General features: G+C 57.0%; 57 protein-coding genes and 1 tRNA gene (2 of these 58 running past the window's edge). 27 read left to right on the top strand and 31 right to left on the bottom strand.

All coding sequences use genetic code 11. The annotated features are described in order from the left end of the window. Positions 1-182, top strand: the 3' portion of a protein-coding gene (locus ERE07_RS07665; RefSeq protein WP_130008204.1) for a hypothetical protein. Its footprint begins 634 nt before the window's first position; 182 of the gene's 816 nt are visible here — the last part of the coding sequence; the start codon falls outside the window, past its left edge; the stop codon is at positions 180-182. A 268-nt stretch (positions 183-450) separates the two neighbouring features. On the opposite strand, the gene ERE07_RS07660 is transcribed toward ERE07_RS07665, so the two are convergent. Continuing rightward, on the bottom strand, positions 451-1,617 hold the full coding sequence (locus tag ERE07_RS07660) for an HNH endonuclease (RefSeq protein WP_130008203.1): 1,167 nt from the start codon (positions 1,615-1,617) through the stop codon (positions 451-453). A 194-nt stretch (positions 1,618-1,811) separates the two neighbouring features. Between ERE07_RS07660 and ERE07_RS07655 the strand changes: the two genes are divergently transcribed. Next, entirely contained in the window at positions 1,812-1,994 is a 183-nt protein-coding gene (locus tag ERE07_RS07655) for a hypothetical protein (RefSeq protein ID WP_130008202.1), read from the top strand. Positions 1,995-2,443: 449 nt separating this feature from the next. On the opposite strand, the gene mobF is transcribed toward ERE07_RS07655, so the two are convergent. Then, entirely contained in the window at positions 2,444-5,341 is a 2,898-nt protein-coding gene (gene mobF / locus ERE07_RS07650) for a MobF family relaxase (RefSeq protein ID WP_130008201.1), read from the bottom strand. A 618-nt stretch (positions 5,342-5,959) separates the two neighbouring features. On the opposite strand from mobF, the gene ERE07_RS07640 reads away from it, so the two are divergent. From ERE07_RS07640 to ERE07_RS07620, 5 genes are all read left to right on the top strand, one after another. After that, positions 5,960-6,559, top strand: a complete 600-nt coding sequence (locus ERE07_RS07640; protein ID WP_245153527.1) for a riboflavin biosynthesis intermediates N-glycosidase — start codon at positions 5,960-5,962, stop codon at positions 6,557-6,559. 80 nt (positions 6,560-6,639) lie between these two features. Then, on the top strand, positions 6,640-8,544 hold the full coding sequence (locus ERE07_RS07635) for an HAD family hydrolase (protein WP_130008199.1): 1,905 nt from the start codon (positions 6,640-6,642) through the stop codon (positions 8,542-8,544). Continuing rightward, complete coding sequence (locus ERE07_RS07630) at positions 8,537-9,643, top strand: phosphoribosyltransferase-like protein (RefSeq protein ID WP_130008198.1); 1,107 nt, start codon at positions 8,537-8,539, stop codon at positions 9,641-9,643. The genes ERE07_RS07635 and ERE07_RS07630 overlap by 8 nt, the downstream gene beginning before the upstream one ends. Then, positions 9,643-11,565: an ORC-CDC6 family AAA ATPase gene (locus ERE07_RS07625; protein ID WP_130008197.1), complete on the top strand. Its 1,923-nt coding sequence runs from the start codon at positions 9,643-9,645 to the stop codon at positions 11,563-11,565. Before ERE07_RS07630 ends, ERE07_RS07625 begins: the two co-directional genes overlap by 1 nt. After that, complete coding sequence (locus tag ERE07_RS07620) at positions 11,565-12,740, top strand: hypothetical protein (RefSeq protein WP_245153526.1); 1,176 nt, start codon at positions 11,565-11,567, stop codon at positions 12,738-12,740. Before ERE07_RS07625 ends, ERE07_RS07620 begins: the two co-directional genes overlap by 1 nt. A gap of 373 nt (positions 12,741-13,113) precedes the next feature. Here ERE07_RS07620 and ERE07_RS07615 read toward each other — a convergent pair whose 3' ends face one another. From ERE07_RS07615 to ERE07_RS07490, 25 genes are all read right to left on the bottom strand, one after another. Then, complete coding sequence (locus ERE07_RS07615) at positions 13,114-14,760, bottom strand: type IV secretion system DNA-binding domain-containing protein (RefSeq protein WP_130008196.1); 1,647 nt, start codon at positions 14,758-14,760, stop codon at positions 13,114-13,116. A gap of 12 nt (positions 14,761-14,772) precedes the next feature. Next, positions 14,773-15,207 (bottom strand): hypothetical protein, encoded by a 435-nt coding sequence (locus tag ERE07_RS07610; protein ID WP_130008195.1) that lies wholly within the window; start codon positions 15,205-15,207, stop codon positions 14,773-14,775. Positions 15,208-15,217: 10 nt separating this feature from the next. Continuing rightward, positions 15,218-15,925, bottom strand: a complete 708-nt coding sequence (stbB, locus tag ERE07_RS07605; protein ID WP_130008194.1) for a StbB family protein — start codon at positions 15,923-15,925, stop codon at positions 15,218-15,220. Continuing rightward, entirely contained in the window at positions 15,922-16,401 is a 480-nt protein-coding gene (locus ERE07_RS07600) for a hypothetical protein (protein WP_130008193.1), read from the bottom strand. The genes stbB and ERE07_RS07600 overlap by 4 nt, the downstream gene beginning before the upstream one ends. Before the next feature lie 34 nt (positions 16,402-16,435). Continuing rightward, positions 16,436-17,116: a hypothetical protein gene (locus ERE07_RS07595; RefSeq protein WP_245153524.1), complete on the bottom strand. Its 681-nt coding sequence runs from the start codon at positions 17,114-17,116 to the stop codon at positions 16,436-16,438. Between the two features lie 153 nt (positions 17,117-17,269). Then, complete coding sequence (locus ERE07_RS07590) at positions 17,270-18,187, bottom strand: TrfA (RefSeq protein WP_130008192.1); 918 nt, start codon at positions 18,185-18,187, stop codon at positions 17,270-17,272. 146 nt (positions 18,188-18,333) lie between these two features. Then, positions 18,334-19,353 carry a P-type DNA transfer ATPase VirB11 gene (gene virB11 / locus ERE07_RS07585; RefSeq protein WP_130008191.1) on the bottom strand — a complete coding sequence of 340 codons (1,020 nt, stop codon included), beginning with the start codon at positions 19,351-19,353 and terminating at the stop codon, positions 18,334-18,336. After that, entirely contained in the window at positions 19,331-20,464 is a 1,134-nt protein-coding gene (gene virB10 / locus ERE07_RS07580; protein ID WP_130008190.1) for a type IV secretion system protein VirB10, read from the bottom strand. Before virB10 ends, virB11 begins: the two co-directional genes overlap by 23 nt. Next, complete coding sequence (locus ERE07_RS07575) at positions 20,461-21,348, bottom strand: TrbG/VirB9 family P-type conjugative transfer protein (RefSeq protein ID WP_130008189.1); 888 nt, start codon at positions 21,346-21,348, stop codon at positions 20,461-20,463. The genes virB10 and ERE07_RS07575 overlap by 4 nt, the downstream gene beginning before the upstream one ends. A 27-nt stretch (positions 21,349-21,375) precedes the next feature. Further along, on the bottom strand, positions 21,376-22,062 hold the full coding sequence (locus ERE07_RS07570; protein ID WP_130008188.1) for a VirB8 family type IV secretion system protein: 687 nt from the start codon (positions 22,060-22,062) through the stop codon (positions 21,376-21,378). A 3-nt stretch (positions 22,063-22,065) separates the two neighbouring features. Continuing rightward, positions 22,066-22,203: a conjugal transfer protein gene (locus ERE07_RS07565; RefSeq protein ID WP_130008187.1), complete on the bottom strand. Its 138-nt coding sequence runs from the start codon at positions 22,201-22,203 to the stop codon at positions 22,066-22,068. An 88-nt stretch (positions 22,204-22,291) separates the two neighbouring features. Then, positions 22,292-23,134 (bottom strand): TrbL/VirB6 family protein, encoded by an 843-nt coding sequence (locus tag ERE07_RS07560; protein WP_245153523.1) that lies wholly within the window; start codon positions 23,132-23,134, stop codon positions 22,292-22,294. Positions 23,135-23,253: 119 nt separating this feature from the next. Then, complete coding sequence (locus tag ERE07_RS07555; RefSeq protein WP_130008185.1) at positions 23,254-23,958, bottom strand: TrbJ/VirB5 family protein; 705 nt, start codon at positions 23,956-23,958, stop codon at positions 23,254-23,256. A gap of 78 nt (positions 23,959-24,036) precedes the next feature. Then, a complete protein-coding gene (locus ERE07_RS07550; RefSeq protein WP_130008184.1) occupies positions 24,037-24,414 on the bottom strand; it encodes a hypothetical protein in 378 nt (125 codons plus the stop codon). A 190-nt stretch (positions 24,415-24,604) separates the two neighbouring features. Continuing rightward, positions 24,605-25,162 (bottom strand): hypothetical protein, encoded by a 558-nt coding sequence (locus ERE07_RS07545; RefSeq protein ID WP_130008183.1) that lies wholly within the window; start codon positions 25,160-25,162, stop codon positions 24,605-24,607. A gap of 11 nt (positions 25,163-25,173) precedes the next feature. Further along, positions 25,174-27,618, bottom strand: coding sequence for a VirB4 family type IV secretion/conjugal transfer ATPase (locus ERE07_RS07540; RefSeq protein WP_130008182.1), 2,445 nt, complete (start codon positions 27,616-27,618; stop codon positions 25,174-25,176). Between the two features lie 11 nt (positions 27,619-27,629). Next, positions 27,630-27,950, bottom strand: a complete 321-nt coding sequence (locus ERE07_RS07535) for a VirB3 family type IV secretion system protein (RefSeq protein ID WP_130008181.1) — start codon at positions 27,948-27,950, stop codon at positions 27,630-27,632. 3 nt (positions 27,951-27,953) lie between these two features. Then, positions 27,954-28,274 carry a TrbC/VirB2 family protein gene (locus ERE07_RS07530; protein ID WP_130008180.1) on the bottom strand — a complete coding sequence of 107 codons (321 nt, stop codon included), beginning with the start codon at positions 28,272-28,274 and terminating at the stop codon, positions 27,954-27,956. A 90-nt stretch (positions 28,275-28,364) separates the two neighbouring features. Further along, positions 28,365-29,030, bottom strand: a complete 666-nt coding sequence (locus ERE07_RS07525; RefSeq protein WP_130008179.1) for a lytic transglycosylase domain-containing protein — start codon at positions 29,028-29,030, stop codon at positions 28,365-28,367. 11 nt (positions 29,031-29,041) lie between these two features. Beyond that, positions 29,042-29,707 (bottom strand): TrbM/KikA/MpfK family conjugal transfer protein, encoded by a 666-nt coding sequence (locus ERE07_RS07520; protein WP_130008178.1) that lies wholly within the window; start codon positions 29,705-29,707, stop codon positions 29,042-29,044. 136 nt (positions 29,708-29,843) lie between these two features. Further along, positions 29,844-30,179, bottom strand: a complete 336-nt coding sequence (locus ERE07_RS07515) for a helix-turn-helix domain-containing protein (protein ID WP_129968209.1) — start codon at positions 30,177-30,179, stop codon at positions 29,844-29,846. Then, positions 30,176-30,541: a type II toxin-antitoxin system RelE/ParE family toxin gene (locus tag ERE07_RS07510; protein WP_170977026.1), complete on the bottom strand. Its 366-nt coding sequence runs from the start codon at positions 30,539-30,541 to the stop codon at positions 30,176-30,178. The genes ERE07_RS07515 and ERE07_RS07510 overlap by 4 nt, the downstream gene beginning before the upstream one ends. Positions 30,542-30,586: 45 nt before the next feature. Next, positions 30,587-30,880: a plasmid mobilization protein gene (locus tag ERE07_RS07505; RefSeq protein WP_113933113.1), complete on the bottom strand. Its 294-nt coding sequence runs from the start codon at positions 30,878-30,880 to the stop codon at positions 30,587-30,589. Between the two features lie 73 nt (positions 30,881-30,953). After that, positions 30,954-32,267, bottom strand: coding sequence for a tyrosine-type recombinase/integrase (locus ERE07_RS21645; RefSeq protein WP_167670768.1), 1,314 nt, complete (start codon positions 32,265-32,267; stop codon positions 30,954-30,956). 173 nt (positions 32,268-32,440) lie between these two features. Continuing rightward, positions 32,441-32,516: transfer RNA gene (locus tag ERE07_RS07490), tRNA-Phe, on the bottom strand. A 352-nt stretch (positions 32,517-32,868) separates the two neighbouring features. On the opposite strand from ERE07_RS07490, the gene hemA reads away from it, so the two are divergent. The 6 genes from hemA (at position 32,869) to phnY (ending at position 38,655) form a co-directional block, all read left to right on the top strand. Then, positions 32,869-34,143: a glutamyl-tRNA reductase gene (gene hemA / locus ERE07_RS07485; RefSeq protein WP_130008176.1), complete on the top strand. Its 1,275-nt coding sequence runs from the start codon at positions 32,869-32,871 to the stop codon at positions 34,141-34,143. An 82-nt stretch (positions 34,144-34,225) separates the two neighbouring features. Then, complete coding sequence (gene prfA / locus ERE07_RS07480) at positions 34,226-35,305, top strand: peptide chain release factor 1 (RefSeq protein ID WP_130008175.1); 1,080 nt, start codon at positions 34,226-34,228, stop codon at positions 35,303-35,305. Between the two features lie 3 nt (positions 35,306-35,308). Continuing rightward, positions 35,309-36,211: a peptide chain release factor N(5)-glutamine methyltransferase gene (gene prmC / locus ERE07_RS07475; RefSeq protein ID WP_130008174.1), complete on the top strand. Its 903-nt coding sequence runs from the start codon at positions 35,309-35,311 to the stop codon at positions 36,209-36,211. Positions 36,212-36,253: 42 nt separating this feature from the next. Continuing rightward, complete coding sequence (grxD, locus tag ERE07_RS07470; protein WP_130008173.1) at positions 36,254-36,580, top strand: Grx4 family monothiol glutaredoxin; 327 nt, start codon at positions 36,254-36,256, stop codon at positions 36,578-36,580. Positions 36,581-36,585: 5 nt separating this feature from the next. Further along, positions 36,586-37,149, top strand: coding sequence for a UbiX family flavin prenyltransferase (locus ERE07_RS07465; protein ID WP_130008316.1), 564 nt, complete (start codon positions 36,586-36,588; stop codon positions 37,147-37,149). An 87-nt stretch (positions 37,150-37,236) separates the two neighbouring features. Further along, a complete protein-coding gene (phnY, locus tag ERE07_RS07460) occupies positions 37,237-38,655 on the top strand; it encodes a phosphonoacetaldehyde dehydrogenase (protein ID WP_245153520.1) in 1,419 nt (472 codons plus the stop codon). 121 nt (positions 38,656-38,776) lie between these two features. Here phnY and ERE07_RS07455 read toward each other — a convergent pair whose 3' ends face one another. From ERE07_RS07455 to folB, 3 genes are all read right to left on the bottom strand, one after another. Continuing rightward, positions 38,777-41,245, bottom strand: a complete 2,469-nt coding sequence (locus tag ERE07_RS07455; protein WP_245153519.1) for a mechanosensitive ion channel domain-containing protein — start codon at positions 41,243-41,245, stop codon at positions 38,777-38,779. Positions 41,246-41,354: 109 nt separating this feature from the next. Continuing rightward, positions 41,355-42,356 carry a tRNA 2-thiocytidine(32) synthetase TtcA gene (gene ttcA / locus ERE07_RS07450; RefSeq protein ID WP_130008171.1) on the bottom strand — a complete coding sequence of 334 codons (1,002 nt, stop codon included), beginning with the start codon at positions 42,354-42,356 and terminating at the stop codon, positions 41,355-41,357. A gap of 29 nt (positions 42,357-42,385) precedes the next feature. Beyond that, positions 42,386-42,745, bottom strand: coding sequence for a dihydroneopterin aldolase (folB, locus tag ERE07_RS07445; RefSeq protein ID WP_130008170.1), 360 nt, complete (start codon positions 42,743-42,745; stop codon positions 42,386-42,388). Between the two features lie 44 nt (positions 42,746-42,789). On the opposite strand from folB, the gene ERE07_RS07440 reads away from it, so the two are divergent. Further along, a complete protein-coding gene (locus tag ERE07_RS07440) occupies positions 42,790-43,773 on the top strand; it encodes an NAD(P)/FAD-dependent oxidoreductase (protein WP_130008169.1) in 984 nt (327 codons plus the stop codon). A gap of 26 nt (positions 43,774-43,799) precedes the next feature. Here the strand turns inward: ERE07_RS07440 and ERE07_RS07435 are convergent, their stop codons facing one another. Beyond that, on the bottom strand, positions 43,800-45,593 hold the full coding sequence (locus tag ERE07_RS07435; RefSeq protein ID WP_425330958.1) for a M61 family metallopeptidase: 1,794 nt from the start codon (positions 45,591-45,593) through the stop codon (positions 43,800-43,802). A 24-nt stretch (positions 45,594-45,617) separates the two neighbouring features. On the opposite strand from ERE07_RS07435, the gene ERE07_RS07430 reads away from it, so the two are divergent. From ERE07_RS07430 to ERE07_RS07370, 13 genes are all read left to right on the top strand, one after another. Further along, positions 45,618-46,394 (top strand): enoyl-CoA hydratase, encoded by a 777-nt coding sequence (locus tag ERE07_RS07430; RefSeq protein WP_130008167.1) that lies wholly within the window; start codon positions 45,618-45,620, stop codon positions 46,392-46,394. 120 nt (positions 46,395-46,514) lie between these two features. Then, on the top strand, positions 46,515-46,988 hold the full coding sequence (locus ERE07_RS07425) for an ATP synthase subunit I (RefSeq protein ID WP_130008166.1): 474 nt from the start codon (positions 46,515-46,517) through the stop codon (positions 46,986-46,988). Between the two features lie 57 nt (positions 46,989-47,045). Beyond that, positions 47,046-47,924 carry a F0F1 ATP synthase subunit A gene (gene atpB / locus ERE07_RS07420; RefSeq protein WP_130008165.1) on the top strand — a complete coding sequence of 293 codons (879 nt, stop codon included), beginning with the start codon at positions 47,046-47,048 and terminating at the stop codon, positions 47,922-47,924. A 104-nt stretch (positions 47,925-48,028) separates the two neighbouring features. Further along, positions 48,029-48,268 (top strand): F0F1 ATP synthase subunit C, encoded by a 240-nt coding sequence (atpE, locus tag ERE07_RS07415; RefSeq protein WP_130008164.1) that lies wholly within the window; start codon positions 48,029-48,031, stop codon positions 48,266-48,268. A gap of 127 nt (positions 48,269-48,395) precedes the next feature. Then, complete coding sequence (locus ERE07_RS07410) at positions 48,396-48,866, top strand: F0F1 ATP synthase subunit B (RefSeq protein ID WP_130008163.1); 471 nt, start codon at positions 48,396-48,398, stop codon at positions 48,864-48,866. Between the two features lie 14 nt (positions 48,867-48,880). Beyond that, complete coding sequence (locus ERE07_RS07405; RefSeq protein ID WP_130008162.1) at positions 48,881-49,420, top strand: F0F1 ATP synthase subunit delta; 540 nt, start codon at positions 48,881-48,883, stop codon at positions 49,418-49,420. Positions 49,421-49,454: 34 nt separating this feature from the next. Continuing rightward, positions 49,455-50,996, top strand: a complete 1,542-nt coding sequence (atpA, locus tag ERE07_RS07400; protein WP_130008161.1) for a F0F1 ATP synthase subunit alpha — start codon at positions 49,455-49,457, stop codon at positions 50,994-50,996. A 99-nt stretch (positions 50,997-51,095) separates the two neighbouring features. Then, positions 51,096-52,007: a F0F1 ATP synthase subunit gamma gene (gene atpG / locus ERE07_RS07395; RefSeq protein ID WP_130008160.1), complete on the top strand. Its 912-nt coding sequence runs from the start codon at positions 51,096-51,098 to the stop codon at positions 52,005-52,007. Between the two features lie 42 nt (positions 52,008-52,049). Then, positions 52,050-53,471, top strand: a complete 1,422-nt coding sequence (atpD, locus tag ERE07_RS07390) for a F0F1 ATP synthase subunit beta (RefSeq protein ID WP_130008159.1) — start codon at positions 52,050-52,052, stop codon at positions 53,469-53,471. 9 nt (positions 53,472-53,480) lie between these two features. Next, positions 53,481-53,909 carry a F0F1 ATP synthase subunit epsilon gene (locus tag ERE07_RS07385; protein WP_130008158.1) on the top strand — a complete coding sequence of 143 codons (429 nt, stop codon included), beginning with the start codon at positions 53,481-53,483 and terminating at the stop codon, positions 53,907-53,909. Positions 53,910-54,166: 257 nt separating this feature from the next. After that, positions 54,167-54,970: a response regulator gene (locus ERE07_RS07380; protein ID WP_130008157.1), complete on the top strand. Its 804-nt coding sequence runs from the start codon at positions 54,167-54,169 to the stop codon at positions 54,968-54,970. A gap of 29 nt (positions 54,971-54,999) precedes the next feature. Then, on the top strand, positions 55,000-56,082 hold the full coding sequence (gene hemE / locus ERE07_RS07375; protein WP_130008156.1) for a uroporphyrinogen decarboxylase: 1,083 nt from the start codon (positions 55,000-55,002) through the stop codon (positions 56,080-56,082). A 320-nt stretch (positions 56,083-56,402) separates the two neighbouring features. Then, on the top strand, positions 56,403-57,171 hold the beginning of the coding sequence (locus ERE07_RS07370; protein WP_425330962.1) for a primosomal protein N'. The gene runs 1,340 nt beyond the window's last position; only the first 769 of its 2,109 coding nucleotides appear in the window; the start codon lies at positions 56,403-56,405; its stop codon lies off the right edge, out of view.

Below are 57,171 nucleotides of genomic sequence, written 5' to 3'. Positions count from 1 at the left end.
AAATGATCCAATCAGTGATGTGGTTCTGGGAGGACATAGAGTGCATGCGGTGTAATTCATTTAAGAGAAAATCCCGCAGTGTCGTTACCAAGATATCAGCCTGGCAGGCTGGTCGCGCACACAGATCCTGCTCGCGAGTCTGGCACCCAGTTGACGGGGCCTTTCCGCGAGGTGCAGCCTAATCCGATGTTGATCGCCGTATGGCACTGCGAAGTGCCGTCTTTAACGGATAACTTGATTGACTGCATTGGGTCGGTTTCGGGCATCGACCTTTGGTTACAAACGGCCAAAAGCGGTTTTAAGGAAGCTCAGTTGAATTCCCGCTCCAGATCTGACCGGCCTTCAGTCACATTATGCGGCTCATCGTCCTACCCTCGGCGGGGGCCTCCGGAGTATCCCGCCAAACGATCTGCCGAACAACAGTGTTATCGGTACCGTCGCGCGACTTATTCACCTTGCTACCGCAAGGGACGGAAAATTAGGCTCACAAGCGTTCCAGTGCCATTCCATAGCTTCACGGCTCGGACGTTCTATTGATACGCGCGGCACAGTGATGGCGGTGCCCGCGATGGCCTGGTAGTGAAGTCCCTTCACCTTCGAGGACACTTCGATCTCCATGCTCTCTGGGTTGACCCGTACCAAGCGCAGGTCGAACAAGGTATGGAGGTCCGACCTCAGGAGAAGGCCGTTCACAACGACGTTTGTGCGGACCCCGAGATAAGGTCGAATGTGAGCAGCCTCAAGCGTTTGCTCAACGTCGCAGCCGCTGAAGGCGCAGCGTCCACCGTAGGCTTTGATTAGTGTCCGCCTGAATCTTGATTGCCCCTGCCGTCTTGCAATTGCCCCAAGAGTTTTAGTCCTGGCGTCAGTGTCATCGTGTGGATCAAACTCATCACCGACATCAAGCCCGTCGCTTAGGGCGTTTAGTTCTTCTTCTGTTTGCTCCTCATCAAGCCGGCGAGGTCGCAATTTGTCATCGCCGGGCACGGCGGCCAACTCCCATAATCCGTGAATTTCCGGATTGAAGAAGACGTACGAACCTGTGCTTCCACCCTCAGAAAACAAGACGTCGTAGGGATTGGTGCCGTCGAGTCTCCTGGGCTTTTTGTTCTGAGACCAGTTGGCCCTTCCAAAAGCATTTACGGTGACAAGATCAAGGTCCGGTCTTACGTTTGAGAGCTTGAATTCCGGGTTTTGCGTTGCGAAGTGATGCATGATTTGTTCGAGCGATGCTCTACCGCCGAGATCGCGCACCGCTTCAACAGCGAACTTCCACGTCGGCTTATCACCGTACTTGAACGACCTTTTTGGCGCTTGTGAATCGAGGGCGGCGGCGATGGGCAACAGGTAATATGCGAGCTTGAACATGCCTCCCGTAGGCCCGATGTCTCGAAAGTCGTCGGGTACCCGCTTGCCGAGCGACCAGAGCCTCCAAAAGTCTTCGAACATCGGTCTGTCAAACTTTCTAGGCCGACGCCCCGCCTCCGTGACGACTTGGTAGTAATCTTCTTGACGTTCGAGTTGAAACGTCATTCGACCAGATTTCGACGACGTCCAACGGTTCATTGCACTGCCGACGACAGCATCAAGCTTGTTCCAAGCTTCATTAGAGATCACGCTTTATCCTCATGATGAAATTCTGTTGCGACTAGGTCCGCAGCATCGAGAGCCTGGCGGGCCCTGGTGAGCTGCGTTCCTCCCCTAATTATCGGATGATTTTCGTGGTAGCGAGTCAACTAATGTGCCTACACGATCGCTGATGAGAACTTCGACGAATCGCCCCTACTTCGTACGCTGCTATTGATAAGGAGATGTACGACTATGCAAAAACAATCGAGAAGGAAGACACGTTCCGCTCAGCAGGGGCAATGGCCATGTTCAAGCTGGCGCCCGCATGGATTGATTTCTACTTCGGCATCTATTGCCGACAGCACAGGAGACGTTCGTCGCCAAAGCTTGAGCGGCAGCAATGGGTCGCTTTCAGTCTGTCATAAGAGTTGTCTCGGCAATTCCCCCATCTTCGATGGGGCCCTGACTGATGACGTTGCCAGATCTTCGATCTGGCTGGCACTTTTAAACCCCCAAATTCGCTGCCGCTCATTTGTGGCCTTAAAAGTGCCACACAAGACGCACCCCTGGCGGGGTAAGGAAAACGCTTGTATCTCAATCGCTTGCGAGCAAATGACCGAATTCCTTGTTGTAGGACAGACAGGTCGACAAAGTGACGTAAAGCATTGATGTCTTGGGCAGAAATTGGGCCACAACTGTGGCACTTTTGCATGTAGACGGGGTGGCCGGCGCATACCCTCAACATAATGACTGCATACCGACGGCTTTCCATCTGCACTATGACTGCATGAAGACAGCATGGGAGCTGCGCGATGACAGCATACGGGCTGCAATGGAGTGACGGGACTGCTGCAATACGCCTACCGAAACTAGATCATCCTATTTCTAGCTCAGATTCCGGGCGTAGGGAAAGGGCGCCGAGTTCGTTCTGACCGTGCGTCAGGTCTTTGGCCGCCACCGGCTGCAGGTCATGTGCCAGCCCTTTGTACGTCAGCCGATCCACCCGCTCAGGCAGCGTCTTCGCATCGTCTGTGAATACAACGACCTCATGCCGCTCGCGCGAGATACTGACATAGTATGTGTCCTGAGCGGTAGTGCGGCTGAAGCTTTCGGCGTTGTAAAGAACCCGGTCGCAGGTCAGGCCTTGGGCGCTATGCGCGGTGGTAGTGTAGGCATAGTCCATGTTCAGCGGTCGATCTGTGGACAGCTGCACCCGGCGACCGTTGGTTTCGATGGTGACGCTGGTTGCATCAATCGCCGTGACCTTCGCCAGTTGACCGTTGACCAGGTCATTCTGGGCATCGTTGCGTGTGATGCGGACATGGTCGCCCACAGACAGCTCTGCCTGGTTCAGGTGGTAGACCGATAGCTTGCTCATGGTTTTCGGGATGATTTCCATGGGTTGCGTACGTGACGGGTCGGGCCGGATCGGTTCGACGGTAATGCGGTCATGACGTGTGCTGCCGGTCACGCGGTACTGTTCGCCACGTTTCAGGCCGCACTGGTAGTCCCGTTCAGGAACGACAATGTCGCCCACGGTGTAATACCGCGCTACGCTGCGTTCTGCACGGGTGGTGTCATGGCGAGCTAGCAGTTGGCATTGATGTCCTTTGCCTTCCAAACCGAGCAGGGCGTGGATCCGTTCATTGATGGCTACACGCGAAGCGTTGGTGCCGGTGACCACGATGGTGCCAGCTTGGTCTGCCGCTGAGAGTCGCGTATAGGTTTGGGCGATACCCTCATATCGGGCGGAACTGTCGCGGCTTTTGTGGCCATGCTCGTCGGTAGTGAACTGGTCCGGGATGGTGCGTACCTGATCTAGGAGTGGCAGGGATCGACTGGCTTGGCCTTCGGCAGCTAATTGCACTGCTTGGCGCAGCCGTTCAGAGCGTTGGCGCTGGATGTCTGCCATCAATACGGTTTTCATACCGTTTTCCTGCAACATGGCAAACGCGCGGCCTGCCTCAATAGCCTTGGTCTGGACGGTGTCGCCCAGCAAGACCACTTTGGCGCCTGTCGGCTGAATGAGGGCCAGCAGCTTGTCCATCTGCCGCACCGGTACGACGCCGGCTTCGTCAATCACTACGATGGCTTTCGGTCCCAGGGTGTCTATGAAGGGGCGTTTGTCAGTAGCGGCAAGTATTGATGCAATCGTGTTGGCTGGTATTCCATCTTTGCGCAGGTTGCGAACCATGTTCCCGTAGGGGGCTAGGGCTGTCATGGAGTGCCCCTGCTGTTGCAGGATGGTTTGGGCGCTTTGCAGAGCGAAGGATTTGCCAGTGCCAGCTAGACCCTGGATACCGGCGATCTGATCGGGACCGGTCGCAATCAACATGATGGCCTCGCGCTGGCCAGGCGTCAGCCGTGTGTCCAGTCTGCTTTCGGCACAGGTATCTGCAATCGTGATCTGCCAGGCACTGCGACCTGTTTGCTCAGCGGCCAGTATCCTGGACTCGGCTTCATAGGCCTTTCGGGTCGTGTAGCGTGGGCTTTCCATCAGCAGGCGTCCTTCTGCAATGGCTTGGTCAACCAGCTGCAGGGCTGTGCCCTGGGGTAGGCCGCGCAGGCGTATGAGCTTTGTGGCCCAGCCTTCGCGCGTCATAGGAGGGGCCAGCCTGTCCTGGGTGCTGCGGTAGTGGGGTGCTTCTCGGATCAATGCGCGGGACTCCACACGGCTCTGGATCGTCGACTGAATGGCTGTGATGTCCGTATGGCCACCGGCATGGCGAACGGCGTTTTGCAGTAAATCCGCCAAAGGCATGACGGATTCTCTTTCGGCCAGATGTTGGATCGCCCAGTTCAGTGAGGCTTGTGCGACTAGGTCAGATGGCTGCCCTAATATCTGTGCCGGTTGGATGTTTGCTTGCTCCCTGGCTTGATCAAACTGCATTCCGATGACGGTAGCGGCGTCACGCCATTGGCGATGCAGCTCTGTGCGGCTGAGTTCCTGAGTCTTCGCCTGGCGGTGGGCCAGGGTGATGCCTTGGCGCAGGGCGTGAGGGGCCTCTTCACGACTGGTGCCGCGTGCAGACAGTTCAGCAGTGATACCGGCGCTGCGTTTACTGAAAAACTCAATCTGCTCGCGGCTGATGTGGGCCAGTTCGATATGGCTCTTTTCATGGCGCACTGCGTACCCCAGCGCACGTACATTGCGTTCTAGCTCTGCCAGGTAGATCGAATCTGTCACGCGCAGCAGTTTGAAGATTTCTTCATTGGACACGGCCACCCAACCGCCGTCGGCCCGTTGGGTCAGATTCATCAGCAGGGCGTGAACGTGCAGGTGCGGATCGGGGGCAGCGTCCTCGGTAGGACGTGCTGTCTCGTGGCGAAATTTGGCGATGATGAGGTTCCCTGTGTGTTCTACCCGTGACTTGCCATTTTCTTTGTGGCGGCCCATGGTCAGATGCTGCTCTACATAAGCAAGAGCAGCAGCGACCGCTTTATCGTTGGCGCGGATTAGGCGTTCGTCGCCACCGATCAAGGCCTGCAAGGTGATGCTTTTGGGTGCGCCGAAGGTGAGATCAAGGGCGGCGCGAGCTTTTGCATCCTTGCGGATTGACCGGCCTGCGGCGGTACCACGACCAAAGTCGCCTTGAAGCATGGCCTTGAACCGTGCGGGGTCAATTTCGCCGACAGCACCAAGGCGCCGGCCACCTTCGCCCTGCCAGGTGGCGGCGCTGCCGTCGCGGCTGTAGTAGTCGTCGGCTTGGTCTGCGTAGTAATGGGTGGCGAGGGCCGCACGGGCGCGGTAGATCTGGCTGTGCGAGATCATGGGGGCTCCGGGAGAGGGGATGGTGAGAGATTAGCCAACGAAGCGTAAATCCGCGTCGGTGCTACCCCTTGAAGGGAAAGGGGGGATTTGCACGTTTATCCACAGGTTGTGCGGATGAGTGGGGGCAGCTAAAGAGTTAGGCTGCGTGAAAATATCAAAAAAACTCAGCTCGGAAAAACCGACGCGTTAGAAGGCTCAACATCTTCGCTGATTTTCTTGGGCTAAGATCGAAAGCTTTCGCCGTCGATGATTTGCATCATTGGATGTCATTGGACCGCCCAGCCCCGGTATTGATCACCCTATAGAAAAATGGCTCTCAGGAGTTTTAATTGCTGATTGAAAATACATCATATGTACTATAAAATGCAGTACATATGATGTATTTAATAAATCACTATGCACTACGTAATTCTAACTTTCAGTTATGCCACGCGGACGACCAAAGATTAAGACAGCAACGGTAACGTTGCGAGTCGACCCAGAAATTAAAGCTGCAGCCGAAAAGGCTGCAGCGCATGACCGACGCAGCCTTACTAATCTGGTGGAGGTGCTGCTGGTCAACCACTGTAGAAGCTTGAATCTTTATCCATTGACGCCGCCCGTGAAGGAATAATTCATATGACGAAAACAAAAAAAGATCGAATGCCGTCGATTTCGACTGCCGACGAAGAACTGGCGACCTCGACGGAGATTCGCTTCTATCGATCGAATGAGAAGCCATATGGCGTTTTTAGCAACTTGTTTAGGCGTACCATCATTTTTGAAGGTGGCGAGTTTCCGACAGCCGAGCACGCGTATCAAGCGGGCAAAGCCCGCAAGGAAGCTGTGCGCGATTGGATATTGAGCGCGCCAACGCCTTCGCTCGTGGCGATGGCCGCGCACGGGCTATACACTTGGGACATTGTGCCAAACTGGTCGAAAATGAAATTCGATCGAATGCGCGAAGTCTTGAGAGCCAAGTACACGCAACACGAGGATTTGCGAGCTCTGCTTTTATCTACTGGCGAAGCCCGACTAGTTGAGTCCTGCCGTACGGACAATCTTGTGAATAGGACATGGGGAGAAGTAAATGGCAAAGGACTGAATATGCTTGGCGTGTTGCTAATGGAAATTCGGACTGAATTGAGGCAAGCTGAAAATGAGCCCCCTCGCAAGGGGAAAGCGCCAATGCGCAGAAAAACCGCGCGACAAGAAAATAATTTGGCAGAAATTTATTGACGACTCTTTACAATAACAAGGTGCCCCTCACTCAATACGACAGGGAGCTTCAGCGTTTAGCTGCCACATACGGCGCAGCTATGAGTGCGGATGTGTCGCGCCTGAAGGCAGCCATTGCTGGCGCTAGTGAGTCCAGCGTCATCGGCGTGGGTTCAGGAGGCTCCTTTACGGTGGCCTCACTGCTTTGCAACCTGCACGAGGCCTACACTGGACGAGTGTCCCGACCTTCGACGCCGTTAGAAATTATCTGCAATCCGACGCTTGCTGCCTCCAGCCCAGTGTTTCTGATTTCGGCTGAGGGCAAGAACCCGGACATCATTGAAGCTATGCAGCGTGCACGCAGACATAGCGCCCGACCAGTACATGTCGTGACCAATCGAGCCGACTGTCCTTTGATGCACCAAGTCGAAAAGTTGACAGGCGTCAGCACCCACATCTATGAACTCGCCGAGAAAGACGGGTATTTAGCAACGAATAGTTTGCTGCTCGATGCAGTTCTCTTCGCGCGCGCATATGGTGAGCTGAATCAAACTCAGGATCACTTGCCTGCTCAGTTTTCCGACCTTCGCATTGGCACACAGACGCTGGACGATTGGAGAGCAGAAGCACAAAAATTCGTTGATGAGTGCGTTTCGCGTGGCGCGGTGACTGCAATCTATTCGCCGCTGTTGAAACCTATCGCAGCTGACCTAGAGTCGAAGCTCTCTGAGGCCGCATTATTGCATACCCAATTTGTGGATCTAAGGTCATATGCGCACGGCAGGCATCTTTGGCTTGCCAACCGGCCTCAAGACTGCGCAGTTCTGGCAATTACCGAACCGTCGCTTGGCGATCTCTGGGGAAGCATGAGAACCCTATTTCCTAGCAATGTGCCAACGTTGACGATGGGTCTCGCCGGTGCTACGCCACGTGATCTGATTGCTGGCCTAGTGGCACAGATGTACCTCGTCTCCGCGATTGCTAAGGGTCTTAACCAAGACCCGGGTCGACCCGTGGTTCCACAATTCGGTCGCGAAATGTATTACATCAAGCTTCAGGAAGTCATTCCAGTCCCGGCGGAAGAGGCGGATGGCATAGAACGATCAAAGTACGACGTACTTGGCGCAAGATGGCCATCTCAACGCAACCACGGCTCGATGCGCAGAGCTAAAGATGAGTTCATCGATACGCTGGAGAAGCAACGTTTTCGTGCCGTCGTCTTCGACTATGACGGCACGCTGAGCAACTCACAGCGAACCGACGATCCTCCACCTAAGAGCGTTCTCGACCATCTGGAACGACTCGTCCGATCGGGCGTCGTCGTCGGAATTGCGTCGGGCCGCGGAGGATCAATACAGGAGTGCTTGGAGACGTGCCTGCCCAACGACATATTGAAGGGAATTCAGCTAGGCCTATACAACGGCGGATCACTGGCCGACGCCGCGACCCCTCCCGTCAAACCTCAGGAGACCAGTGAGTTTCTAAGTCACGTTACGCGAATCATTGTGCGTCTAAAAGCTCTTGGTGTGCCCATCCATGAGCACAGGACCACACACCCCTATCAAGTCAGCGTTCGATTCCGAGAGGGCCTACCTACCGACAACATGTGGTTCGTCGTGGCAGACGCACTGCGTCAAGCTGGTCTCGACCTCTCTAGCATGGTTAAGAGCAAGCACTCTGTCGATATACTCGCTGCGGGCATCACCAAATCTAGGCTTATCGCGCACATTATCCAAAATTTCAAGATTGACCCATATGAGATTTTGACACTAGGCGACCAAGGGGCGTGGCCCGGAAACGACTCTGCGCTTCTTGAACACCGGTTTTCACTTAGCGTGGACGTCCCATCGCGCAGACTCGATCGAGGCTGGAAGCTTGCGCCTTCTCATCGGCGTGACGTGGATGCCTCGCTTTGGTACCTGGAGCGTTTCGTAGAAGACGACTCGGGGTCGTTCTCCGTACGCCTTTCGCCTCCAGAGCAGACGGAGTCATCCAGCCATGCATGACCATAACGCAGCACAACTACTTGCAAAGGTAATGGACTGGAGAGACCTTGATGCCCCTCCGCGTTTCTTGCCAACTCTGCAGTTGCTCGCAGACTACAAATACGATCACTATCAACAGTTTGGGCCTGGGCGTCGTTTTATCGAGAGTCTGGCACTTTGGCTTGATCAATTCAGCCCCGAAGATCGTGAAGCTGCGCTTGAACTCGTGACTCGTAGACTGGTGTACTTCTCTGATGCTGAATTCACTCATCTAGTAAGCACTGCATATCCGGACCTGATTGTTCAAGAGTGCATGCGTCTCGTCGCCGAAGAGCACGACATCTCTGCGCACCTCGTCGGGAAGATTTCAGGCCACCCTCGCTTCAACGAACTTCGACTTAAATCTTTATATTTGGGATTGAGCGACGGCGCTCGCACCAACGAATTGCGGCGCGCAAGCGGCGGCGACATCACGAACGAGCAGATATGGCAAGCCTATGAGCTGAGTGATGAAAAGGCCGATGACATGCTCAAGGAGTTGAAAGCCTCACTTACGGATTCCGAGTTCCAACTTGAGCGGCCCCGTTTCAACTTGATCTGGTTACTTGATGACTTTTCTGGCAGCGGTAATACCTATATCCGGTATGACAGCGAGAAACGAACCTTTAAAGGGAAGATTAGGAAGATATACGAACGCCTTCATCGAGGCGATCTTGTGGATACCTCTCACTATGAAGTCTTCCTCCTCCTCTACACTGCGACACGTCAGGCCATCGACCACATCGAATACTGGTCTGAACGCTTTACTTCCGAAAAAGGCTACAAGCCGCTGCAGGTTCGGGTGCTATGCCCGATCGAACCTGAAACTTCGCTCAAACGTGAGTCTGATCCAAAGATTCGTGCTCTTCTGGAAAAAACCGACTATTACGACGCCAGAGCGACTGACAAGCACATTGCAGTAGGCGGAACGTCTGATGCCCGTATGGGCTTTGCTGGCTGCGCATTACCCGTTGTTCTTTCGCATAACTCCCCGAACAATTCAATCTACATGCTGTGGGGGCCGGAGTCAAACACACCTTTCGGTTTGTTTCCGCGCGTCAGCCGGCATCGAGAATTCTGATGGCTTATCACACTAATCCATTCTTAGAACGTATGTCGGAGCGTACGACATCAGATCTCGACTTCGTTCGCCTGTTCTCGCCGAAGATTTTGGAGAAGCTAGCCGAGGACGCCTTCAAGGGCGGTATCCATATCTTCAGAAGTGCCCCCGGCGCGGGAAAAACTACGCTACTACGAGCATTCACGCCAACAGCACTGCGCGCGTTCTGGACCGCTCGTCGCTCCCCAGAGTTGGCCGAGTCTTTTCAGAAACTAGTCTCGAAAGGGGTGTTGGACGATCAGGATCGGCCTCAGTTTCTTGGTGTATTGCTCTCCTGCGCTTCGGGCTATGCAGACCTTCCGCCAGGTGCCGATATTAAACAGGAGGGATTATTTCGCGCGCTGCTCGACTGTCGCGTAGTGCTGAGAACGCTTCGTAGTGTCGGAGCGCTGCTTGGCTTCAGCACGCCCGATCAGTTCGATACCATCCGATTAGAGTATGCCGAGCAGATTAACGACCTGAAAGGCATCCCACGCCTTGCCAGCGCTCGAGAACTTGCCGATTGGGCGGAGCAGCATGAGCAGCGTGTGTATGCCCAGCTCGATGCGTTCGTTGAGCAGGACACTGCAGACATGCCTTCCCATTTTCAGTTCGAGGGCGCGCTATGGCTTCAAACCGTGCAGTTTGTCGTCGAAGGGCGACAAGTCGCATCGAAACGTTTGCTGATGATCGACGATCTTCACAAGCTTCGGCGAAAACAGCGCGCGCTTTTAATCGATGAACTCGCGGTTCAGCGTTCTACCATCCCGATCTGGCTTGCCGAGCGGTCCATTGCACTCGGCGAGGGCCTGCTCTCGCAAGGTGTTCGACAAGGCAGAGACATACACGAGTATGCCTTAGAGGAAATGTGGAGCGGGCCACGTGGCCCACACCAATTCGCGACGTTTGCGCAAAGTATCTTGGACCGGCGGATGTTGATACAGGACGTAGTCGCATCTAATTCATTCTCACAGTGCCTACGTGGAGAGCTTGTTCTTGACGAAATCCGGACTGAGGTAGGCAAAGGCATTCAGGTATTTCGCGACGATGTCCAACGACACGAGAGCAATGTTCGATATAGCGAGTGGCTAGCTCGAGCGGAACAGCACAGTGCAGAAGCCAGCATCGAGTCCTTGGTTGAACTTTATGTCACGCGCATCCTGCTTGCGCGGGACGAATCGAAGCGTCAGATGACCTTGGACATGGCCCTGTCAACAGAAGAGTTAGATGATCGTGATAACTCACAGGTCAGAGGTGCTGCAGAAATCTTCATGCACGACGAGTTAAAGATTCCATACTACTTCGGCCTCGATCGACTATGTGTGATGGCTAGTGCCAACGTCGAAGAGTTGCTGTCGCTGGCGGCAGCACTCTATATCGGCATGCAGAACAAGCAGGTGCTACGGAAGCCAGAGCCGACTCTGACTCCGGTCGAGCAAGAAAAGCTACTCAAGGATGCTGCCAAACGAAAGCGGGAGTTCATCCCCAAGAGTCACACTGAGGGCTTGCGAGCACAGCGACTTCTCGACTCCGTTGGGGTTTTCTGCCGCGAGAGAACATTCGCACCCAACGCCCCGTATGCACCGGGTGTTACTGGAGTGCGTCTTTCCCAGAGCGAGTTAAACAAACTCGAGACTGCAACGAAGGCGTTGGCCGAAAAAAGCACATTACTGATTCGTGTTCTGGCAGAATGTGCTGCGGAAAATTTATTGCTGGCCAAACCCAGTGCCGCCAGCACATCGAGGGAAAGCGGGACGGTTTTTTATTTGAACAGAACTCTCTGCGCTCACTACGGCCTACCCCTGCAGCAAGGCGGTTGGCAGGATATTACTGCGGCCCAGATGATCGATTGGATGGAGCGAGGCCTTGTTCCAAGCCGCCGCCCCCGTCTGGAGATGAGCTAATGATGCTTTGGGACCACTATGTCTTTCGCAGAGGAAATGGCGTCCACGAAATGTGGGATCGGCTTTTCGACAAACGCCCACTGCGCCTACTCTACATTGCAGGCCGCGGCTTCGACGTTCGCGCCCAATATGTTATGCAGGAGATGGTCAAGAGTCTGCAAGCGTCTGGCCGAAATGTCGAGAAAGCCCAGTTGCTACTGGTTGGCTTCACAGATTACGAACTCGAAGACGATATCGCCCAACTTACCGAGGAAAATGCTGCGCGTCTAGAGATGATCTTCGCACCGCTCGGTGCAGTGAAGAACATTCCTATTGGCTCATCCTCTAATGACGAAGATGACATTAGTGCAAGCACCGCACTTGCCATAGGAATCAGGGCGGTGCTCGAAGAGGTCACCGATCAAACTGACATCGTTCTTGACGTTAGTTCGTTGCCACGGGTTGCCTACCTAGCATTGCTAACCAGCCTGCTTAATAAACTCGTTCCAAACAAAGCCATCGAGACGGATGGCGTGCATCCTTTGGCGGCAAATGGTGTCAATTTTCAAGTTTTGGTAGCAGAGGACGCTAGATTAGACGGGAACATTCGCGCAGAAGATCCAAGCAATGACCTCGTTCTAATCCCAGGTTTCACCGGAGCAATGCATGCCGAGAGCGTGCGAGATTGGCCGCTCGTTTGGTTTCCGATCTTAGGCGAGAACAGGGTAAGTCAGTTGCAAAAGCTGATGGCACTCGCTGAGATTCCCGATTCAGCCGAGATCTGCCCCGTATTGCCGCATCCATCCTTGAATCCACGGCGTGCCGATGACCTGTTAGTGGAATATGAAACGCCGCTGTTTGCAAGCCGCAGAACTCCGACGACGAACATCCTGCATGTGCATGAATCGAACCCTTTCGAGGCGTATAGACAGCTGCTGAAGGCAATGCAACGGTACAAAGACAGCATGAAAATCCTCGGTGGATGTCGGATCGTCGTGACTCCTCTTGGAAGTAAGTTGGTGACACTAGGCGCCGGCCTAGCCTGTTTCGAGATGCGGCCGGCCGACCTGAACGAAAAATACGGTGTGACTATCCCGCATGCGGAACCTAAGCGATACGTGGCGTCAATTAGTGATCTCAAGGCATCTAAGCCAGCGATATCTGCGTTATTACTAACCGGGGAGGCCTACTCGTGATTATGCGCACGCGGTTGAGTTCGAAGTCTTCGGCATAAGGCGCATTCTAACCACGCCCAAAAGTAGACCGACACATGCAGGACCTTTTGGACAGGTTGGCGCTGGAGTGTGTGAGATTGAGCGCACAATGTCTTGTCAATACTGTGACAGTAGCTCGTGTGACGAACAGAGGCAGCGTTCAATTTGTACTTTCCGAAAGCAGCGGTTCGCAGTCGGCTGCAGACAATGCGGCATGATCGACGGCTCTTTCCGATCTTTCGATAGACGAAGTCAGTCTCTGAAAGGCCGGTCGAAGGTAGGGGTGACGCTTGAACTTCTGTATCCAAGCATCGGCGGATGACCGCTTGTGGCCGCTTTCAACCTTCGGGATACTCTATCTGTGTGATAGTGTCGTTGTGGACGCAGCAGCATTCAGCACTTTCCCAGACTCCTCAAACGCCGCCGCAGCCACAGCAAACTCTCTGAACGGCAAGCTCACCCTAGCAATCGGGAAATCCCCCGCCAAGGCCACGTACCCGCCCAGCGCAGGCAGCGCCTGTATCTGCGCCGCCGTCACGACGTCTTCTGACGTCCGATCCATATTGTCCGAGGTGTTGCGATGGTCCACACTTCGACTGATGCTGTACTTGGGTCGTTCAACCTCATGTGTGCCGAGGCTTTCACTCATGTCTTTCGCCGTCTGTGGGTCGGTGCGGGAGCCGCCCAGGACAGCCAGGTTGCGGAAACTGGCTCGAATGGTAGTGGCCATGGTGCGACCGTAGATGTGTTCCAGTTGGGATGTACTCTGTAATCCCGCCACGATGCGCAGGCCGTTTTTCCGGCCCTTGGTTAGGCCCGCTTCCAGTGACGGCAGGGCTTCCAGGCTAGCCAACTCATCAATGAACAACCACCAGCGTCGGTGGGTGCCTTCAGGCATGGATAAGATGGACGTGATGAATACGTCGGCCCATGACGACACCAGTGGCTTCATGGAACTCATCATGTCTTCGCGCCAGTTGATGTACAGGTTCCCACCATCGGGCTTGGCCAGCCAATCTCGGATGGAGAACCGCCCGGGCTTCATGCCGGTGTGCTCGGACAGCTTGTTCGACAGTACGAAGCGGGCGGAAGACAGCGCCTTACTGGCTTCGCTGGAACCAACAAAAAGAGATTCGGCCAGGGTGCCTTCTAGGAATTGCTTCAAAACCTTGGGGTCTTCGATGGTGCATAGGCGAAACAGATCCATGACGCTAGCCTCGTTGCCCTGCAATTGGTGGAGTTTCTTGGCCGTCTCGCGTAGCAGCAGGCGGCCGAAGTCGTTCCATTCTTCAGCGTTCTTGTCCTGGCTCATGGGAACCATAGAGTGGGCCAGCCGCTTCCAGTCGTAATCGGCACGAACCTCATTGAAGAACGACCAGCCCTGGCTGCGGGCATCGTAGGGATTCAGGATCACATCGCTGGGTTGCCAGAATTTGCTGAGTAGGTCCCCATTGGGGTCAATCACGATCATCCGGTCGTTGCGCTCGGGCGTTTGGCCGAGCAAACGGTTGCTCATGTCGTGCTGTGAGCGCTTGAGTACCGAAGCGGCCATGTGGCGCAACAACACCGATTTACCGGAGCCCGTGGCACCGCTGATGAGCAAATGCAGGTTCTCATTGGCAGGCGGCATGGGGATGCCGCCCACGTCGATTTGCTGTTTGCCACTTTCTTCGCACTGGCGGGCCAGGCTTTTTGCCGAGGTAGTGCGTGTGCCACGCACAAAGCGTTTGTAGGCAGCGCCCTCAAACCCTTCGGTTCTGGCGGTGCGCCCGATAAGCAGGATAAGTGCCAATGCGAGAACCAGACCGATGCCCAGTGAGCCGTAGAGCACTGGGTACTGCGGCGTCAGCATCACAAAATGCCAGAACGTTTTGGCGTTCCAGTCTCGCCAGTGCATATGGCTGCCCCAGGTGGCGGCAGCCATCCAGGCACCGGTCGGCAAGAGCGCCAAAGAAAAGGCGGCAATGCGCCGCCGGGTAATGGGTGAGATCAAGGTGGACATAAGTATCGGTCCTCAAGAGATCAGGATCTGACCCAGGGCCAGGCCTGCCAGCAAGCCGCCCAGAATACCTGCTGTGCCGCCTACGGCTAGGGCGATGATTGCCATGCGTCGTGCGGATCGGTGGGCGATGCTGGCGTACTTCGCGGCATCCCGGGCCAATTGATCCAGCCGGCTGCCGGTGTCATCCAGCATGGTCTGGATGGCGCGTTGAGCCTGCTGATTGATGGGTTTGGCTGCCGCTTCCATCGTGGCGGTCAGATGGCGGCTGAGTTGTTCAGGCAAGACTTGCTGCGCTTCGCCCATGGATTGCATCTGCTTTTGCAGCGCATCCAGGCTTTGGGTGGCTGTTTCCAGTCTAGCTACGAGGCTAGCGACTTCACCCAGCACCTCGTGGTACAGCAAATCCAGCTTGGTACGAGCGCCACTGGAATTCGAGTGTGATTCCATGGTGGCCAGCTCAGGAAAACAGCGCGGTAAAAGCCGCGTTCATTTGCCGGTCCACAGGCTTGGCCAGGGCGCGCAGGGCGTGCCGGTTGCTTAGCTGTGAAATTCGGACGTGGTCGTCAGGTTCGGCAGCGCGAAGCAGGGCGCGGTAGTCAGTCTGGTCAGCCAGCACATCGGCAATCGTGGTGCGTTGGTCGGCCAGCAACTCGAAGACTTCGTTTTCGTAAATGGCGGCCTGGGGGTTGGCCTGCACTTCGCCTGTTTTGGCGGCATAGGCCAGGATCGAGGGAAACTCGTCATGCACGCTGCTATCGACACGATTGAAAAGGATCCGTACTCGCTCTGGGTCAACGCCCAGTTCTGCCAGGGCCGCCACCGTCTTGATGGTTTCGCGCTGGGCCTTGCCGGTGTTGATGACAGGCAGTACGAAATAGTTCATTTCCTCGTGCGCGCCTTCGTAGCGCATCATGTGCGTCAGAAAATCCTCAATGTTGCTGGCACCCACATCGACAATCGCATCTTCGCGGGTGAGCAGCTCGCGGAATAAGCGGCCAAAGTGTTCGCCGCGTAGCTGATCGACATTCAAGCCCAGGTCAGCGCCCGTTTCGTTGGTGGATTCCACTGCAAAAATCTGGGCACTATTCATGCGCGGTGCCAGCAGGTGAGAGGCAGCGACTGTCTTGCCAACAGAGCCGGTGTAGTTCAGGACGGCGACTTTCATGATTCATTCCTTTTGGTGGGGTTGTTGTCAGCTGATTGAGCGCGATTGGCCAGGCCTTCGCGGCGCAAGGCTTCCAGGTCTACGCGCATGTCGCGAATCTTGCGTAGATCGCCAGGTGTCTGGATGCTGCGTGGTCGGCCTTGAATGGCATCGGGTGCGGGAGGTTGTGGTTGGGGGTTGCCAGCATGCGTTGGCTGACTGGACATGTCATCGACAGAGGCCGCTGCATTCAGGCGCTTTCTGGCTGCGGATCGTTGGGCTTTGCGCCATCGGTACAGCGTGATGGCGAAGGTGCGGCGTTGTACCGTCAAGCCTGCGGCAGCCAGATCGTCCAGCACGGCGGCATGTGGCACACCTGCAGCCATTTCAACCTCGATCAGCGGGAACAGTGCTCGTAGTTGCGCTGAGAGGCTGATGCGAGGGTCCAGGGCCGCAAGGACAGTGCGGTAGCGTGTTACAGGTGCAGATTCACTCATAGGTTTCCTGAAGTTGGAGTAATCACGGTTTCGCTCAGTGCGATAGGGCTGGAAAGGCCTCGGTCTGCTTGCCTGCCAGCCAGGAGCAGCCTGCAGCCAGCGCTTCGTCGTAAGCAGATTGCTCGTCAGTGAAGCGGACTGACTTGCCTCGAGCAGAGAATTGCCCACCGCCGACCTCCTGACCGTCATCCAGCAGGCGCAGGGTGTAGCCACCAGCATCGGATGGGTAAGGGATGATTTCGAAGGAGTACCGAAGTTGGGCCTGAGTCGCTTCGGTGTGAAATTGCCGGGCCACTGTGCACAGGCGAGCGGCCCAGTGCGGGCCGATGCGATCCAGGGCTTCGGCGATGCTGTAGCCGCGATCATGCAGCCAGTCGCTGCGATCCAGCACTAGAGCTGCAGTCAGGGCTTCGCCCAGACTCATGGTGCCAATGCCGTAGTGAGCAGCTTGTTGAGCGATGTCGAGCATGCGGGTGTCGATGGTTGCGTGCATGGGATCTCCTTTGCCTTGCGGCTTGAAGGGAAGTGATGGCGGATGAGAGAAGGTGGTGCCCGGAAGGGCGGGTGTGGTTTGCTGCAGACCGATGCAGCCGCTGCGCGGCTGCTTAGCCTGATCATGCAAGACGACGGCCTGACTTATCCACAGGCCTTGCTGGTAGTAATAAGGTAGAAATAAGGTAGAAGGCGTTTTTATGGCTGGAAAGCGCCTGTTCATGCGGGTTTTCATAAATCGTGCGCGATGCTATTACGATAAAGCGCGATGCTATTACGATAATCCGCGATGTTATTACGACGAAGGCGCGATGCTATTACGATGGATAAAACGAGTTATCCACAGCCTAAAAATACCGTTCGATTGCTGCTTTATTTATCGACTTAAACGTAGCCAGACTGCCTGTAGTTGGTTTTTGCTGCTGATCTCTATGCGAGGTTTGGCGATAATTTCCAACCGCTCAAGCTCCAGAAGTGAGCGTTCCAAAGAGGGTCTGAAATCTCGTACACGTCCGGTGTATTGCGCTCTTTCTTTCAGAATATCCAAGCTGTATTTTTGAATCTCATCGGCCGAGGTTCCAACAAGCCGTTGCAGGCTTTTGGACAAATCGTGACGCATTTTCAGACGCTTTTCCCAGTCCACTAATGCATACTCGCGATTGCTGAAAATCTGTGCCCAGCGGGGGTCTATGTGTAGCGTGTAGATGCCAGTGGGTTCGTCATAATCAAAGCCTCCTATCATTGGCAGCACTCGAGTTGAAGGATGATTGCCATAGCTGTACTTGACGGTGCCGTTCCGTTTTTTTGCTTCGATGCATATTACGAACTTGGCGAGGTCTTTCATGCCTTGGTGCAGCCATTCGTAACTGGCTCCGCTGGTATTCCTACCCATTCCGCGTAAGAAATCTGCACGATTGATGACAGGTTGATCGCCTGGCAGAGCCGTGGTTTGTAGGTATATGGCGTGCATCCAGATGTCGGCGTGGTCTTCGCTCAACTGTTTGCCGGATCCTTTGAGCAGGATGTTGCTGCCCTCCAGAAACACCGTGTCATCGTGTAGGATGCGCCAGCCCCGACGAACCGGTGCGAAGATGGCACTACGGGCGATGTAATTCGGAATGGCGCGTGCTGTTTCATTGATACCGGGCAGTATGAATGGTGTAGGGGTTGAGGCCTGCTTTTGTGCTGCGGCGGCCAGTGCCTGGGTGGCTTTTTGCTGAGCACGTTGCATGGCTGCTGACAGGCGCAGGAGGTTCTTGTCCTTGTGAAAGGGCATACGGGTGGATGAAGTCATGGGTAAAAGCTCCAGACGAGCCCATGCAAGGCCTGCCCGGAACGTGTGCAGCGCCTCACACGGGTTCAGGGGTAGATGCGGCCAGGCAGCGATGCCAGTCCGCATGGGTGGAAATGGATGCCCTATAGGGCGTCGTTAGCGGTGGTTCAGCGGTTGACTTGCCGTCTGGGTTCAAACCAAAGCTCTTTCAGCCTGAACCGCTCGAAATGCAGCACGATGTCTACGGTCTGGCGCAGAAATGTTTGAATGGTTGGCAGATCGAGGTTACCGCCCGTGGGTGATTGCTTGATGAGCATCGCCAGGCGGTCAAAGGCATCGGCGGCCCCATTGGCGTGGGTGGTGGTGACTGATCCTGGATGGCCGGTATTTAAGGCCGCCAGGTAATCCCAGGTTTCAGGGCCGCGCAGCTCGGCAAGGAATATCCGGTCTGGCGACAGACGCATGCAGGCGGCCAGGCTTTCGGTGGCCGAAGCCCTACCGCGTGTGCCGCCATACATCAGATGAATGCGGTTTCTGTGTCGGGGCAGAATGAGCTCATGCACGTCTTCGATGGTGACCAGGCGTTCATCGACGGGCACCCGGTCGATCAGCGATCTTGCAAAGGTGGTTTTGCCCGAACCTGTCGCGCCGGAAATGACCAGATTCTTGCGAGCCTGAATGGCAGCGAGCAGGAATCCGGGAATATCACCAGCATCCTTCAGCGCCATCAGTTCTTGATCGGTTCTCGAAATACCGTCTGGCGTGTATTGGGCGGCGGCGTCGTGGGTGGCCTCAAACGCGCCTTGCGCGTGCAGTTCCTCCAGGGAGAGCGCCACTTGGGCGTGCTTGCGGATATTGATGGCCAAAGTGCCGTCAATGCAGGCTGGTGGCAATACGATCTGGCCACGCTCGCCATCGGGCAGGACGACAGATTGGATGGGGCTGCGTGCCATGTGGTTGTACGCAGCCAGCGCCGTGGCCAGGGCCTCCAGGTGAGGGTAGGAAAGCTGGGGGCATTCGTGAAGCTGCCAGGCACCGCGTGCGCGGGTGTACAGCTCACCGGCTCGCACGATGGCGATTTCAGTGACATTGGGATCCTCCTGATGTTTGGACAAAGGCCGCAGAAAGGTGCGAACCGCAATGGATCGATCAAAGGGGATGGCTTCAGTGGATGGGTTCAAGCTCATAGACGTGACTGAAATCCAGATCACGGGCGACCATGATGCCGATACGCTCGCCCTGGTTCTTGTAAAGGGTGGGAGGAATGTCCAGGGACTTTTCCAGAATCTTTGCGACCGCTTCCTGTCCGCCCTCGGCGGTGTTGTCAAAGCGGATGTTGTTGCTGCCCGATTGCCCCTGATTGGATGCCCAGTTACCGAAGTCGCCCACCAGAGAAAGCAGAATGGCGTTGCCAAAGCGTTCCCAGAAGTGATTGTCGATATGTCCGCCCAATCCCGCTTCGCCCAGGGGGCCGGTGCCGGGCGAACTCAGGTTCACGATGACCCCGGTAGGCGTTTCCAGCCGGTTCCAGGTCACAAAGGCCCGGGCCTGGCCCTGCTGTATGCCCCCAGACTGGTAGCCCGTGAATTTGGTGCCGGCATCAATGAGCTTGACCTTGCCGTTGGCGCTCATGACATCGTGCGTGGCCAGACACGTCAGAAGCCCGGACTGGGTGCTGACCAGTTTGGTCTGCAGGGTGCAGTCGATCATGGTGCCTTGCGTGAGCAGGAAGTTGCGGTCACCCAGTTGCCCGGCCACCGATGGGGCCAGCTCCAGCGGTCGCAGCTTGTCGGCCAGGGGACCCGCATCGCTATAAGGCCCTTGGGGGGCATTTGACTGGCTTGTGGTCGTGCCGCTTGCGTCTGCACCGCCCGCCTGTAGCGGGCTGGTCAGCCGACGCTGGGTAAGCTCATCGACGGGAGGCGGAGTTGCGGGCATGGGTGCCGGGACGTTGTAGCTGGGCGCCACCGTTGGCTCGGGTGTCGGAGGCGGCAGCGCTGGAGGTGGCGTGGGACGCTCTACCTTGGGGGCTTTGAGGCGATTGGTAATGCCGCTTTGATCGGCTTCCAGGCCGCTATCGGCTTTTGCCGCTGGTTCGCTGCTCCAGACCTTCATGAGCACGCCGGCAGCCACTGCAACAGCGATCAGAATGGTGAGCCACAGAAATGCGCGGGCACCGCGTGGGGCGCTGCGCCCGGTTGCCTCCAGCTTCAGTGTTTCCCGCTCCAGATTAGCGTCTTTAGGGTTCCCCTCTTGCGAGGCTTGCTCTTGTGCCTGATCTTGTTCCTTTTCCGTCATGGGGAATTCCTTTCTTGCGTGGCTTCGCGTATGCGGATGGTGGGCACAGGTGCCGCAGCGGGCGCTTGCGAGCTCGCACTACTCTTGATGCTGCGTCTGACTGCCGGTGATGCCGTGCCGGTATGTGCTGGTACGGGTGTGGTGCCGTAGGCGTCGTTGTGAATCGCCAGCACTTGGTCGCCCAGGCGAAGGTGCCATAAGGCAGACGTGCGATGCAGCACCATGGTGCGTTCATCTGCCATGTGGTGATTGGTGATGACTTCCTGGCCGTCTGGCGTGACGCGGTACACGGTCGGGATGTCGGCTTGCGGTGCAAACTGCAGCCAGGTCTGGCGGCCATCATCCCAGGCGTGTACCGGTGCGATGGCTGCGTCGCCGCTGCGGGTGTAGGCCTGCCAGTTCATGTTCGAGCTGACGGCTTGTAAGGATCGCTCAATCGCAGCCTTTTGTGCGGCCTGGGCTCGTTGCCTGGCTTGAACCTCTGGATAACGGACCACCAGTTTGTACAGGGCGGCTGAATTACGGTTGTCGCTGTACGAGAGCCTGAAGCTGTAATCGCGCCTGTCAGTGACGACGATAAGGTTGGTGTTGGCGTCTTCTGCCGTGGGTTTGAAGAACAGGTGATTGTTCTTGTAGGTAAACGCATAGGCTTGGCTATCGCCAAAGACGTGGTAGACGTATTTTTCGCCGGGCTCCAGCACGATATGGGTGGCCACGCCGATCACGGCATTGAGCTGGATGACATTGGCGTCGTTGTAATTGACATAGCGCACGCGGTGGTCGAGTCGCGAGGAACGAGGGGTCTCCAGCGCCAGCGCGCTGGCAGGGATGGCCAGGCAAAGAAACAACGCCAGCGCCTGCCGACTGGGGAAATGTTTAAACATAAGAATTCCTTCAGATCCTTGTCGGTGTCAGCGCGACAGGTCGGCAGCCAAGTCATAGCGCATGACCTGAAAGCCCAGCGGGTTCAGGCGGGCGACTTCTTCGGTGAGCGGCACGTCGGTGTATTGGTAAGCCATGGTGGCAATCAGGTGCTGAGCCTTGGTGATGTTGCCCGTGGTGACTTCCCGCTCTGTCTTGGTAAAGCGCACGATGGCGGCCTGGTTGGCACCCAATGTGATCGAATGAACCTGCACATCGACGGTGCCCTGAGTACCGAGGCGTGTCGTGACAGCATCCTGCCCTTCGAATCGTTTGCCGTACTGCGTCTGGATGGGTGCAGAGGACAGCAGGGCGCACGTGTCGAATTGCTCCTGTATCGTTTGCCAGCTGTAGCCCTCGCAGTTCAGCACGTAAGTGTTCAGAAAATACTTGGCGATGCGCTGACCGTAGTCTTCGAGCGGCTGGCCCAGGCTGCTGACATGTTCGATGGAGCCGGTAGCGCTATCGACCCGCACTACATACATTTCAGGCGGCTGCTTCAAAGGGGTAAGGCCCGCAACAGCAGCAATGGAGGCCAGGGCGATCAGGCCAGCACCGATGGCCACCTGCCAAGCGCGTTTACGGCTACTGACGAGCTCACCGAGGTGATCGCGTTCCAGGCCGCGCGACTGCTCCAGGTAGGCGGCAATGTCTTCGGATTTAAGTGGCGCGGACACGAGTCAAACTCCTTTGAAAAGAGGCGGCGTGGCATTGACTGGCACGCGTGACGTATCGGCCGGTTGCGGCGGCTGGGGCGCATGAAAGGCGCAACCAGTCAGCAGCCCGGCCAGCGCGAGGGCGGCAAAGAGGTTTTTCATAGAAAGGTTCCTATCCTGCCGGACCGGCAGAAGGATTGGGGATGGATGGTATGGCGATTGGCCCGGCATGGGCCGACAGGCGGACTGCCTATTTGGCGCGCAGGCGCAGCATGCTACGCAGCCGTAGCATTGAGAACGCCCCTTTGGCAGCGGTACCCACACCGAGCTGAGCGCCGAAGCCGTTGGAGAGACCGGCGGCGAGGCCTGGGATCATGACCATGATGACAAGGCTTGCAGCCCCAACCAGCACTTGAGCTCCGAACAGTGAGAGAACGTCAGAAACACCTGTTTCTATCTGATCGGCGATCATGCGGATCAGTTGAATATTGAGCTGTAGGATGAGGCCAAAGACAAGGCCGGCGAGCAAGGCCAGGAATATGAAGTTCAGTGCCTGAGACACCCAACTGTTGAAAAGTTGCTTAGTTGGTTCAAACAACGTGGCGGCAATGAAAATTGGGCCTGCGGCGACGACTAGGGCCATTCCTACTTTGCAGACCACGACAATCACCATAATGATGCTGCCTACTACGGCAGCATTGATACGCAGCAGTGTCGCCAGAATGCTAACTAGGACTTCCTTTGTTGAAGGCATGAAGTTGTACCAAGGGCGTTTACTCGCGCCGAGCATGGCATTGGATGCCTCGCTTGTTTCATTCTGCAGTCTGTCTACTTCCAAGGCTACGTCACCTGTGCCAAGTGCCAATTGCGTGACGTCGTCTGGCAGTGCGATCATCGTCTTCGCGATGTCGGCCTGATACAGGCCACCAGCACCAAAAATCATTGAAATAATGACCACGAGAATTGCTTTACGAAAGAACTCAGTCACGGTCATATTGCTCTGCCCGTGCATAAGGGCAAATGCGTACACGACAAATTGCAGGGTTAGGCCCACCACGATAACGGGCATCAGCGCTTCAAATAGCGCTTGCATGGGACTGTTGATGGCATCGCTCAGGATGCTTTCAGTCTGAGTTGTGACCCATTGTGCGATGTCGCTAGGGGCTGAGGGAGGTGCGACGGGAGGGTTGAGACTGGCCATGATGTTCGGACCTATTCTGCAGGGAGGGTGGGGCTGTTCGATCCCGAACTGTTTCCAAACCAGCCGCCATAGACCCGTTCGGCTCTTGCCTGCAACAAGTTACGTTCTGCTTCCAGTTGCTGAGACGCCAATTCAATACGTGTCTGCTCTGCGGTGATATTGGCCTGCTCAATCTGGATGCGAGCCTGCAATTCGGCGATCTCTTTGGGATTAGTGGTTTGGTTAATTTTGCTTTGTAGCGTATCCACATTAGCTAGACGTTGAGTCATGGAGTCGTATGCACGCTCGCTCATTGCCTTCGCCGTGGCTTCAATATTCAGTGCTCGTTTTGAGAGCTGTTGGCGATCCTCGCTGAAATCCACTGGTGCCATAACATCATCAGTGATTCGGGAGACATCCCCGTTAAGACCCGAACTGCCGGAGCGATCTAAGAGGTCTTGGGCGCTGGATGGCAGCGCTGCGCGCAGTTGATTGCGGATATCGAGATCGCTCGCGATATTCCCGTAACCGCTAGACTGGGTGAAAGCCGCCAGTTGGCTTTTTGCTGTTTGTAGTTGTTCGGTCAAGTTCTTCAACTGGTCGCGGGCAGTCAGCAATTGTTCCTGCAGTTGGGCGATGGTGGCTGCATCGACCGTAGGAATACCACTGGCGTGGGCTGGGCTCAGGAAGGCGGCGGACAGGGCAATGCCTGCCGCAAGGAATTTGCAGCGTGTCATGAGGACTCCAGGGGGAAATGATGACGGCGAACGGGGTCGCCGCTTTTGGTGCCGTACTCGGGAACGAGCGGTAAAGGTCTACTTTCTCGAAATGGCGGCTTGGTATTCGGCTTCTGTGATGCGCCGGGCCTTCAGGCTGTCAGAAACAATCTCATCATCTGCTTCTTTGTAGGCCACCTGAGCAGCGTCGGCTACTACGAGAATATTGTCTGAATCCTTGAGCGTGGCAGGCGCAGTATTGGATTGGTAGCCAACCTTGCCTAGATTATTCCAGGCGGTTTCTGTGAATAGAAAACTGTCGCCATTGCGTTCAATGTGAACCAGGGTTGGGGGATAGCGACCATTGTCCGAAAACCAGTACCCGATGAATTTTTCTCCGTTGGGCTCAGTCTTGCAGCCCGCAAGAATTGCTAAGGCGCTGACACCAGCGGCAGTGATGAAATGTCGTCGATTCATTGGGTTTCCTATGGTGAACGGTTGTTGGGGTGGGCCGGGCTGCGTTTGAATGCTGCCCAGGCATCGGTCACGCTGCAAACGTGCCCAGCCTTTGTAAGCCAGTCGGGCGCTTGTTTATGTTTCAGGATGTACCGACAAAGTACGCCCATGTCGTCATTCGGAGCAGGGATATGTTGGAGGCTGAATGGATTCATGAGCATAGGTCTGGCCCGTCTTGTTCGAGCTCCTGCTCCTGCCTTAGTACGGCTTGATCAAAGCGGACGCCGACCAAGTCAGCCACCCGTTGATACTCGGCGGAGCCAGGTGGGTGGCCGTTCACTTCGTGGATGTGTAGGCTGTAATATTTTTCTACACCTTGCTTAAAGTAAGCACGATCTTCGCGCGGATACGTGGAACGGAACCAGATGTTCGGGGTCATGCTGGGATCGGTGCTCGATGGTTCGGAAATTCCGTAATCCCGGCTATGGCGCGCCAAGTCATCGGCATTGAAGGTGACGCGGTCGAGCTCGATGTCGTGGGTACTGACTCCACCTGCTTCCAGATCTGAAAGTGTCCAGCGTTCGCAGTGGATGGAAACGACAAAAGCATCATCTGGGGTGTCCGCTTCGGCGTCCGGACCGGAAAGCCCCAGGCGGGCATAGAAGTCCTGATCTTTCGTTGCTTGCAAATCGTCGCGGGCCTGTGCTTGGCGCTGGTTGTGTTCAAGCGCTGCTAGCTGCTTTTCCCGATCATGAATATCTGGTTTCATAGGCTACCTTCTTATGAGAGGGCGGTTAACTGACGGTTTTGTTTGACGGTGTCCAGGTACACGGGTAGCCAGGCGGCCGGATCACGCCCGGCCTGGGTCACGGCCTGCTCGGCTATCTCGGCCATGTCGGGGCTGCCAGAGAACACCAGCAATTCGTCTTCGCAGCCGGACAAGTCCAGTTGCGCGACCGTGACGCTTGAACCTTGCTTGACGAGAAATTTACGGCTGGCCTCGCCCAAAGACTTCAACAGTTCGAATTCAGTGGGCGACAGGCCGAAGCCCTCGATGTAGTCGCGGGCCTTGGCTCTGGGATTGGGCAGCAGAATCAAGGTGGCTGTCTGCTGAACCAGGGAGGGGCCGACCGGGTTGTCCGTGATAGCCCCCGGCTCCTGGGTAGCGAAGGCCAGCACGCCGTTTTTCTTGCGGATGGTGCGGCTGGCATCTTGCATGTCTTCCTGAAAATGCCTGTCCTTCAACGGGTGCTGGCACTCGTCGTACAGATTGATGATGCGTCGGCCATCGTGCAGGGCATCAATGCGGTGCTTCAGATACATCGTGGCTGCGCCCCGTACCGCGTCATCATCGAGTAGTTCGGTCAGATCAAATCCGAAGATGGCAGGTTCGCCCGTATCCGTGGCTAGACTCAGTTCATCGGTAGGGTTATCGAACACCCAGCCGTATTCACCGCCCTGGCACCAAGGGGCCAGGCGAGCATGGATGGTGCTCGTGGTGTCATCCTCACTGTAAGGATTGGGCAGCAAGGTATTTAAAGTCGATAGCGTGCGGGCCTCTCGATCGATCAGGGTGGTTAGCTGCTGCACGGCCTGCGTGATCTCGGCCTGCTGCCGTGTGGTGACTGCTTCGCCCCGGCGCTCGGCCAGGAATACGACCAGGCGCACCATAAAGGCGACGTTGCCTTTGGTAGGCTCCATCTGGAACGGATTCCAGCCTGTTGCTTCACCAAGTCGGATGTTGAAGTAGCGGCCGCCCAGCGCCATGATGAGCACCTGCATGCCCTGATCCTTGTCCCAGACAACACACGTTGCGCCAAACTTCTGCGCCTGGGTGAGTAGCATTCCCTGCAGCACGGTTTTACCCGTGCCGGTCATCCCAATGATCATGGTGTTGCCCGGACGACGCTTTCCGGTTTCGTCCAAGTCCTCGGTAGAGGCATGGAAGTTAAAGAAGAACGGGCTGCCGGTTTGAGTTTTGAGCAGCGTGACCGCTGGCCCCCAGGGGTTGCCGACCGGTTTGCCGGTCAACTGGTTATGCAGGCTGGAAAAACACAGGAAGTTGAGCGATGTGATGGGCACCGGGCGTGGCCGCCAGTGCCAATTACCGGGCAGTTGCGCCCAGAATCCGGCTTCCAGCGCTCGATCCAGTGGCCGGAAGCCGACCGCCTCTTCGGCCAGCGCCGTGGCGGTCTGGGCCAAGGCCTGGCGCACCCCTTCAGCCGTGTCGCCATAAATCAGCATCGTGGCGTGATGGTCGCCCAGACCCAGGCGCGCTGACGTCAGGTCGTCCATGGCCTCAGTCAGTTGGGTGACCTGGCTGATCGAATCGTCGCCGGAATCGACCAGTAGCTTGTGATGCTTCTTGACCAGCTTCTTGGCTGCGGCCCCAGTATGGCTGCCCCACGATTGGGTGAGCACGAATTCGTGCGGCAGGCCCAGTAGCCGATCCAGGTGTCCCGGTTTTGTGGCTTCCGGGTAGTCGCGCAGCTCCATCATGCCGAAGATGCGGGAGCTGGCGACGGTACGCAGTTCGCCCAATTCTCCATGGCGGCCAAAGATCGGTCTGGCGTAGGGCAGCGTGTCACGCAAGCGTTCTCGGCTGATTGGTACGGGCCGGTGCGTACCGGAAAGCAGAAATCCCAGGAACTCGGCGGCTTCGCTGAAGGCAAAGCCCTTGCGATCTACGATGCTCAGGGTTTGTGGATCGTAGCGGTACAGGCCAGCGCTCAAGGCACGTATGATGCCGTTCAGGCGTTCGATGGATTCGGCTTGCCAGTGCGCAATGCGTGGCGCGTCGGCTTTTTCCAGACTGGCGAATGTACCCAGTATTGGATCCTGTACTGGGTGAATAAGCACCGTCAGGTATAGATCGTTAATCATGAGGCCCGAGGCATCGAACGTGGCACGGTAGGCAGCATCGAACCGGGAAGCAAAGGGCTGGCTGAAAGTGCTGTCGGGGTATTCCGTGACGCGGCGGCGCACGATGTGGGAGTACAGGCCAAGCGATCCCATGGGCAAGCCGCGTAGTACGTTATGCAGCGCTTCGATCCAATCCTTCAGCTCATCTTGTGCATAGGCATCCGGCGCACGGCCCGTTACCTTAATGACCGCCAGGTATTCATGGTTGTCGCAGGCAATGATCTGGTCGGTGACATGGTGGGAGTAGGGCAGATAGCGCGAGACGCGCCGTTCGTCCACGGCCAGGGTGGTAGCAGCAGTCACGGAAACATCCTTTACTTGATGAGCGAGCGCCAGGGCCGACGCCGGTGATAGCCTTGCAGGGCGTAACTGGAGCCCTGCCAGAAGCGTTGATTGCGATTGCGTCGTCGCGTTTTCAATTCGAGCCACAGCACATCCAGCGCTTTATCATCATCGCGGGTGAGAATGGCGAGCGTGGGTATGACGATGAAGAGCAAGCCCCACCAGGCCAGACCTGCCGTCATGGCGACTATGGCTACGCAGGTAAAGGCACCCAGTAATAGCTTGGTGGGAACGCCCATGAAGGTGGCCTTGCGGCCCAGTCCTCTAAAGACCGGATAGGTGTTGGTTGCCATGGCTTACCTCCAAAGCAACACAACCAGTTCGGCAACGGATCCGGCCAGCAGCACGCCAATGCCCCAACGAATGGCATCGTCTTTACGCATGACCTCTGCGGAATACAGTACAAAAATGATGACGCCGATGATGATGGCCGCAATGGGCAGGATGACATCCAGATTGTCTCGGAGGGTCTGCAATGTCGTTTGCGCTCGGGAAAGTCCGCCGATGGATTGTGCAAATGCAGCCTGATGGATACCGAGCAGTAGTGCGGCTGTAGTCGGTTTACTGATGATCCGTAGGAAGGACATAGCGTTCTTGATGCGTGTCAGTAGAGACATGTAAAGACTCCTGCCCCTGGGGACCAAGTGGCGCAGGGGTGGTGGTTGGTAAGAAAAGGAATAAGCGCGGCCACGTTGGCCAAAAGTGCGTCAGGTGTCGGAGTTAGCGCTGCTTTCTGGCTCGTCGTCACGCGTTTGTGAAAAACCGTCGGTTGCCGGATTGGCGCTGAAACCGTCCGGTGCGCCTTCTGGTGGAGCCGGTGGTCCTTGATCGGGTTTCTGCGCTGGCTCTGCCGGCGTGGCCTTTGTCGCGGGCTCGGCCGTTTCGTTTTTCAACGGTGCCAAGGCAGGAACCTTGATCTTGGCTTGGGCCAGTACTTTGCCGACATAGCCATTGGTGAAACCACGCTTGAAATTGCCGGTGTTGTAGCAGGACAGTGCGGCGCGTAAGGCATGCTGCGGGTCCGTCTGTCGGGGTAGCGCTCTGGCATAGCACTCTGCCAGTACTGTCTGGGCAGCCGCCAAGTTGCGGCAGGGATCAAAGACGGTCTTGCTATCCAGATTCAACCACGCCCAGTTGCGAACATTGATCTGTCCCAGCCCGGCATCGAAGTCAATGCCTTGGTCAATGAGGCGATCAGCGACTGTGGTCGCTTCGGCCAAGGTTTGAGGTTGCCGTCGAAGGTGCTGGCCCTTGCGGTTGACGCCGATGGCGTACTGCTGGACTCGGGATTCATGACGAATCAGTGCATGCAGGGTGACTGGGTGGATGTTGGGCGCGCAGGTGAGGGCCAAGGCTGCTATTTCTGCGATCATGCCTGGCTCCTTCAGCGTCCACGCCGGTGTCTGGGATTCGTTAGGGAAAAATTCCAGCCTTTCGCCCATAACCCGCTATGGTCGGCATCCCATTTGGCTTGTGCCGCTTCGAATTCTTCGGCTTTGACCCAATGCCCGCCCATGGTTGGCCTGCCGACGTAGCGTACAGACAGCTCATACGTCCAGGCGTGATCGTTGTAAACGACACAATAGGTGGGTAGCTGGTCGAGTGTGACTGTAGGTAGCGGATGGACTTCGTAGACGGTCTGACCGCTGTCACCGCCGTATTCACGCTTGCGCCATTTGTACGCCGTATCGGCATAGGTTTGGTTCAAGAATTCCGCGTCGCATTTGCCAGCACCGCGTGATATGGCATCAATGCGCTCTGACATGCCTGAGTCGCCGGACGCGGGACACTGGGATAGAAAGGAACGTCTCGCTGAGACGGTAGCAGACCAGTCCAGGCCGTGCTTGTTGTACTTCCTGATGTCGAAGTAGTGGTCCAGGGATGGACTGCATTCGCCCGGTCGCAAGCTGGAAGACAGGCAGAGCGTTGCTTCGCAGGCTAGGCGGGGGACGCCCGTGAGCAGGTCAGCGGTGTCGGCAGCATGAGTGACAGGAGCCAGGACGCAGGCGAGCGCCAGCGCCCCAGCCCGCAAGGCGGGAAGGGTGTGCATGAAGATGTCTCCGGGAATGGGTACGGCAGGCCTTGGAACAGGCCGAGGACGAATCAGCGTTGACGCTGGAGATTCTGTTGGGCGATGGCGATTTGTTCAGGCTTGGCCATGGCCCGCAGCCTGTACGGCTATAGTCTTAGGCATGAGTCAGCATCAGATGGCCGACTGTCTCCGGTGTTTTACGCAGGCGAATTTCTATGTCATAGCCCAGGCGGTTCAGGCAGTCCATCAGCTTGCGCTCGGATAGATTTGAGAACTCACCGCGCAGCAGACTCGATACTTTGGGTTGTGTCAGACCCATGCGCTGTGCCGCTTCGACTTGGGTAAGTCCACGCTCCCGAATGGCTTTGGCGATTTCGGTAGTCAGCCCCGATTTGATCTGTAGCTTCTCGGCATCGGGTAGGCCGAGGTCTGCGAATACATTGCCCGAGCTGGCCTCGATTTCAACTCCTGCAACAATGCGTTTAGTCATTTTTTCAACTCCTGAGCAACGAGGGCGGCGGCTTTGAGGCGCTGGCGAATGATGTCCATATCTGGCTTGGGCGTTTCAATACCGCGCTTGCTCTTCTTTTGAAAGACATGCAGCACAAACACGGCCTCAGAGAACCGCACGGTGTAGACGGTTCGGTATGTGCTGCCGGAGTCGTCTTCGATGATCTCCAGTACACCTGCGCTGCCGAAGCCACTCAGCACCTTTACTGCTTCGTGCTGTTCACCTCGTTGGGCGGTATCAAGAACATGGCCAAAGAATTTCCGTACTGGCACAGGTAACGCCAGCAGATCTTTCTTGCTGCTACCAAGCCAAAAAAGCGGTTTTATAGGGGCAGGCTTCACGTTAATATACCATTTCAGGGATAGTTTGACTACGTCCAGTAAGAATCAGCGTTGATGCTGCAGTGTTTGTTGCGCGATGGCAATGTGTTCAGGCTTGGCCATGGCGCGCAGCAGATGGGCGGTTTCGATGGCGGCCAGACGGGTATCGCGCAGATGACCCAGGTCTGCCACGATCTGACGCAACAGCGTCAATTCTTCCTGCAGCATGTCATCGGCGGACAGTCGCCTCCTCATGTAATCCGAGAGGGACAGCCCTGAGAGAGCTGCCGCCTCGCCCAGACGAGCGGCATGGGAGGGAGTCACTCGGATGCGGATGACTTCAGAAAGGGACTCATTCATGGGTAGGTTCCTTGGGAGATACAGTCAGTCGTCACTTGAGCATTGCCACCAGATAGCAATGCCCTAAGTTTCGTCATGTCCCGACCCGTAGCGCAGGCCGTGGCCGATGACGGATGAATTGCAGTATGTTGTCCTCGGGCATAGGCATCTGCCCAACTTCCAGCTCATCCAGAAAGTCGGCCCATTGCTGCACCATCGTTTTGCGCTGGGCAATGAAGGCTGCGCGGTCATAACTGCTGCCGAGCTCTTCGTCTGAAGTGTGGGCCAGATGGCGTTCGATGACGTCGGGCTCCCAGCCCAGATGTTCGCGGATCATCGTGCGTGCTGTGGCGCGAAAGCCGTGACCGGTGATTTCTTCCTTCGTGTCATAGCCCATGGTGCGCAGCGCCGCGTTAATCGTGTTATCGCTGATGTAGCGGCTTTTCTCCGAACGTCGTGACATGCTACGGAACACGGGGCCGGTGGGGCCAGTCAATGGATATAGTTCCCGCAGAACTTCCAAGGCCTGGCGAGGTAGCGGTACGATGTGTGCCGGCGTACGGCTATCCCGTTTTTGCCACTCACGCATCTTCATTTTCTCGGGCGGACAGCGCCATAGTTCAACTTCAAAGTTGATGTCCTCCCAGTCAGCGAGCCGGATCTGGCCCGGCCGCTGAAACATCATGGGCGCAAGCCTCAATGCACATCGCGTGATGAAATGGCCGTGGTAGCTGCGAATATCGCGGAGCAGTTGCCCAAGTTGGGCAGGTTCGGTAATCGCTGCGAAATGCCGACTGCGTGGCGGTGGCAGGCCGCCGGTGTTCTTGTTGACGAAATTCTTGCTCGGCTCCAGCGCTCCCACGTCTACAGCGTATTGGTAGACGTGCTGAACGGCCTCGCGCACACGCTGGGCAGTTTCCAGATTGCCGCGATCCTTCGGACGATGCAGGCACCGGACAATTTCTGTGGGCAGAATCACCTCAATTGGTTTGTGTCCTACCCATGGGAAGATGTGGATTTCCAAATGTCGGATGACTTTCTGGGCGTAGTCCTCCGACCATTCGCGGTCTTTCTTGGCACTGGTGTGCCAGGCGCGGGCTAGTAACTCGAAGGTATGCAGACGAGCGATTCGAGCCAGCTCTTCCTGGTGCTCACGGACTTCTTTCGGGTCCAGGCCATTGGCTCGTTGACTGTTGGCTTCGTATGCCTTGGCTCGTGCCTGCGCGAGGGAAACTTCCGGGTATGGCCCCATCCCAAGTTTGATGGGCTTGCTATCCTTCATGTAACGGTAAATCCAGGCCTTACCCGTGGTTCGCACACGCAGGTACAGATTGTCCCCGTCATTCAGTAGGTATTCCTTCTGGCCAGGCTTGGCCGCTTTGATCTGTGTTTCGCTTAGTAAGCCCAAGACTTGTACCCCCAAAGGCTGTTTTTCACGAAACCATTGTGGGGTACAAACTGGGGTACAGACAAATGCGGGATATAGCGACGCGCAGTGAGACGTCCTGGGCGATGACTGTCGCCTAAGATATTGATATTTCTGCGTTTTGGGATGTTTTGAAGCGTGCTGGAACAGCAAGATGGTGGCCTGGGGCGGAATCGAACCACCGACACAAGGATTTTCAATCCTCTGCTCTACCGACTGAGCTACCAGGCCAACGAAAGGCGAAATCATACACGAAAATTCGGATATGTGCAGGTGGCCGTATATTGCTTCGTTTCCGGGTCTCTGATCAACGCACAAAAACCTAGATTGCCCCGGTTGAGAAGATGCCCATTCTAAGACATACGCTGGATAAATGACGAATTTTCAGCGGAAATAGGTATCATTTTCAATAAGCTAGCCGAAAATGCCGTGTTAACTTGATCCTGGCTGTATTTTGCGGCCAATACACGACGCGGCTGGGGCAAATTGTCCCGGAAACACCCCCAAACAGATCAGGAAGAGGCCAAGAGGACTATAATCGGGAGTGTCCTCAAGTGCGTATGCGCACGCTTGTAACATATCCATGGCAGTCGACGTCCTTACTTTTGGCTTGAACCACGTTTCCGCCCCGGTTTCGGTGCGGGAACGCGTGTCGTTTCCGCTCGATGTGGTCAAGCCTGCGCTCGACGGCCTGCGGTCGGCATTCGGCGCTTCAGTCAAAGAAGCCGCCATTCTGTCTACCTGTAACCGTACCGAGATCTACTGCGCAGCCGAGCCGCAGGTGCAAGAGCATCTGCCCTCCTGGCTGGCAGAGTTCAATCGCGTTGAAGCGGGCAGTCTTCAGCCGCATCTGTATCAATATCATCAGAACGACGCCGTACGCCACGCTTTTCGTGTGGCCAGCGGGCTTGACTCCATGGTGCTGGGCGAGCCGCAGATTCTTGGCCAGATGAAAGACGCCGTACGCGCAGCCGAGCAGGCTGGCGCACTCGGCACGCTCTTGCATCAGCTCTTCCAGCGCACCTTCTCGGTCGCCAAAGAAGTTCGCTCGCAAACGGCCATCGGCACGCATTCGGTGTCCATGGCGGCGGCGGCGGTTCGTCTGGCTGAGCGCGTACTGGGCGATCTTTCCGAGTCCAATGTATTGTTCATTGGCGCCGGCGAAATGATCGAGCTCTGCGCCACGCACTTTTCCGCGACCAAGCCTAAGGGCATGGTTGTGGCAAATCGCACGCTCGAGCGTGCGGATACGTTGGCAACCCGTTTCATGGCCAAAAGCATGAAACTGTCGGACATCCCCGACAAGTTGGCCGAGTTTGATGTGATTGTGTCCTGTACGGCCAGTACGCTCCCCATACTCGGGTTGGGTATGGTAGAGCGGGTGACCAAGGTGCGCCGGCATAGGCCCATGGTCATGATCGATCTGGCCGTGCCGCGCGATATCGAAACCGAAGTCGGTCGTCTGGCAGACGTCTACCTATATTCTGTCGACGACCTCGGGCGCATGGTTCAGAGTGGCACGGATGCCCGCCGCGCGGCGGTGGTGCAGGCCGAAGCCATTATCGAAACCCGAGTCCAGGGCTTTATGCACTGGATGCAAAGCCGGGAAATCGTGCCGGCCATACTCGACATCCAGCAAGCGGCAGACCTGGTTCGCGAGTCTGAGCTGGAACGCGCACGGCGTGCACTGGCGCGTGGCGAATCGCCGGAACTGGTGCTCGAGCAACTGGCCCATGGCCTGACGCAAAAATACATGCATGGACCGCTGGCGGCGCTCAACCGCAGCGAAACCGAAGAGCGCCAGCAACTGATGGCATTGTTGCCGCGACTCCTGCCGCGCGTCGACCGTCGGCGTTAGCGCCGCTGCGCCTGTCCTGCCTTGCCTTGCGGATGCTCACCTGCATCTGTGTCTTTTCACCGCATTAACCCCCCCTTTGCTTATGAAAACCTCTATGCGAAACCGGCTGGAGCAGCTTGCTCACCGGTTGATCGAAGTTGATGCATTGCTTGCCGAACCCGAGATCGCGAGTGATATGGACCGCTTTCGCAAGATTTCGCGGGAACGGGCGGAACTCGAGCCTGTTGTCATCGCCTTCAATGCCTATGAATCGGCTGAAGCGGACGTGCAGACGGCGCAGGAAATGATGTCGGACCCCGAAATGCGGGACATGGCCGAAGAGGAGCTGAAGCTGGGCAAGGCTCGGATCGAAGAGCTTGAGAGCGAGCTGCAGGTGCTGTTGTTGCCGAAAGACCCCGACGACAGCCGCAGCGTATTTCTGGAAATCCGTGCAGGCACGGGGGGCGACGAGAGTGCCTTGTTTTCGGGTGATTTGCTGCGCATGTACAGTCGGTATGCCGAGCGCAACAATTGGCGGGTCGAGATCATGTCTGCCAGCGAGTCCGAGGTGGGTGGTTACAAAGAAGTGATTGCCCGGGTTGATGGCGATGGGGTCTACGGCCGGTTGAAGTTCGAATCGGGCGCGCATCGCGTTCAGCGAGTGCCCGAAACCGAGACACAGGGCCGTATACACACCTCAGCCTGCACGGTGGCCATCCTGCCGGAGGCGGATGAGCAAAGCGATATTGTCATCAATAGCAATGATTTGCGCATCGATACCTTTCGCGCCAGCGGTGCAGGTGGGCAGCACATCAACAAGACAGACTCTGCCGTGCGCATCACACACATTCCCACGGGGTTGGTCGTCGAATGCCAGGACGATCGCTCGCAGCACCGCAACAAGGACAAGGCCATGCAGGTGCTTGCCGCAAGGCTCAAAGACAAGCAGCAGCAGGAGGTGCACGACAAGGAGGCGGCCCAGCGCAAGAGCCTGGTGGGGTCGGGAGATCGCTCCGAGCGCATCCGCACTTATAACTACCCGCAAGGCCGTGTGACGGATCACCGCATCAACCTCACGCTGTATAAGCTGGGCTACATCATGGAAGGCGATCTGGACGAGCTCACTGGTGCGCTGCTGGCAGAGCATCAGGCGGCGCAACTGGCCGCACTGGGGCAGGACTGAGCCATGGGCGATAGCCTGCGCAGCCTGATGCGCGTATCGAGCCTGCCCCGGCTCGAAGCGCAAATGCTGTGGCAGCATGTGCTGCAAGTGCCGCGTGTCTGGCTGATTGCGCACGACACTGACACGCTGCCGCCTGAACAGATAGCACGGTTCCGCAAGCTGGAGCAGCGCCGGCTGCACGGCGAGCCGATGGCCTATATTCTGGGCAGCCGGGAATTCATGAGCCGCGAATTCCGTATAACGCCGGATGTATTGATTCCCAGGCCTGAAACAGAACTGCTGGTGGAGCTCGCGCTGCGGTTCCTCCGGATGCGCGAACAGCAGACCCGCGACCGCGTAGCGCAGGGGGAAACCCCCGTGCTCCGTGTTCTGGATCTGGGGACGGGGTCGGGTGCCATTGCGGTCTCCCTCGCGCTTGAATGCCCTGCGGCGCAAGTCACGGCAACGGACATCAGCCCCCGCGCCCTCGCTATTGCCGTTGAAAATGCCAGGATTTTGGGGGCCCGGGTCGAGTTTTTCTGCGGGACTTGGTACGATGCACTATTGCGTCCGGATAATACGGACAACGGCGCCGGCCCTAAACCCATCTCCCTCGCGAACAAATACGATCTGATCGTGTCCAATCCTCCTTATATTGCTGCCGCCGATACCCATTTACAGCAGGGTGATGTACGGTTCGAGCCTGCCCAGGCCCTGACAGACGGCGCAGATGGGCTCTCTGATCTGCAGGCCATTGCGCAAGGCGCCATGCAGTGGCTAAAACCAGGGGGCGGCTTGTACATGGAGCATGGCTGGGATCAATCGGCCGCAGTGCGCGATATCCTGCTCCGTTCGGGGTTCGGGCAGGTAAACAGTAGTGCGGATCTTGCCGGAATCGAGCGCGTGACCGGCGGTCTTTATAATTAGTTTTTTCCCTCAGGGGACAACATTTTCCCGATAGAGAGCATCATGAGCGACGTTCAAGATTTCATCCGCGAGACAGTGACTTCCAATCCGGTAGTGCTGTTCATGAAGGGCACAGCCCAGTTTCCACAGTGTGGCTTTTCCGGCCGTGCCATCCAGGTGCTCAAGGCATCTGGCGTGACCAAGCTGGTTACCGTCAACGTGCTGGACGACGACGAGGTTCGCCAGGGCATCAAGGAATTTTCCAACTGGCCCACGATTCCCCAACTGTACGTTGGCGGCGAATTCGTTGGCGGGTCGGACATCATTGCCGAGATGTACGAAAACGGCGAGCTCGAAACCACGCTGAAAGAGGCTGGGGCGCTTGCGTGAACACGCTGCGCCGGCTGGTTATAGGCGTTACGGGGGCAACGGGGGCCATTTATGCGGTGCGCATGCTGCAGGCACTGCGGGGCGTAGCCGATGTTGAGTCGCACCTGGTGGTTTCGCCGCCGGGTGTGCTCAATATCAAGTACGAGCTTGGCATGGACAGGCAGCAGGTGCATGCGCTGGCTGACAAAGTCTACAGTTTTCGCGATGTAGGTGCTGCGCTGGCGAGCGGTGGGTTTGCCACCGCCGGCATGGTTGTGGTGCCGTGCTCCATGCGTACGCTAGCGGCAGTTGCCCACGGGTTTTCCGATAACCTGATCACACGGGCGGCCGATGTGACGCTTAAAGAGCGCCGCCGGCTGGTCATGATGGTGCGCGAAACACCTTTCAATCTTGCGCATTTGCGCAACATGACGTCTGTGACCGAAATGGGCGGCATCATCTTCCCGCCCTTGCCAGCGTTTTATCACCATCCCAAAACGCTGGACGAAATGGTGGATCACACCGTCGCCCGCGTGCTGGAAATGTTTGATATCAATATCCCGGGCCCTCATTGGACGGGGATGGCGTGATACGCGCAGGCCGGATGCATGATGCACGCCGGCCAGGCATATACTGTTTGAATGGAGCAAGCTTTGGTTCAGGATCATCCCTTGTTCATGACAAAGCCCTTACTCCTGGGTGGCGAGCCCGCACATAGTGAGCGTTTTCTCGACGTTCATCACCCTTATACCGGGGCCCGCATTGGCGTCGTGGCGATGGCCACCGTCGATCAGGTCCGCGAAGCATTCCGCATTGCACAGGCGTATCGACCCGCGTTGAGCCGTTACGAACGCGCTGACATCATGAATCGCGCCGCCGCAATGTTGCGCATGCGCCTTGCCGAAGCAGCGCGTCTCATCAGTCTGGAATCAGGGCTTTGCCAGAAAGACGCCATCTACGAAATAGGGCGCGTGGCCGATGTGCTCAATTTTGGCGCCAACGAGGCCTTGCGCGACGATGGGCAGGTCTTCTCCTGCGATCTTACGCCGCACGGAAAGCGCCGCAAAGTCATTACCATGCGCGAACCGCTGCAGGGCGTGATTACGGCCATCACCCCTTTCAATCATCCGATGAATCAAGTGGCTCATAAGGTTGTGCCCAGCATTGCGACGAACAACCGCATGGTGCTAAAACCATCCGAAAAAGTGCCTTTGTCGGCTTGTTATTTTGCCGAGCTGCTTTACGAGGCGGGCTTGCCGCCGGAAATGCTGCAGATTGTCACGGGCGATCCTCGCGAGATTGCAGACGAGCTGATCGGCAATCCGCATGTTGATCTCATCACGTTCACGGGTGGCGTGGCCATCGGCAAACATATAGCAGCCAGGGCAGGGTACCGGCGTATTGTGCTGGAGCTGGGCGGAAACGATCCGCTCATCGTCATGGAAGACGCAGACATCGAGCGCGCTGCGGAGCTGGCTGTGCAAGGCTCTTACAAAAACTCGGGCCAGCGCTGCACCGCCGTCAAGCGCATGTTGGTGCACGCTTCGTTGGTGGGCGAGTTTACCGAAATGGTGGTAGAAAAAACGAGGCATTGGCGATATGGCGATCCCATGGATGCCGACACCGACATGGGTACGGTGATTGATGAGGCGGCTGCCATGTTGTTCGAACAGCGCGTCAATGCGGCGGTGTCTCAGGGTGCGCGATTGCTGATCGGCAATCATCGTGACGGCGCGCTGTACTCGCCGACGGTGCTGGACAATGTCCATCCGGACATGGCCCTGGTGCGCCAAGAAACCTTTGGGCCGGTGTCGCCTATCATCGTCTTCAAAGATATAGACGACGCCATCCGTATATCCAATGGCACCGCCTTCGGCTTGTCCTCAGGGGTCTGCACCAATCGCATGGATTACGCCACGCGGTTCGCCAACGAGCTGCATGTGGGCAATGTCAACATCTGGGAAGTGCCAGGATATCGCATTGAGCTCACGCCGTTTGGCGGCATCAAGGATTCAGGCCTGGGCTACAAGGAAGGCGTGCAGGAAGCCATCAAGTCCTTCACCAATGGCAAAACGTTTACGCTGCCGTGGGCGTGATTTGCTAAATGGAGTGCCTCCCGCGGCACCCCCAAGGCTTGCCGCACAGGGTTTGATGCCTGACGAATAAGCCCACCGCCCAGTTCTTTGACGTGCGTCGAAGGACACCTCTGCTTTGTTCTTACGTAGCGGGCTTGGGCGTAGGCCGCGTTGTCTGTCCCGGTGCAGGCACGGCGCCTTCCAGTTTTTCTTTCATCGCATCCACGCCCCGCACATCGACGGGGGCGGCGTAACCGGACTTGTCGCGCCCGAAGTGCACGACCGTCTGCGGATACGGTAGTTCGATACCGGCAGCGTCAAAGCGCTGCTTCACATACCGATTGAAGCCACGCTGCACAGCCCATTGATTGCCCGGCGTCGTCTTGATCAGCACGCGTATCGTAAAGCCCCGTTCGTTCAGGGCGGTTACGCCCGGAATATCAATGTCTTCCAGAATTTCCGGCGCCAACGCGGCATCCGCTTTCAGATCCTGGAAGGCCAGGCGCAACTGGGCAATGGCTTCGTCGACGCTTTCGCGATGCGCGATGTTGTATTCACCGTAGTGATAGCCAAAATCGCGCGTGTGGTTGGACACCCTATCGATAACGGAAAACGGAATCAGATGAAAGCCGCCATCCAGCGTCCGTATCATGACGGAACGAATCGTGATTTTCTCGACTGTGCCAAACAGCCCGGCGACCTCAACGATATCGTTCGTGTTCATGCCGTTTTCCAGCTGGATGAACACCCCCGTGATGACGTCCTGCACCAGCTTCTGCGCGCCAAAACCGATGGCCAGGCCCGCGACGCCGGCGCCCGCAATGAGTGGGCCAATATTGATACCTATCTGCGACAGCAGGATCAGGATTGTCATGGTCGCGATCACAATGGCCGTCGCATTGCGGAACAGCATCAACAGCGTTTTTTCGCGTTCGGTTGCCCGCCTGACCCCCTGGCCACCCATGCGGTGTTCAATGATGCTGGCGACAATGGTCCAGCTCAGCGCGGCAAAGCCAAGAATGATGGCGATGCGAAACAGGTGTCCCACAACAGTGCGGCCGCTCGCGGATTCCAGCCATCCGACCAAATCGAACGCATGCCAGGCGTCGAGCACAACGAGGGACACAATGATCAGAATCAGCAGGCGCACCATTCTTAGGGTCGCAGGTACGTAGGAGTTCAGGCGTCGTTCCAGCGATGGGAAAGACTGCCGCCAGCGATCCGGCAAGGCCAGGCGATGCGCCAACAATCGGGTAAGGATGCCGCCCAGCAGCATGCCCAGGATGACAGCTGCCACGCTCTGTATTGTGGCGCTGGCCATGAACTCAAGCGCTTCGTGCTGATTGGTCTGGCTGACAACCAGCAGCACGGTGAAGTAAGCGATGGCCAGCACATGCCACAATCGCCCCAGTACTCTCAACAGCGTTCCCAGTATCGCAATGCTGGATGATTCTGCGTGGTGCAGCAGGCCGGTGCGTACCGTTTTCCGGTTGCTCCAGACAACCCTTACCGCATAGATATAAATGCCCAGCATGATCAGCAGGCCAACGATCTGCGCGACAGACGGCAGGAACACGGCCTCGACGATAGGCACAACGGCCATGAGTGCGTAGCCAGTCAGCCCGATCAGGCGAGTCAGCCAATGATTCCAGTAGTTTGCCGCTTCTGGGGAAATCGGCAGCAGGCGCAGGTGATCGTACCGCGTGGCGAACACGCCGCGCGACAGGGCCTTGACGACTTCAATCATGAAGAACGCGCTCAGGAACTGGAGCGCAAAAGTGGTGTGACTGCTGCTTTGCGCAAGTGTGATCGCGCAAAGGTAACCGGCCAGCGCGGCGAGAAAGGTGGCCGATACATCAATAAGCAAGGCGGCGATAACGCCCAGAAGCTTGCGACTCAGGCGTACGCCGGGAAATCGTCGCTGCGCGGGGCCCATGCTCTCTTCGGGCGTGGGGACGCGCGGGCCGAACAATGGCTGGCCATTGTCTTTCTGTATCCATACGTTCAGCCGGGTAAAGCCGACCTTGGCGACCAGACGCAGCAGCAGGTAGGCAACCAGCACGGCAATCACCGTGGCGAGCAGCACTTTGAGCGCGGGCGCAGCGCGTTGTATGGGGGCGCCGGGTACGGATTGCCCTGTCGCCAGTGCCTTGATGACTTCGTTGGTTTGCGAGAAGTCCTTGGCCAGGCTCGTGGTGAAGTTCTCCAGCTGCAGGGCAAGGCGCTGCGAGAGAGGAAGGTCGGCTTCTGCCTGGGGGGATGCTTCCGTGCCGACAGCCGGTGTTGCGGATGATGAAGCGCCATCGCCGTCAGAAGGGGCCATGGCGCGCAGTTGCTCGATCAACTGCTTTCTGGTCTTGTCGTTCTCCAGCAGGTTGGCCAGCGCGGCATAGGACGCCCCTTCGACCGCAGCGCCCTCCTGTGTGGATGGGTTGGAGCGGCCTGCTTCGCTTGAGGCAGGCTGGCTTGAATCAGCAGCAGATGTGTCTTCTGCCGCCCAGGTTGGATTTCCGGCTGCCACCATGCTGATCAACAGCAATATCGGCATCAGTGTCATCAGGCGCGTCCAGATGCGCCGGCTCAAAGTGTCGTTGGCCGTACTCAGCTTCACTCGGCTGTCTCCCTCTGGCGATGTGCAAAAAGAAAAAAGCACGTGGTCAACGTGCTTCATCTTTTTCAAGGGTAACATCCACACTGCTTGCTTGTCAGTCCCGCAGACATCAGGGTTGATGGCGTGACCGCGCAACAATCCTGGGAATCAGTGTGTCGAGGCCGCCATTGTTGTCGGGCGCGTCATCGTCAAGGTGGGCAGCCGAGGGTGGCGGCACATCGAAGTCTTCGGCATCAAATGCTTTGTCGCCGTTCTCGAACGATTCGCCATTGGCCGTGATGCCCACGAAATCAAACAGCTCGCGGTCCATCAGGTGGGTGGGCACAACGCGCGACAGGGCGCCAAATATATTCCAGGAGCGCCCGGGGAAACTGCGGTCCCACTCTGCAATCATGCGGGTCACTTCCTTGCGTTTCAGGTTTTCCTGTGAACCGCACAGATTGCAGGGGATGATGGGAAACTGCTTGTATTGCGCATAGCTGATCAGGTCTTTTTCAGGCACATAGGCCAGCGGGCGGATGACGATATGCTTGCCATCGTCGGACATCAGCTTGGGCGGCATGGCCTTCATGCGCCCGCCGTAGAACAGGTTCAGGAAGAAGGTGCCGAGGATATCGTCGCGATGATGGCCCAGCGCGATCTTGGTTGCGCCCAGTTCGCTGGCGACCCGGTACAAAATGCCGCGCCGCAGCCGCGAGCATAGCGAGCACATGGTCTTGCCCTCGGGGATGACCCGGGTAACGATGGAATAGGTGTCTTGCGTTTCGATATGGAAGGGGACGCCCAGGCCACGCAGGTATTCAGGCAGGATATGGTCAGGAAAACCGGGCTGTTTCTGGTCGAGATTGACGGCAATGATGTCGAAGTCGATGGGCGCCCGCGCTTTCAGCGTCAGGAGGATGTCCAGCAAGCTGTAGGAATCCTTGCCGCCCGAAAGACAGACCATGACCTTGTCGCCATTTTCGATCATGTTGAAATCGTTGATGGCGCGCCCGGTTTCGCGTATAAGACGCTTGGCCAGCTTGTTGTCGTTGTGCCGCTGCTTTTGGGCGCGGCGGCTGTCGGCGTCTGGAGAGTCAGTAATGGTTGTCTGAAGCGTATCGGATTGCATGGCAAATGGGAATGGTGTCGCTGTGAGGATCAGCGCCCGCGCTGGAGCTCTATACCCACGGAAGCGCAGTCGGAAAACGCCAGTGGCTTGCTGATGCGTATTTTAACGTGCTGCACGGCGGGGAAATCAGCCAGAATGCGTTCCACCACGCGTTCACTCAGCGTTTCGAGCAGATTGACGTGCGATCTGGTGCACTCATCGACGACAGCGTTGCGCAACAGGCGATAGTCGAGCACGGTTTGTATATTCTGGTCGTGTACTTCCTGCGTGACGTCGACGTCGAACTCGGCATCGATATGCAGTGGCTGGGTTGCGCGCAGTTCGTGTTCGAGGATACCGATGCGTGCGTCGAGCGCAAGCTGCGAAAAGAAAACGCGTCGTGTGGGCATAGTCGGGCCTTGTAGAATAGATTGAATTGTATGTTGGAATTCATATGAACGCAGGCACTATCCCCTATGACGCGGCAATTGTGGGCGCCGGGCCGGCAGGCGTTTCCTGCGCAGTCTGGCTCGCGCGCCTGGGCTTGCAGCCTGTGCTGCTCGAGTCAGGCGACGCGGTGGGCGGCCTGTGTCGCAGCCATCCGTTTGCCGATGAGTGGAATGCGTCGCTGCCCGGTGCAACAGGTCCCGAGGTCGCTGCCAATCTTGCAAGAAGCCTGACACAGGCGGGTGTGGATACGCGACTCTCCAGTCGGGTTGAGCGCGTCGATGCCATGGCCTTGGCAGCCGATACGCTCGCCTCTGGTTTTGCGCTGCGCGTGGCGGGCCTGCCCGATCCGCTGTATGCCCGCCATTTGGTGTTGGCGACGGGTGTGCGCGCGCGCGCGCTGGCTCAGGCAGAGAACACTGCTCTGCGGACAAGGCAGGCAGGTCATTGTCCGGGCGGCATTCCGGCAGGCACGGCATCTGTTCCGCAAACGGATGGCATTCTCACAGGCCCGGGCAGCCATATCGTTGCCCAAGACTTTCGCAACAAAAAGATTGCGGTCTTGGGCGGCGGCGATAATGCTTTCGAAAATGCGCTCTATGCGCTGGAGCATGGCGCCCGTACTGTTCGCCTGTTTGCGCGCACCGTCAGGGCGCAGCGCCAGTTCGTGCATCAATTCCCGCTGGACGCTGTCACAGTCGGCGACTATGTCGTTGATGCGCAGGCCCGCACGGTAAATGGCCAACCGTACGACCTGATCATGGTGTTCTATGGTTGGGAGCCGTGCACGCGCTTTGCCGCTACCCTGAACCTGAGGCGCAGTGCACGGGGTTTTATTGCCACGGATCAGGCCACCGCCCAGACCAGCTTCCCCGGCGTGTATGCAATAGGCGAAGTCGCCCAGCGCCAGCATCCTTGTGTCGTAACTGCCTTGGCGGACGGGGTGACCGCCGCCAAAGCGATACAGGCCAGGGTCGAAGCGGGGCGCTGAATCCTTCTGGCAACGCCCGACCGTATTTATTGAGTGCCGGGTGCCGGTTCGATGCGTGTGAGCACGCATTCGCTTTCAGGCGGCGCCGCCAGCGTGAGGCTGAAAACACGCAATTCGTCACGCCTGAATACATGGGCTTGCACGACATCGCCTGGCTGATACGCCGCCAGCAATTGGTTCAAAGACGCCGCATCGCTAACCCTCAGACCGTCCAGGGCAATCAGGGTATCGCCAGCGGAAAGGCCGGCCTGGTGTGCGGCGCCACCCTCGTAAACGGTGGCAAGCTTTGATTCCCCCTGTTCGACCTTGATGCGAGCCTGCAGCGAGGGCAGATTGTTTGTCGGCTTCCAACTGAGCGCAATACCCTGATGGGCCAGCAAGGTATCGAGCGGTACGTCTTCGCGGCCCATAACATAGCGCTCGATAAACGACGACACATCGATGCCGGTTGCTTCGCGAATAAGGCCGGGCAACGCCTTTTCCGGAACACCTTTCCCGCCGCCCTGGTAAAAGTCGCGTCCGTAACGCTCCCAGAGCAGATGCATGACATCATCCAGCGAACGCCTGCCATCAGTGGCTTGGCGCAGGGTGATATCCAGCCCCAGCGCAACCAGTGAGCCCTTGGTGTAGTAGCTGACCAGGGCATTGGGTGAGTTCTCGTCCTGCTTGTAGTAGCGCGTCCAGGCGTCAAACGAGCTTTCAGCCACGCTTTGCTTGAAACGCCCGGGGGCGCTATGGACGCTGCTGATAGTCTTGCCCACCATGCGCAGGTAATCTGCTTCGGTGATGACGCCGGCCCTCAGGAGCATCAGATCGTCATAGTAAGACGTGAAGCCTTCGAACACCCAAAGCAAGGTGGTTGGCGTGCTGCGGGTCAGGTTATACGGCGCAAAGGCGGCAGGCTTGATGCGTTTGACGTTCCACGTATGGAAATATTCGTGGCTTACCAGGCCAAGAAACGTCTGGTAGCCCTCGCCCGTGTCGGTCCGCCCCACAGTGGGCAGGTCGCGTCGCGACGCCATCAGCGCTGTCGAGGCGCGATGTTCCAGACCGCCGTATCCGTTATCCGTGACAGTGGTCATGAACACATAGCGATCAGCGCTGTCCAGGAATGGCGCGGTGTGGGTGTCAGGTTCGAAAAACGAAATCTGCGTGCTGCAAATGCGGCGCACATCGACAGCAATGCGCTGAAGGTCGAGATTGGGTATGACGCCGGTAAAAACCAATTCGTGCGGGGCACCGTGCACGCGAAACCTCGCGACCTGCGGCGTGCCCATTTCGACGGGATGGTCGATCAGGGCGTCGTAGTCTGGCGCGCGGTACATGCCGAAGCCATGTCGCGGCGCAGCATCCGCATGGCCGGCTGCCTCCGGCAGGCTGGTGTAGACCTTCCAGTTGCGAGCGTGAGGCGGAGGGCATAGTTTTACGTGACATGGCAGGGCTTCTTGGCCCTGAACGCACAGGAACACACTGGTGCCGTTAAAGAAGGCATGGCGCTCGTCGACATGCGCGCCACGCACGGAAAGATCCCAGGCATAAACGGTATATTCAACAAGCAGCGGTCCCGTGACCGGGGCGCAGCGCCAGGTATGATCGCCCGTCTTGCGAAGCGCGACTGGCCTGTTGCGGCAAGTGGCCGAGATTTGTTCGATTTGCCTGGAAAAATCCCGAATCAGATAGCTGCCAGGGATCCAGGCGGGCAGCGACAGTACTTGGCCGGTGGACGATGGCTTTTGAATGAGCAACTGAATTGTCATCCGATGACCAGACGGATCGCTGGGCGTTACGGTATAAAGTATGGATTCTTTTCTCATCCCCATATATTAACTTTGTCAGGAGACGGCATGAGCGAGCCTATGATCAAGACCGAAACACGTGGCCGGATAGCCATCATCACTCTGGATCGGCCCAAGCAGCTGAACGCGCTGAGCAACGAGCTGATCGATCAGCTGGCGGAGGCCATGCGCGCATTCGACGCCGACGAAGGCATCAGCGTCATGGTGTTGACGGGCAGCGAAAAGGCTTTTGCGGCCGGCGCCGATATTGGCGCCATGCAGAGCTGGTCGTACATGGATGTATATAAAAAGGATTATCTGGGCGGCAACTGGGATTCGCTCAGACGCATACGCAAGCCAATCATCGCGGCCGTTGCGGGTTATGCGCTCGGCGGTGGCTGCGAGCTTGCCATGACTTGCGACATTATCATTGCCGCGGATAACGCCCGATTTGGCCAGCCTGAAATCAAGCTGGGTGTCATACCCGGTTTTGGGGGCACGCAGCGGCTGCCGCGCGCAGTGGCCAAATCCAAGGCGATGGATCTTGTGCTTACCGCCCGCATGATGGATGCTGAAGAAGCCGAGCGTGCCGGGTTGGTCTCTCGCGTGGTGCCGCTGGACAAATTGATGGACGTAGCCCTGGAGGCCGCCACTGCGATCGCGTCGATGTCGCTGCCCTCCGTGATCATGGCCAAGGAGTGTGTCAACATGGCCTACGAGGGCTCGCTGAACGATACATTAATGTTCGAGCGTCGTAATTTTCATGCCTTATTTGCCACCGAAGACCAGAAAGAGGGCATGACCGCCTTTGTCGAGAAACGCAAGCCGGCATTCAAGCATCGCTAACAAAATGTAGGTAGCAACCCACAGATTATTGCCTTACAAGTTGCTTACGAATAAAAAATAAAGCTATACTCCATGGGTTTGACGCCTCGCAGTAATTAAATAGGTATGCGGTCGCTGGCAATGGATACAAACGATGTTCAACGCGGCTGCGAACCTGACGATACAGCAGGGGGGGCGGGTGCCGAAAGGTTGTCTCTGAGTGAGCACGACCGCGCGGCCATACATCTACGTGCAAGCAAAGGACTCGTCCGGGCGCTGGTTGCCCAGACGGTCATGCTGGGTGCAGCAATACTGGTGTGTGGTCTGGTTTCCGGGGCGGCTGCGGCATGGTCCGCGCTGATCGGAGGCGGTGCCTACCTGATCCCAAATGGGTTGTTTGCGTTGCGTTTGCTGGCAGGTCTCTGGGGGCCGGTAACATCCACTCCCTTCACCTTTTTCGTGGGTGAGGCTTTCAAGCTGGGGGCTGCGGTGCTTACGCTGGGCCTGGCCGCCTGGCTGGGGTCGGGCTGGATAGTCTGGCCGGCCTTGCTGGTTGGTCTGTTGTGTGTATTGAAAGGCTATGTGCTGCTGTTGCTGTTTCGCAGGTTGCCGTAGTTGTTTTATTGATTCACGGGCGTTGCGCGCTCGTTAACGGGATAAAGGTTCATTCAGATGGCTGCTAGTGATATATCGCCACAGTCCGGGTACATTCAGCATCACTTGGTTCACCTGAATAACGCCGGCCAAAAGCAGTCGGCCATCGCTGATTTCGGTTTCGTCAACTACGATTCCCTTTTCTGGGCCATTCTTACAGGCCTGGTTGTTGTCTTCTTTCTCTGGCGCGCCGCCAAGCGCGCCACCACGGGAGTTCCTGGCCGCTTCCAGGTTTCCGTCGAAATGCTCGTCGATATGGTCGAAGAGCAGGCCAAGAGCATTATTCCCAGCGCAAAATCGCGTCTTTTTGTATCGCCGCTTGCGCTCACCGTGTTTCTCTGGATCATCCTGATGAACATGCTCGACCTCGTGCCTGTCGATATCCTGCCCTGGATCTTCAAGGTAACCGGTCTTGGCACTCATCACGGCGACATTCTCTATTATCACCGCATCCTTCCCACTGCCGACCTGAACGTGCCCATGGGCATGTCCCTGGGCGTGTTGCTCCTGATGTTCTACTACGGCATCAAGATCCACCATCCCGGCGGTTTCGTGAAGGGTCTGTTTACCGCGCCCTTCCACGCTCCGGGCCTTGCCGGGCTGGTGCTTGCTCCGTTCAACTTCCTTTTGAACTGCATCGAGTACGCTGCCAAATCGGTTTCGCTGGGCATGCGGTTGTTCGGCAACATGTTTGCCGGTGAACTCATTTTCATGTTGATCGCCCTGCTTGGCGGCGCATGGACGGGCTTTAATGGCGCAAGCTTGGGCTTGGGTATTGGTCATATATTGGCGGGTTCGGTGTGGGCTATTTTCCACATTCTGATCGTGCTGCTGCAGGCCTTTATCTTCATGATGCTGACCCTGGTTTATGTTGGTCAGGCTCACGATAGCCATTAAATAGGTTTCGGTGCAGGTGGATTCGTCCGCCGGCCGGGGGTGCAGGATTTTCTTGCGATACTTTTTGACTTTTTGATTACACGGTTTTTAACCAAGGAGTTGTCATGACCAACGTTGCTTTCGTTGCTCTTGCTTGCGGTCTTATTATTGGTCTGGGTGCTATCGGTGCTTGCATTGGTATCGCTCTGATGGGGGGCAAATACCTGGAAGCTTCGGCTCGTCAGCCTGAACTGATGAACGCTTTGCAAACCAAGATGTTCCTGCTGGCCGGTCTTATTGACGCCGCCTTCCTGATCGGTGTCGGTATCGCCATGCTGTTTGCGTTCGCCAACCCCTTCGTTTAACAGGGCAAACGCAGCCCGCTTTTTGCGGGACAAGCAGCCGCAGGCGGCCCGGTGCGCGCTTGCGGCTTGAATATCAAGTGTCATGTGGCGTCGCTGCCTGGCACGAGTGGCTTAAAGGGAAACGACCGTGAATTTAAACGCGACTCTCTTTTTTCAGATGATCGTGTTTTTCGTGCTAGGCTGGTTTACGATGAAATTCGTATGGCCGCCGCTCACGAAAGCAATGGATGACCGCCGCCAGAAAATTGCCGATGGCCTTGCGGCCGCCGACAAAGGCAAGGCGGATCTGGCTCAGGCTCAGGCGCGCATCAGCCTGATAGAGGCTTCTGCCAAAACGGAAAACCATGCTCGCATGGTCGAGGCCGAGAAACAGGCCGCAGTCATGATAGACGAAGCTCGCCGCGAAGCCGAGGCCGAAAAGGCCCGTATTTTGGCTCAAGCTCGTCAGGACGCCGTCCAGGAAGTCCAGCGCCTGCGCGAAGGTCTGCGCAATGATGTGGCCGTGCTGGCGGTCAAGGGTGCAGAGCAGATTCTCCAGCGCGAGGTCGATGCACAGGCTCATGCCAAGCTGTTGGATCAGCTTAAGGCTCAACTCTAGACTCAGGGCAAGCCATGGCTGAATTATCGACTATTGCCAGACCATACGCCGAAGCGCTGTTCGCTGCGGCGCTCGACGACCAGGCAGGCCTGGAGTCCTGGTCCGGTCTGGTTTCCGAACTTGCCCAGGTGGCAAGTATGGAAGACGTGCGCGAAGCGCTGACTGATCCGCGGCTCAATGCGGCCCAGCGTGTCGACCTGTTTGCCGGGCTCATCAAAACCCCGCTTTCGGCCGCAGCGCGCAATTTCATAGAACTGTTGGTCGACAACAACCGCATCCTGTTGTTGCCGCAGATCGCCGAGCAGTTCGACGTGCTCAGAAACCAGCGCGACGGTACTGCGCTGGCACAGATCACCAGCGCCTTCGAGCTCAGCGATGAGCAGGTCGGAGAGCTGGTGTCGGGGCTCGAGAAGAAATTTGGCCTCAAGCTCAAACCGGCCGTTACGGTGGACCCCGCCCTGATCGGCGGTGTACGCGTGCTCGTCGGCGATCAAGTACTTGACACTTCCGTGCAGGCCCAATTGGCCCGCATGCGCGATGCTCTGGTCGCCTGACGCGGCCAGTTAACAGGATTCCAGGAGTCTGAACATGCAACTTAACCCGTCAGAGATCAGCGAACTGCTCAAGAGCCGCATTGAAGGCCTGGGCGCGTCCACAGACGTTCGCACACAAGGCACGGTCGTATCCGTGACCGACGGTATTACCCGCATCCATGGTCTGTCTGATGTGATGCAAGGCGAAATGCTTGAATTCCCGAACAACGTGTTCGGTCTGGCGCTCAACCTTGAGCGCGATTCCGTTGGCGCGGTGATTCTGGGCGAGTACACCGGTGTTTCCGAAGGAGATCCGGTCAAGACTACCGGTCGCATTCTCGAAGTGCCGGTCGGCCCCGAACTGCGTGGCCGTGTTGTCGACGCGCTGGGTTCTCCCATCGACGGCAAGGGCCCCATCAACGCCAAGGCCACCGACATCATCGAAAAGGTCGCGCCGGGCGTTATTGCACGTAAATCCGTGACGCAACCGCTGCAAACAGGTACCAAGGCCATCGACGCCATGGTGCCTATTGGCCGCGGTCAGCGCGAACTGATCATTGGTGACCGTCAAACCGGCAAAACAGCTGTTGCGGTTGATACCATCATCAACCAAAAAGGCCAGAACGTCACCTGCGTGTACGTCGCTATCGGGCAAAAGGCTTCCACGATCAACAACGTGGTTCGCAAGCTCGAAGAGCACGGCGCCATGGAGTTCACTATCGTTGTGGCCGCCGCGGCGTCCGAATCGGCCGCCATGCAGTATCTGGCTGCCTACTCCGGGTGTACCATGGGCGAATACTTCCGCGATCGCGGTGAAGACGCCTTGATCATTTACGACGACCTCACCAAGCAAGCCTGGGCCTATCGCCAGGTGTCGCTGTTGCTGCGCCGCCCGCCAGGCCGCGAAGCTTACCCCGGCGACGTTTTCTACCTGCACTCCCGCCTGCTCGAGCGCGCTGCCCGGGTCAACGAAGAGTATGTCGAAAAGTTCACCAATGGCGAAGTCAAGGGCAAAACAGGTTCGCTGACGGCGCTGCCCATCATCGAAACCCAGGCCGGCGACGTCTCCGCTTTCGTGCCGACCAACGTCATCTCCATTACCGACGGCCAGATCTTTCTGGAAACCGACCTGTTCAACGCGGGCATCCGTCCCGCCATCAATGCAGGTATTTCGGTGTCGCGCGTGGGCGGTTCCGCTCAGACCAAGGTCATCAAGAAGCTGTCCGGTGGTATTCGTACCGACCTGGCCCAGTATCGTGAGCTGGCCGCTTTTGCGCAGTTTGCGTCCGACCTCGACGACGCCACCCGTCGCCAGCTCGAACGCGGTAAGCGCGTGGTCGAACTGCTCAAGCAGCCCCAGTACCAGCCCAACTCGGTGTGGGAACAGGCCGTGTCTCTGTTTGCCGTCAACAATGGCTACCTGGACGATCTCGAAGTCGAACAGATTCTGCCCTTCGAGAAGGCGCTGCGCGATTACCTGCGCAGCAAACAGGATGCATTGATCCAGCGTATCCAGGACAAAAAAGAACTGTCCAAGGAAGACGAGGGCGAACTGGTCGCCGCCATTCAAGAGTTCAAGAAGCACGGTGCTTATTGAGTGAAGGCACGGATGGCCGGGCAGGGTAGCCCGGGCGTCCGACCGTAAGGCGGGAACTGCTCAGGCGGTCCCGCTATAACGCCCTTTCAGGAAAGAGCGATGGCCGGAATTAAGGAAATTCGAACCAAGATCAAGAGCGTGCAAAACACGCGCAAGATCACCAAAGCCATGGAGATGGTTGCGGCATCCAAAATGCGCAAAGCGCAGGACAGGATGCGTGCTGGCCGTCCCTATGCGACCAAAGTGCGCGAGATTGCCGCCCATCTGATGCAGGCACATCCCGATTATTCGCACCCTTACATGATTGAACGTACCGACGTACGCTCAGTCGGCGTTGTGGTTGTCACGACAGACAAAGGCCTTTGTGGCGGCTTGAACACCAACATTATGCGTCTTGTGCTGGCTCGCTTGAAAGAGTTCGAGCAAAAAGGCGTCAAGACCCAATTCACGGCGTTCGGCAACAAGGGCGCGGGCTTGCTTACCCGTATACGTGCCAATCTGGTGTCCCAAGAAGTTCAGCTGGGCGATGCGCCCAACCTCGAGCGCCTGATTGGTGCAGTCAAGGTTCAGCTGGACGACTTCGTTGATGGCAAGATCGACGCTGTGTACCTGGCCACCAATCGTTTTGTAAACACCATGAAGCAGGATCCCAGCTTCATTCGTCTGCTGCCTTTGCCCAGCAGCCTCGTCGACCCCTTCCTCTCGGAAGCGGACAACGAAGAAATGGAAGCGGGCAAGGTCAAGTCGACCTACGGCTGGGATTACATCTACGAACCCGACTCCAAGACCGTGATCGACGAGCTGTTGCTGCGTTACGTCGAAGGTCTGGTGTTTCAGGCGGTAGCGGAAAACATGGCTTCCGAGCAGTCGGCTCGCATGGTCGCCATGAAGGCGGCATCCGACAACGCCAAGAAAGTCATCGGCGACCTTGAACTGGTCTACAACAAGACCCGTCAGGCAGCCATTACCAAAGAAATTTCAGAAATCGTGGGGGGAGCTGCCGCTGTGTAATCAGCAAGGCATCCCGTCAAAGATATTTAGCAAGGACTAAACATGAGCAACGGTACCATCGTTCAGTGCATCGGCGCCGTGGTGGATATTCAGTTCCCCCGCGACTCCATTCCAAAAATCTACAACGCGCTCAAGCTTGTCGACGAAAGCTCCGCTTTTGCCGAAAAAGGCCTCACTTTCGAAGTGCAGCAGCAACTTGGCGACGGCGTCGTCCGTACCATTGCCATGGGTTCGTCCGACGGCCTGCGCCGCGGCATGGAAGTCGCTGACACCGGTGATGGCATTTCTGTCCCGGTCGGTGAAGGCACCCTGGGCCGCATCATGGACGTTCTCGGCCGCCCCATCGACGAGCGTGGTCCCATCCAGAGCGACGAAACCCGGGCCATCCACCAGGAGGCTCCCAAATTCGATGAGCTCTCTCCTTCGGTTGAGCTGCTCGAAACCGGCATCAAGGTTATCGACCTGGTTTGTCCGTTCGCCAAGGGCGGTAAGGTTGGCCTGTTCGGTGGCGCCGGCGTGGGCAAGACCGTCAACATGCTTGAACTCATCAACAACATCGCCAAGGCGCACAGTGGTCTGTCCGTGTTTGCCGGTGTAGGCGAACGTACTCGCGAGGGTAACGACTTCTACCACGAAATGGCAGAGGCCGGCGTTATCAAGATGGATAACCTCTCCGAATCCAAGGTTGCGATGGTGTTCGGCCAGATGAACGAGCCTCCCGGCAACCGTCTGCGTGTGGCGTTGTCTGGCTTGACCATGGCCGAGAAATTCCGTGACGAGGGCCGCGACATCCTGTTCTTTGTGGATAACATCTATCGCTACACCCTGGCCGGTACGGAAGTGTCCGCGCTGCTGGGTCGTATGCCTTCTGCCGTAGGCTATCAGCCAACGCTCGCCGAAGAAATGGGTAAGCTGCAAGAGCGCATTACGTCGACCAAGACCGGTTCGATCACATCGATCCAGGCCGTTTACGTGCCTGCCGATGACTTGACCGACCCTTCGCCTGCGACCACCTTCCTTCACCTGGATTCCACCGTCGTGCTGTCGCGTGACATCGCTGCGCTGGGTATTTACCCCGCTGTTGATCCGCTCGACTCCACCAGCCGTCAGCTTGATCCCCAGATTGTGGGCGAAGAACATTACGGCGTGGCCCGTGGCGTGCAGCAAACACTGCAGCGTTACAAGGAATTGCGTGACATTATCGCCATTCTGGGCATGGACGAGCTCTCTCCTGAGGACAAACAGGCCGTGGCGCGCGCGCGCAAGATCCAGCGCTTCCTGTCGCAGCCCTTCCACGTGGCCGAAGTCTTTACCGGCAGCCCCGGTAAATACGTGCCGCTGGCTGAAACCCTGCGCGGCTTCAAGATGATTGTCGAAGGCGAGTGTGACGCACTGCCCGAGCAGGCGTTCTACATGGTTGGATCCATCGACGAGGCTTTCGAGAAAGCCAAGAAGATTCAATAAGGAATACTCATGGCCACATTGCATGTTGACGTAGTCAGCGCAGAAGAATCGATTTTTGCCGGCGAGGCAAAGTTCGTGACGCTGCCTGGCGAGTCCGGCGAGCTGGGCATACTGCCCGGCCACACGCCGCTGATTTCGCGCATTCGTCCTGGCACCGTCAAGGTTGTGCAGGCCGATGGCACCGAAATCGGCATTTTCGTGGCCGGCGGTATCCTCGAGGTTCAGCCGGGGATGGTTACCGTATTGTCCGACACGGCAATCCGCGCAGAAGACCTCGACGAAGCCAAGGCACTGGAAGCGCGCAAACAGGCTGAAGAAGCGCTGCGCAACGCCAAAGACAAGGAAGACATTGCCGTTGTCGAAGCCGAGCTCGCAATGCTGGCAGCCCAGGCTGCCGCCGCCCGCAAACTCAGGCACATGCGCCGCAGTTCGCATTGATAAGCTGAAAGCGCGCTTGCCGCGCGCTTTCATTCAGACATCAAGCGCTAACCGCCGGGTATTGGGCGCAAAAAGTTTTTGAACAGCACCCCAGAAGTCGGATTGATATTCCGATCTCTGGGGTGCTGTTTGCTTTTGGTGCGTCTTGTGTGTTCTTGCGCGCACATTAGTAGTTTCCGAATTGTTGTTTTTGCGAATTGTTCCTATTTTCATCCATCGCTATCATTTTTCTCATTGACACTTTTTAGGAAGTAAATATGAGGGAACATCTCGATTGCGCCGTCCTGGTCACCACATGCAATGATCGCTGGATCAACCTGAACGCTTATCCCTCCGTCTCGGCACGTCTTCAGCTCAGGCCCGTGTGCGACAAGCTCGATATCAACAAGCCGGGTGCGACAAACGTGCTGGCTGATCATGCGATGCACCTGTGCCGCTTCGATGCATGCTTGCTTCCCGTGAGCCAGGCCAGCCTGGCGTGGACGCGAACCCTGCTCTCGGCCAGCCAGCACAGCATCAAGACACCTTTGCTGGTACTGGCCCGCGATCTCAAAGCCGCGGCAATCAACGACCTTTTCACACTGGGTATTGCGGATTTCATGCGTGACCCGCTTTGCCTCGAAGAACTGCGCGTTCGCATCGAACGCCTACTCGACAAGCGACGTAACGGATCGCCCGCCAAGCCAGCACGCATGGTTGTGCGTGATGCCAGCCTTGCGCACTATCGCGTAGGCGAAGCCATTATTTGTCCGACATCGAGGCGGGCAGTCTCTGACACCCCCGGCCCTGGCAAGGCGGAGCTGGAAGCCTTCGCGGTTGCATCGGCGTCTCGTTACACATCTTCGTCAGAGTCATTCCGGCGGGCAAAGGGCCGGGTCATTGAGCATTTCGAGCGCGCTTACATTACTGCTGCTCTGAGCCGTAATTCGGGCAATATCGCCATGGCCGCACGGGCCGCGCAGAAGCATCGCCGGGCTTTCTGGGAGCTTATGCGCAAGCACAGTATCGATGCCACGGCGTTCCGAACCAAGCAAAATACAAATACCCTCACAGACGGGTAAAATCAAGGGTCTTGATCAAGAGGACAGACGTGACATTTCCCGCCTTAAAAAACGATACGTTCCTGCGCGCGTTAATGCGTCAGCCGGTTTCTTACACTCCCATCTGGCTTATGCGCCAGGCAGGGCGCTATTTACCAGAATATAACGAAACAAGGGCGCGTGCCGGTTCCTTTCTGGAGCTGGCGCAAAACTGTGAATACGCCTGCGAAGTTACACTTCAGCCTTTACAGCGCTTCGATCTGGATGCCGCGATTCTGTTTTCGGATATTCTGACTATTCCTCACGCCATGGGGCTTGGCCTGGACTTTCTGGCGGGCGAAGGTCCCCGCTTTGCGCACCCGGTGCGCCACGAAGACGACGTAAACAGGTTGCGCGTGCCGGATATGGGCGACCTACGCTATGTATTCGACGCGGTATCTTTGATACGCAAAGAACTTGATGGCAAGGTGCCTCTTATTGGCTTTGCGGGCAGCCCGTGGACTGTAGCCTGTTACATGGTGGAAGGCCAAGGCACCAAAGAATATCAACTTATCAAAACCATGCTGTACAGCCGCCCGGACCTGCTGCATCGTATACTCGAAATCAACGCTCAGGCCACGACACAATATCTCAATGCGCAGATAGAGGCCGGTGCGCAGGCGGTCATGGTGTTTGACAGCTGGGGGGGTGTGCTGGCCGATGGCATGTACCAGGAATTTTCCTTGGCCTATATTCGCAAGATTCTTAAAGGGCTCATTCGTGAGAACGATGGACGCATCGTCCCTGTCATCGTGTTCACCAAAGGCGGCGCTCTATGGCTGGAAGATATCGCCGATCTCGGTTGCGATGCAGTCGGGCTAGACTGGACCGCCAACCTGACCAATGCCCGCAAGCGTATCGGCGATAAGGTAGCGCTTCAGGGCAATCTGGATCCCATGGCCATGTTCGCTGGGGATCAGGTTATTCGCGCACAAGCTCGCAAGGTCATTGATGATTTCGGTCCGGTCGGTAACGGCGGTCACGTGTTCAACTTTGGCCATGGCATCTCGCGCTTCACGCCGCCACAGGCTGTTGCGGCACTGGTTGACGAAGTGCATAGCTATAGCCGCAGCATGCATCAAAACGGCGCTTAAACCTGCTTTCACCGCGGTTTTTCAGCATTTGGTCGATGCGTTGTGCACAGCCTGCGCTGCTGTGCACAACGCTATGATTTTTCTTAGTTACCATTTTGTTAAACGACGCAAATCATTGGATTCATTGAAAAAAAATCATGGTTTTATCGATATTTCCAGTTCGCGGAGGCGAGTCGCTTGACTTTTTTTGAGCTTGTTCATGGGATTTTCCCCAAAGTTATCCACAGGCTGTCATTAAAAAATTAAAAACCGCGCAACCATGCGCTTTTCCGTCACTAAGCCAGAATTTACTTTAACTTTAGATGCCCAGTTCGTTACCTATTGCCAGCCACGATTCCAAGGACAGCCGCCAGCGCGTCCACGATCAGGTGGGGGTGGGTGACATGTGGGTGCGCGTAGCGCTCGATGTACCGTTGCGCAGCCTGTTTGATTATCGCGCCCCGCATCTGATAGGCATCGGAACGCGTGTGATCGTCCCTTTTGGCCGGCGCAAGTTGGTCGGCGTTGTGGTCGACAACCCTGACACGCCTGCCCTTGCTCCTGAACTGGTCCGGGATGTGGATCAGGTCCTGGACGACACACCGCCTTTGCCTGAGGATTGGATTCGCCTTGCCCGTTTTGCGGCGCAATATTATCAGCGGCCATTGGGCGAGGTCATGCTGCCGACGCTGCCAGTGTCCTTGCGCCGCGTGTCGGCCTATCAAGGCAAGCGCTCTGCGGGTGGGCCGGTACACAGGATGGACAGGCGTCCCGGTACGTCCCCCGCGCACGTTGCGACAGATAACGCACCTGACCTGAATGCCGAGCAGGCTCAGGCGGTGGCGGCTATTGCCGCGCTCAAGACGCACAAGACCGTGTTGCTGCATGGCGTAACCGGCAGCGGCAAGACTGAGGTCTATTTGCGTGCTGCGCAGGCAGCGCTGGCGCAGGGGCGTCAGGTGTTGTTCATGGTCCCAGAAATCAATCTCACGCCGCAACTGGAACATTCTCTGCGAGCCCGGCTGTCCGGGCTCGCGGGTTCCGGCACGGTAGCGGTGCTTCACAGCGGCCTGGCAGATGGGGAACGGTTGCGGGCCTGGGTGAGCATAC

It is taken from the genome of Allopusillimonas ginsengisoli (genome assembly GCF_004153455.1).
Classification (GTDB): Bacteria; Pseudomonadota; Gammaproteobacteria; order Burkholderiales; family Burkholderiaceae_B; genus Allopusillimonas; species Allopusillimonas ginsengisoli.
Note: the sequence above shows the minus strand (reverse complement) of the source record. Positions and strands in the feature narration are given on the sequence as shown.

Bases quoted from the DNA above. Each gene is read 5' to 3' on its own strand.
- ERE07_RS07655 (WP_130008202.1), top strand. From the start codon at position 1,812: ATGTACGACTATGCAAAAACAATCGAGAAGGAAGACACGTTCCGCTCA.
- mobF (WP_130008201.1), bottom strand. From the start codon at position 5,341: ATGATCTCGCACAGCCAGATCTACCGCGCCCGTGCGGCCCTCGCCACC.
- ERE07_RS07640 (WP_245153527.1), top strand. From the start codon at position 5,960: ATGACGAAAACAAAAAAAGATCGAATGCCGTCGATTTCGACTGCCGAC.
- ERE07_RS07635 (WP_130008199.1), top strand. From the start codon at position 6,640: ATGAGTGCGGATGTGTCGCGCCTGAAGGCAGCCATTGCTGGCGCTAGT.
- ERE07_RS07630 (WP_130008198.1), top strand. From the start codon at position 8,537: ATGCATGACCATAACGCAGCACAACTACTTGCAAAGGTAATGGACTGG.
- ERE07_RS07625 (WP_130008197.1), top strand. From the start codon at position 9,643: ATGGCTTATCACACTAATCCATTCTTAGAACGTATGTCGGAGCGTACG.
- ERE07_RS07620 (WP_245153526.1), top strand. From the start codon at position 11,565: ATGATGCTTTGGGACCACTATGTCTTTCGCAGAGGAAATGGCGTCCAC.
- ERE07_RS07615 (WP_130008196.1), bottom strand. From the start codon at position 14,760: ATGTCCACCTTGATCTCACCCATTACCCGGCGGCGCATTGCCGCCTTT.
- ERE07_RS07610 (WP_130008195.1), bottom strand. From the start codon at position 15,207: ATGGAATCACACTCGAATTCCAGTGGCGCTCGTACCAAGCTGGATTTG.
- stbB (WP_130008194.1), bottom strand. From the start codon at position 15,925: ATGAAAGTCGCCGTCCTGAACTACACCGGCTCTGTTGGCAAGACAGTC.
- ERE07_RS07600 (WP_130008193.1), bottom strand. From the start codon at position 16,401: ATGAGTGAATCTGCACCTGTAACACGCTACCGCACTGTCCTTGCGGCC.
- ERE07_RS07595 (WP_245153524.1), bottom strand. From the start codon at position 17,116: ATGAACAGGCGCTTTCCAGCCATAAAAACGCCTTCTACCTTATTTCTA.
- ERE07_RS07590 (WP_130008192.1), bottom strand. From the start codon at position 18,187: ATGACTTCATCCACCCGTATGCCCTTTCACAAGGACAAGAACCTCCTG.
- virB11 (WP_130008191.1), bottom strand. From the start codon at position 19,353: ATGAGCTTGAACCCATCCACTGAAGCCATCCCCTTTGATCGATCCATT.
- virB10 (WP_130008190.1), bottom strand. From the start codon at position 20,464: ATGACGGAAAAGGAACAAGATCAGGCACAAGAGCAAGCCTCGCAAGAG.
- ERE07_RS07575 (WP_130008189.1), bottom strand. From the start codon at position 21,348: ATGTTTAAACATTTCCCCAGTCGGCAGGCGCTGGCGTTGTTTCTTTGC.
- ERE07_RS07565 (WP_130008187.1), bottom strand. From the start codon at position 22,203: ATGAAAAACCTCTTTGCCGCCCTCGCGCTGGCCGGGCTGCTGACTGGT.
- ERE07_RS07560 (WP_245153523.1), bottom strand. From the start codon at position 23,134: ATGCAAGCGCTATTTGAAGCGCTGATGCCCGTTATCGTGGTGGGCCTA.
- ERE07_RS07555 (WP_130008185.1), bottom strand. From the start codon at position 23,958: ATGACACGCTGCAAATTCCTTGCGGCAGGCATTGCCCTGTCCGCCGCC.
- ERE07_RS07550 (WP_130008184.1), bottom strand. From the start codon at position 24,414: ATGAATCGACGACATTTCATCACTGCCGCTGGTGTCAGCGCCTTAGCA.
- ERE07_RS07545 (WP_130008183.1), bottom strand. From the start codon at position 25,162: ATGAAACCAGATATTCATGATCGGGAAAAGCAGCTAGCAGCGCTTGAA.
- ERE07_RS07535 (WP_130008181.1), bottom strand. From the start codon at position 27,950: ATGGCAACCAACACCTATCCGGTCTTTAGAGGACTGGGCCGCAAGGCC.
- ERE07_RS07530 (WP_130008180.1), bottom strand. From the start codon at position 28,274: ATGTCTCTACTGACACGCATCAAGAACGCTATGTCCTTCCTACGGATC.
- ERE07_RS07525 (WP_130008179.1), bottom strand. From the start codon at position 29,030: ATGATCGCAGAAATAGCAGCCTTGGCCCTCACCTGCGCGCCCAACATC.
- ERE07_RS07520 (WP_130008178.1), bottom strand. From the start codon at position 29,707: ATGCACACCCTTCCCGCCTTGCGGGCTGGGGCGCTGGCGCTCGCCTGC.
- ERE07_RS07515 (WP_129968209.1), bottom strand. From the start codon at position 30,179: ATGACTAAACGCATTGTTGCAGGAGTTGAAATCGAGGCCAGCTCGGGC.
- ERE07_RS07505 (WP_113933113.1), bottom strand. From the start codon at position 30,880: ATGAATGAGTCCCTTTCTGAAGTCATCCGCATCCGAGTGACTCCCTCC.
- hemA (WP_130008176.1), top strand. From the start codon at position 32,869: ATGGCAGTCGACGTCCTTACTTTTGGCTTGAACCACGTTTCCGCCCCG.
- prfA (WP_130008175.1), top strand. From the start codon at position 34,226: ATGAAAACCTCTATGCGAAACCGGCTGGAGCAGCTTGCTCACCGGTTG.
- prmC (WP_130008174.1), top strand. From the start codon at position 35,309: ATGGGCGATAGCCTGCGCAGCCTGATGCGCGTATCGAGCCTGCCCCGG.
- grxD (WP_130008173.1), top strand. From the start codon at position 36,254: ATGAGCGACGTTCAAGATTTCATCCGCGAGACAGTGACTTCCAATCCG.
- phnY (WP_245153520.1), top strand. From the start codon at position 37,237: ATGACAAAGCCCTTACTCCTGGGTGGCGAGCCCGCACATAGTGAGCGT.
- ttcA (WP_130008171.1), bottom strand. From the start codon at position 42,356: ATGCAATCCGATACGCTTCAGACAACCATTACTGACTCTCCAGACGCC.
- folB (WP_130008170.1), bottom strand. From the start codon at position 42,745: ATGCCCACACGACGCGTTTTCTTTTCGCAGCTTGCGCTCGACGCACGC.
- ERE07_RS07440 (WP_130008169.1), top strand. From the start codon at position 42,790: ATGAACGCAGGCACTATCCCCTATGACGCGGCAATTGTGGGCGCCGGG.
- ERE07_RS07435 (WP_425330958.1), bottom strand. From the start codon at position 45,593: ATGGGGATGAGAAAAGAATCCATACTTTATACCGTAACGCCCAGCGAT.
- ERE07_RS07430 (WP_130008167.1), top strand. From the start codon at position 45,618: ATGAGCGAGCCTATGATCAAGACCGAAACACGTGGCCGGATAGCCATC.
- ERE07_RS07425 (WP_130008166.1), top strand. From the start codon at position 46,515: ATGGATACAAACGATGTTCAACGCGGCTGCGAACCTGACGATACAGCA.
- atpB (WP_130008165.1), top strand. From the start codon at position 47,046: ATGGCTGCTAGTGATATATCGCCACAGTCCGGGTACATTCAGCATCAC.
- atpE (WP_130008164.1), top strand. From the start codon at position 48,029: ATGACCAACGTTGCTTTCGTTGCTCTTGCTTGCGGTCTTATTATTGGT.
- ERE07_RS07405 (WP_130008162.1), top strand. From the start codon at position 48,881: ATGGCTGAATTATCGACTATTGCCAGACCATACGCCGAAGCGCTGTTC.
- atpA (WP_130008161.1), top strand. From the start codon at position 49,455: ATGCAACTTAACCCGTCAGAGATCAGCGAACTGCTCAAGAGCCGCATT.
- atpG (WP_130008160.1), top strand. From the start codon at position 51,096: ATGGCCGGAATTAAGGAAATTCGAACCAAGATCAAGAGCGTGCAAAAC.
- atpD (WP_130008159.1), top strand. From the start codon at position 52,050: ATGAGCAACGGTACCATCGTTCAGTGCATCGGCGCCGTGGTGGATATT.
- ERE07_RS07385 (WP_130008158.1), top strand. From the start codon at position 53,481: ATGGCCACATTGCATGTTGACGTAGTCAGCGCAGAAGAATCGATTTTT.
- ERE07_RS07380 (WP_130008157.1), top strand. From the start codon at position 54,167: ATGAGGGAACATCTCGATTGCGCCGTCCTGGTCACCACATGCAATGAT.